Raw genomic sequence first — 56546 nt, 5'->3', positions numbered from 1 at the left:
CTCCCGCCAGCCCCTGCCGACCCTCGACCGTGCGAAGTACGCCCCTGCCTCCGGCACGGCGCGAGGCGCCTACGTGCTGGCCGATTGCGAGGGCACGCCGGAGGTCATCCTCATCGGCACGGGCTCCGAGGTCCAGCTCTGCGTCGGCGCCTACGAGGCGCTGAAGGCCGAGGGCGTGAGGGCCCGCGTCGTCTCGATGCCGTCCTGGGACCTGTTCGAGCGCCAGGACGAGGCCTACCGCAACAGCGTGCTGATCCCGGACGTGCTGGCCCGCGTCGCCGTCGAGCAGGGCTCTGTCATCGGCTGGGACCGCTACGCGGGCTCGGCCGGCACGATCATCGGCATGCACACCTTCGGCTCCTCGGCACCGATCAAGGACCTGCAGACGAAGTTCGGCTTCACCCCCGAGAAGGTGCTCCAGGCCGCCCGCGACCAGATCGCCCGGCACAAACGCTAGGGCTCACGAACGTGGTCACCTCTCCCTTCATGGGGAGAGGGCACAACCGGTGATATCTATCGGCGACGCGGCTCCAGGCCCGGCGCCCGGACGACGAGGAGTTTTCCATGAACCCGCTCAAGGCTCTCTTCCCCGAACAGGGTCAGGCCGTGTGGCTCGATTTCGTCGCCCGGGGCTTCGTGGCGCAGGGCAAGCTCAAGGCCCTGGTGGACGAGGACGGCCTGCGCGGCGTCACCTCGAACCCCTCGATCTTCGAGAAGGCCATCGGCGGCTCCTCGGAATACGACGACGCGCTGAAATCCGTGATGGACACGGGGGATGCTCGCGTCATCGACCTCTACGAGGGCTGCGCGGTGGCCGACATCCAGGCCGCCGCCGACGTGCTGCGCCCGGTCTATGACGGATCCGACGGCGCCGACGGCTACGTCAGCCTGGAAGTCTCGCCCTACCTCGCCCTCGACACCGAGGAGACCCTGGCGGAGGCCCGTCGCCTCCACAGGATGGTGGCCCGCGACAACCTGATGGTGAAGGTGCCGGCCACGCGCGAGGGCATCCCGGCGATCCAGGCCCTGACCGCGGACGGCATCAGCATCAACGTCACGCTGCTGTTCTCGGTTGGCACCTACGAGGCGGTCGCCCGTGCCTTCATCGCCGGGCTGGAGGCCTTCGCGGCCAAGGGCGGCGACGTTTCGAAGGTCGCCAGCGTGGCGAGCTTCTTCATCAGCCGCATCGACGTGGCCGTCGACAAGGCCCTGGACGAGGCCGGCGGCTTCGACGACCTCAAGGGCAAGGTCGCCGTCGCCAACGCCAAACTCGCCTACCAGCGCTACAAGGCCATCCATGCCGAGCCGGCCTGGCAGGCGCTCGCGCGGAAGGGGGCCAAGGCCCAGCGCCTGCTCTGGGCCTCCACGGGCGTCAAGAACAAGGCCTATTCCGACGTGCTCTACGTCGAGGAGCTGATCGGCCCCGACACCGTCAACACCATGCCGCCGGCGACCATGGACGCGTTCCGTGACCACGGCACCGTCAAGGCCGCCATCGAGAGCGACGTCGCGGGCGCGCAGGCCGTGATGGCGCGCCTCGCCGAGGCCGGCATCGACATCGAGACGGTCGCCGACACCCTGGTCGACGAGGGCGTGCAGCTCTTCATCGATGCCGCCGACAAGCTCCTCGGCGCGGTGGCGGCCAAGCGGATCGACTTCCTCGGGCCCAAGCTCGACGCACAGACCCTGGTGCTCGGGGAAACGCTCGGCGCCGCCGCCAAGAAGGCGGTCGAGGAGTGGCGCGCGTCCGGCAAGATCCGCCGGCTCTGGGCCCACGACAAGACCGTCTGGAGCGGGGCCGACGAGGATCGCTGGCTCGGCTGGCTGCGCATCGTCGAGGACGAGCTGGAGCGCGTCGCCGAATACGAAGCCTTCGCCGAGGAGGTGCGGGCGGGCGGCTTCACCGACGTCGTCGTGCTGGGCATGGGCGGCTCGAGCCTCGGCCCGGAGGTGCTCGCCGAGACCTACGGCAGCTGCGAGGGTTTTCCGACCCTGCGCATCCTCGATTCCACCGACCCGGATCAGGTCCGCGAGACGGAAGCCGCGATCGCGCTGCCCACCACGCTGTTCATCGTGGCGAGCAAGTCGGGCTCGACCCTCGAGCCCAACGTCTTCCGCGACTATTTCCTCGGCCGGATGAAGGAGACGGTCGGCGCCGACAAGGCCGGCGCGCACTTCGTCGCCGTCACCGATCCGGGCTCGGCCATGGAGAAGGCCGCGAAGTCCGACGGCTTCCGGAAGATCTTCTACGGCGTGCCGCAGATCGGCGGGCGCTACTCCGTGCTGTCGGCGTTCGGCCTGGTGCCGGCGGCGGCCTCGGGCATCGACGTGAAGACCTTCCTCGACACCGCCCGCACCATGGTCCGCTCCTGCGGCCCGGCCGTGCCGCCGGCCCAGAACCCGGGCGTCCTCCTCGGCACCGCCCTGGGCGCGGCTGCGCTCACCGCCGGCCGCGACAAGGTCACGATCATCGCTTCGCCGGGCATCGACACGTTCGGCGCCTGGGCCGAGCAGCTCATCGCCGAATCCACCGGCAAGGCGGGCAAGGGCCTGATCCCCATCGACGGTGAGCCGGTCGACGTGCCCGCCGTCTACGGGCGCGACCGCTTCTTCGTCTACCTGCGCCTCGACGGACGCGCCGATCCCCACCAGGACGAGGCCGTCCGCAACCTCGAGCGCGAGGGGCACCCGGTGGCGCACATCACGCTCGCCAACGAGGAGCAGCTGCCGCAGGAATTCTTCCGCTTCGAGATCGCCACGGCGGTGGCGGGTGCGATGCTCGGCATCAACCCCTTCGACCAGCCCGACGTCGAGGCGAGCAAGATCGAGACGAAGAAGCTGTTCGACGCGGCCGAGAAGAGCGGCGCCCTGCCGGGCGAAACGCCGATCTTCGCCGACGCGACGATCGCCCTCTACGCGGATGCGGGCAATGCCGCCGCCCAGCCCCAGGCCGCCGAAGGGCTGGAGGCGGCCATCGCCGCCCACCTCGCGCGGGCGAAGGACGGCGACTACGTGGCGCTGCTGGCCTACGTGGCGCGCAATCCGAGCCACCACGCGATCCTGCAGGAGGCCCGGGTGGCTCTGCGTGACAAGCGCCGGCTCGCGACCTGCCTCGAATTCGGGCCGCGCTTCCTGCACTCCACCGGGCAGGCCTACAAGGGCGGCCCCGATACCGGTGTGTTCCTGCAGATCACCGCCGACCCCTCGGCCGATCTCGCGATCCCCGGCCGCAGCCTCGGCTTCGGCACGGTGGTGGCGGCCCAGGCCCGGGGCGACTTCGCGGTCCTGGCCGAGCGCAGGCGCCGGGCCCTGCGCGTCCACATCAAGGGCGGCGGTGTCGAGGCGGGCCTGAAGCGTATCGCCGCCGCGATCCGGGCGGCGCTGTAGCGGCGGTCGCTGCGCGACGAACCCCGGCCCCGCCCGTTCCCGGCGGGAAACGGGCGGGGCGGCGCGTTGGCAGGCGATCCGAAGCCGTCGCGATCAGGGTGGCCACCTGCGGGTGCGAGGCCCCCGGCCTACGACCCCGGCCTACGACGCGAAGCCGTTGTCCCGGCCCCAGATGATCGCCTCGCCGCGGCGGTGAATGCCGAGCTTGCGGTAGAGCGCGGCGGTGTGGTTGCGCACGGTGTTGGGCGTCAGGCTCAGGCGCTTGGCGATGGCGCCATCGCCGAGGCCCTGGCAGATCAGGCGCAGCACCTCGCCCTCGCGGCGGGTGAGATCGGGCCTGACCGGCGCGGGCTCGGACGAACGCTGCTGGCGCAGGCTGCCGAGCTTCTCGATCAGGCCGCGGCTGAACCACGAGGTGTCGGCCATCACGGTCTCGATCGCGTCGAACAGTTCGCGCTCGGAGCGCTTGCGGTCGCTGATGTCCTGCAGCACCGCGAGGAGGCAGGCCTCGTCTCCGATGGTGACGCTCTCGGCCGAGACGAGGCAGTCGAGCTCCGCGCCGTCGCGGCTGCGCAGGCAGGCCTCGAATCCGAGGACGCTCCCCTGCGCGGAGAGGTCCGCCCCGAAGCGTTCGCGCTGGGCGTCGTCGGCCCACAGCCCGATCGCGTCGAGTTCCTGCCCGACGACCGCGTCCTCGTCGTGGCCGAAGGTCCGGCTGAAGGCCTGGTTGATCCCGATCACGGCGAGGCCGCCGGCCCGGCACAGCAGGGTCGGCACGGGCGTGAGGCGGAACGCCTTGGCGAAGCGCTCCTCGCTGTGGCGCAGGGCCGTCTCCGCCTTCTTGCGCAGTTCGAGATCCGCAAAGGTGAAGAGCATGCAGGGCTCGTCGCCCATGTCGATGGGCTGGCCCGCCACGATGACGAACCGGGTGCCGCCGTCCGGCAGGCGCAGGCAGGCCTCCATCTGCGGGATCGTCTCGCCGGCATTGAGGCGGGCGATCGCGAGGTCCCGGCTGCGGGCTTCGTTCAGCACGTCGATCTCGTAGACGCTGCGCCCGATGACGTCGGCGCTGCGGTAGCCCGTCATCTCCAGGAAGCCGAGATTGACCTTGACGTGGCGCAGGTCCGACAGGCGGCAGATCACGGCCGGGGCCGGGTTGGCGCTGAAGGTCTTCTCGAAGCGCTCCTCGGCTTCGAACTGTGACGTCACGTCGGCCAGGATCAGCACGAGGCAATCGGGGATGCCGGCCGCGTCGGTGATGACGAGGCTTCGGATGCGCTGCATCGCGTTGAAATCAGGTCGGTCCGTTCGCCGGACGTTGACGATGACCTCGTCGAAGGTCTCGCCGGCCAGCACCCGCTCGATCGGGGTGCGGGTGATGACGTGATTGTTGCGGTAGCGCAGCACGAAGGTGTCGCGGAACGCCGAGACGGTTCCACCGAGCTCGGCGAGGTCGGCCGCCCCGTGCATCGCCAGGGCCGCCGCATTGGCCCAGGTGATGCGCTGATCGGGCTCGATGAGGATCACGCCCTCGGTGAGGCCGGCGATGATCTGGTGCAGCTGGGAACGGTCGACGCCCGTCGTCAAAGGTCTTGGCATCCTGTGTACAGAAGCGGCGGGTTCACCGGAGGGGACGCCCGGGTGCTACGGCGCCCCTCATGCGGACCAGCCCGGCCGCCGAGGAACAAACGCGGGAGCGTCGGACTCGTTGCCGAAATGTCCTGGCAAGGGAAGCGTGGCCGCTGCTTTGCATGCAATATTCCTGCTGAATGGGACCACAGGAGATCGCGATGTGCCAGGGTGACGATCCGAGTTGCGACCACTTCGCCGAGCATCGCCGCCGCTTTCTCGGGGATCTCGCGCCGGAGCGGCGCGCCTTCCTGAAGAGCGGCTTCGTCGCCTCGGGCGGGGCGGCGGCCCTGATGGCCGGAGGCCTCACTCTGCCGGGCCCCGCCCTCGCCGAGGCGAGCGCGAAGCGAAGCCTGAAGCAGACGACGCATTATCATCTCCCGGCCACGGCGGAGACGGTGCATTGGGGCTATTTCAGCCGCAGCCTCAAGCCGCAGGTCGAGATCGAGTCCGGCGACTACGTCACCATCGAGACCCTGACCCACCACGCCAACGACGATGCCGAGCGCATGGTCACGGGCGATCCGGGCGCGGAGAGCGTCTTCCTCTGGACGAAGGACAGGAAGGGCGTCGCCCGGCGCGGGGCGGGGCCGGAGGACGCCCAGTTCGGACCGGGCGGCGGCCTCGGCGTGCACATCTGCACGGGTCCGGTGGCGATCCGGGGGGCGGAACCCGGCGACGTGCTGGAGGTGCGCATCCTCGACGTGGCGCCCCGTCCCTGCGCCAACCCGGCCTTCAAGGGCCGCACCTTCGGCAGCAACGCCGCCGCGAACTGGGGCTACCACTACAAGGACATGATCACGGGCGACCGACCGCGCGAGGTGGTGACGATCTACGAGGTCGACGCCACGGGTGCCCGCGACTGGGCTCAGGCGGTCTACAGCTTCCGCTGGCCCGGCGTCACCGACCCCAACGGCGTCGCCCACCCGACCATCGACTATCCGGGCCTGCCGGTGGACCACGCCAGGACGCAGCGCAACTTCGACGTGCTCAAGGGCTTTCGCGTGCCAATCCGTCCGCATTTCGGCACGATGGGCTTGGCGCCGAAGGAAGCCGAGATGGTGAACTCGATTCCTCCCAGCTACACCGGCGGCAACATCGACAACTGGCGCATCGGCAAGGGCGCCACTCTCTACTACCCCGTGGCCGTCCCGGGTGCCCTGTTCTCGGTGGGCGACCCCCATGCGAGCCAGGGCGATTCCGAGCTCTGCGGCACCGCCATCGAGTGCTCCCTCACCGGCACCTTCCAGTTCATCCTGCACAAGAAGGCGGATCTCCCCGGCACCGCCCTGGAGACCCTCGACTTTCCGATGATCGAGACAGCCGACGACTGGGTGCTCTCGGGCTTCAGCTACCCGAACTACCTCGCCGATCTCGGTCCCGACGCACAGAACGCGATCTTCGCGAAGTCCTCCGTCGACCTCGCCATGCGCGACGCCTTCCGCAAGATGCGCCAGTTCCTCATGCATGGGCACGGCCTGACCGAGGACGAGGCGATCTCCCTGATGTCCATTGCTGTGGATTTCGGCATCACCCAGGTGGTGGATGGAAACTGGGGCGTTCACGCCATCGTCAAGAAGGCGATCTTCCCGGTGCGGACGACCTGACCCGCGGGCCTCGACCCGGTCAGAGGCGACCGGCGCGCAGCGACAAGGGCCAGCGGATGGCCCTCTGCGCGTCGGGGTCGCCCCAGGCCGAGGCCAGAGCATCCTGGAACGCAGCGATCGGCGCGCGGCCGATGGCCTTCTCGATGGCCCGGACCGCCGACCAGGTCTCCGTGTAGCCGATGAGATCCGGCAGACTCCAGGACAGCGCGATCGCGAGATCCGGCATCCCGATTTCCGGGAACGGGAATGGAAGCGCGCGATACCCATCCTCGACATGTCGGCGCTCCGGCGGCCAATGGGGTCCGAGGGTCTGGCCGTAGAAGTGCTGCATCACGGCGTCGACCGCCGGGTCCTCCACGTGCAGCACGCCGTAGGTGACCAGGGCCAGGATCGCACCCGGGCGCGCGATCCGCCGGACCTCGGCGTAGAATGCCGGGAGTTCGAGCCAGTGCGCTGCCTGGGCGACGGTGACGAGGTCGACGCTGGACTCCGGCAGGCCGCTCCGCTCGGCGGGCGCCGTGCCGTAGCGGACGCGGGCATGCGGCGTTGCATGGGCGATCTGCTCTGCGCTGGCATCGGTGGCGACGACCGCCTCGAACCGGCCGGCGAGCAGGACCGAGAGCTGCCCCGTGCCGCAGGCGCAGTCGAGCGCGAGGGACTGCCGCGGCGCGGCGTCTGCGAGGGCGTCGACCAGGTCTCGCGGATAGGTCGGCCGGTGTGCAGCATATCCGGCCGACTGGGCCGAGAAATGATCCTTGAAGATCGTCATCGCCGATGAGGCTCCCGCGCTGGAGCCCGCATCCGTCGACGACCCTGGCCCTTGGCCGCGGCGTTTCGATCGGCGTCCACGCGTTGGGACGCGTCACGGATCGACAGGGACCCGGCTCGAGGTGCTCCCGATGCCCGGTGCGTTCGATGCCCGGGGGCAAGTCCTCGGACATCGGGTCTCCGAAGCGCGGATCGTACCAGCAAGGTTCCGGTCTCGAGCGCGCTCCTCAGCAGCTCAGGCGGCGGCCCTCGCGACGGCCGAAGACCCGGTAATGCGCGGCGCCGGACTCCATCTGGCCCCGGTTGACCGCCCGGCGCACATCGGGATTGCAGCGCAGGTACTCTCCCTCGTCGAAGCCGTAGTCCCGCCGGCCACGGCCGCGGTCCCGGAAATCGCCTTCACGGTCGCGGTACCCGTCGTCCCGTCCACGATAGCCGTCGTCGTAGCCGCGATAGGGCTGGGCCAGGACCGGGCTCATCGAGCCGAGGACCGCCAGCCCAAGAACCGCTGCTGCACAAAGTGACTTCATCTCGAATTTCTCCTTACCGGCCGCGGAAAACAGTTCCGCTCGCGTTTTGGTTCAATCGGCCTCGACGATCCGGCCCTCGAGGCCGAACAGGCGGCCGAGGCCGCGCACCCGGTTGAGGATACGGTCGCCAGGCAGGGAGCCCTGGTCGGCCGGAAGCGTCAGCGTCACCCGGCCTCCCTCGACCGTGACGGGAATGCGCCCGAGGGCGCCGGCCATTCCGGCCGAGAGCGGGAAGGCGAGGCGCAACAGGGCTCCGAGCAGGCGCGCGCGCTCGAACAGGCGGGGACCCGCGAGACTGCGCAGCATCGGGCTCGCCTTCTCCGGTGCGATGCCCTCGTGGCGGAAATAGATGGCCAGGGCGAGATAGGCCCGGCCCGGGTGATCGATGCCGACGAAAGCCGCGTGGGTGATGACGTTGACGCTCTGCTCGCCCCGATAGTCGGGATGGGCCCGCCAGCCGATGTCCGAGAGCAGGCAGGCGGCGTGGCGCAGGCGGCGCTCGTCGGCGGTCTCGGGCTGGTCGAGGCTGGCGATGAAGCGGTCGCTCCAGGCGATGAGGTCCCCGGCATGGCCCGGCGAGCGGGCGCGGAGGGCATTGAGCTCGGCCGCCGCCGCCAGGAGCGGATCGGCGAGGCGGGCGTCGCGGTCGAGCTGCTCGTAGAGCAGGCCCTCGCGCACGCCGCTGGCCGAGATCGCGAGCTCCCGCGGACGCCCGATCCGGATGATCTCCTCCAGCACCACCGCGCCGTAGGCCAGCAGCGGGCGCCGCGCCTCCGAGACGCTCTCGACATCCTGCAGCAGGGCCGCGTCGGTGCGCTCCACCACCTCGAGGAAGTTGAGCTCGTCCGAGGGCTCGACGCTGTAGCCGTGCATGACGTGGAGCGGATAGCCCCGGGCCGACTGGTGCAGCCGCGCGAGGGCCCGCCAGGTCCCGCCGACGGCGTAGAAGCTGCGCCCGCGCAGGGTCTCCAGCTGCGGCGAGGCCTTCTTCAGGTTCTCGCGGACGATCTTGAGAGCCTTCTTGACCGAGCCGCCCGAGAGATCCTGGAGGGCGAGGCCGCCGAGGGGCATCGTCACCCCCATCCCGACGGTGGCACCGCGCACGTCCACGAGTTCGAGGGAGCCTCCGCCGAGATCGCCGACGACCCCGTCGGGCGCGTGGAAGCCCGAGATGACCCCCAGCGCCGACAGTTCGGCCTCGCGCCGGCCGGAGAGCAGCTCGATGCGCTGGCCGCAGGCGGTTTCCGCGGCCGCGAGGAATTCCCGGCCGTTCTCGGCGTCGCGCGCGGCGGCGGTCGCCAACACGAAGGTCCGCGAGACCCGCATGGTGGCGCAGAGCACCCGGAAGCGCGCGAGCGCCACGAGGGCGCGGCGGACCGCCTCCTCGTTGAGGCGCCCCGTGGAGAGCACGTTACGGCCGAGGCCGCACAGCACCTTCTCGTTGTAGAGCGGCGTGGGGGCCCGGGTCAGGCCGTCATAGGCGACGAGACGCACCGAGTTCGAGCCGATGTCGATGATCGCCACCGGCTCGATGTGGTCCCCGGCCCCGTGCGAGGCGGCTGCCCGAACGGGCATGGGGCGGGCTGGGTCGAGGCCCATGCGGGCTCCTCTGGACGGTCCGTCAGCCACGCTGCGCGCGTCGGCTCAGGGCGCGCGGGCTGGACTTCTTCGACGACTTGCCGCGCCCGGACAGGCTCGGGTTCGTCATGAAATACTTGTGCGCATTGAACGGCTCTTCCCCCTCTGCGGGCTGGATCCGTTCGCTGGCACCCGACGCCAGTACACGCCAGCTCTGTCGGTTGTCGAGGAGGTTGGCCAGCATGATCTGGTCCAGCACCTGCTGATGCACCGTCGGATTGGTGATCGGCAGGAGCGCCTCGACGCGGCGGTCGAGATTCCGGCTCATCAGGTCGGCGGACGAGATGTAGACGACCGCCTTCGGATGGGGCAGCCCGACGCCGTTACCGAAGCAGTAGATGCGCTCGTGCTCCAGGAAGCGCCCGACGATCGACTTGACCCGGATCGTCTCCGACAGCCCCGGGATGCCGGGCCGGAGGCAGCAGATGCCGCGCACCACGCAGTCGATCTGCACACCCGCCTGGGAGGCGTCGTAGAGCGCATCGATGATCTGCTGGTCGACCAGCGAGTTGCACTTGATCCAGATCGCGGCCGGCCGGCCCGCCTTCGCGTGGGCCACCTCCGCCTCGATGTGCTCGAGGAGGCGCGGCTTCAGGGTCAGCGGCGAGACCGACATCCGCTCCAGCTCGGCCGGTTCCGCATAGCCGGTGATGAAGTTGAAGATCCGGCTGACGTCCCGCGCCACCGCCGGATCGGCGGTGAAGAAGGATAGGTCGGTGTAGATGCGCGCGGTGATCGGGTGGTAGTTGCCGGTGCCGACGTGGCAGTAGGTGACCAGGCGGTCGCCCTCCCGGCGCACCACCATCGACAGCTTGGCGTGGGTCTTCAGCTCGATGAAGCCGAACACCACCTGCGCGCCGGCCTTCTCCAGGTTGCGCGCCCAGCGGATGTTGGCCTCCTCGTCGAAGCGGGCCTTCAGCTCGACGAGGGCGGTCACCGACTTGCCGAGCTCGGCGGCTTCCGCGAGGGCGGCGACGATCGGCGAGTTCGAGGAGGTGCGGTAGAGCGTCTGCTTGATCGCCACCACGTTGGGGTCGCGGGCGGCCTGGGCGAGGAACTGCACCACCGCGTCGAAGGATTCGTAGGGGTGGTGGACGATGAAGTCCTTCTGCCGGATCGCCGCGAAGACGTCGCCGCCGCTCTCGCGGATGCGCTCGGGGAAGCGCGGGTTGTAGGACTTGAACTTCAGGTCCGGCCGGTCGATGCCGACGATCTGCGAGAGCTCGTTGAGGGCGAGCATGCCTTCCACGAAGATCACCGCGTCGCTGCCGATCTCGAGCTCGTCGGCCACGAAGGCGCGCAGGTCCTCGGGCATGCCGGCCTCGACCTCCAGCCGGATGACGACGCCGCGGCGGCGCTGCTTCAGGGCCGTCTCGAAATGCAGGACGAGGTCCTCGGCCTCCTCCTCGATCTCGAGGTCGGAATCGCGGATGACGCGGAACGCGCCCTGCCCGCGCACGGCGTAGCCGGGAAAGAGCCGCCCGGTGAACAGCACGATGACCTGCTCGATGGCGATGAAGCGGGCGGTCGCATCGTTCTCGGCATCCGGCAGGCGCACGAACCGGTCGAGCACCGCCGGGAGCCGGATCAGCGCGCGCAGGGTCCGGCCGTCGCGCGGACGCACCAGCATCAGCGCGATCGTGGAGCCGAGATTGGGAATGAACGGGAACGGGTGCGCCGGGTCGATGGCCAGCGGCGTCAGCACCGGCAGGACGAGGTTGAGGAAGTAGTCCTCCAGCCATGCCCTGTGCACCTGAGTCAGGCCGGCGGGCTCCAGGAGCTCGATGCCGGCGCCGAGGAGTTCCCCGCGCAGCTCGCGCCAGCGCGCCTGCTGGTCCAGGGCAAGGTGCGAGACCTCGGTTCCGACCCGGGCGAGCTGTTCGGCCGGGGTCAGGCCGTCCTGCGAGGGCAGGACGAGGCCGGCGCGGACCTGATCGTGCAGGCCGGCGACGCGCACCATGAAGAACTCGTCGAGGTTGTTGGCCGAGATCGAGAGGAAGCGAAGTTGCTCCAGGAGGGGATGGTTCGCGTTCGAGGCCTCCTCCAGCACCCGGCGATTGAACTGGAGCCAGGACAGTTCGCGGTTGACGAAGCGCTCGGGAGAGTGCCGCAGGGCGAGCCCCGCCTCGCGAACGGAGTCGCGTGCCTCGGCGCCGGGCAGGATTTCGGCGGGCGGCGGCAGGTCTCCGGGCGGCGGCAGGTCGAGATCGGCGTCGGGCAGGGCGTCCGAGGCCGAAGCTTCGGACGTCGGGGCTTCCGAGCGCGGGGCTCCGGACACCGGCCCCCTCGCCTCCGTGAGATCCTCCTGGATCGCCTTCCCCGGCCGCGGCTTGGGAGCCCCCGATACGGGCGGCGCGGTCCGCCGAGCGGTCGGACGGGCCGCCCGGGCGCGGCCCTCGGTGACACGCGGGGTTCCGTCATCCGCTGCGGTCGCGTCCGAGTCCATATCCGCCAAGAGGTCTTCTCCTACAGGTTGAGGGGTCGGCGTCGTAGCACGGCCCGGGTCGGCGTTTGTGACAGTTGAATGACGATCGTCGGTCGCCGGACGAGCCGGCGCGCCATTCTCACGCAAGCCCTTCGTCCTCACGCAAGCCCTTCGTCCTCACGCAAGCCCTTCGTCCCCGGGCTCGGGCTGATCCTCATCCTCCGGTTCCTCGTCGTCCGGCGCTTCGGCCCCGAAGCCGAGGCGTTCCAGCACCGCCAGCGCCAGGGGCTTGGTGATGCGCCGGCCCCGGCTCAGGGCATCCCGGTCCAGGGCGGTGACGACCTCGCGGGCCCGCCCCAGGGAGCGGTCGATCCGCAGGGCCAGGGCCTCGACGATGGCGAGGTCCACCACCAGCTGCCGGTCGACGAACAGCTTGACGAGGACGGCGCGCAGCAGGGCGTCGTCGGGGGGCAGGATGGTGGCGCCGGGCGCGAGACGCAGGCGCGAGCGCAGGTCCGCCGTGGTCAGGCCCAGGCCCTCCACCGAGGTGGCGGAGGTGACGAGAACCGGGCAGCCGCGCTCGCGGGCGAGGTTGAGGAGATGGAACAGGGCCGCCTCGTCGCGGGGCACGGTTCCGTCCGCTCCCGCCCGGTCGACATCCTCGATCACCAGGGCGCCGTTGGAGAGGAAGCGCGGGACCGTGGCGGCCGTGACCTCCGTGGCCTGCGCGGTCCAGGCGTGGGAGCGCGTCGCCCAGATCGAGGCGAGGTGGCTCTTGCCGCTGCCCGGCGGCCCGGTCAGCAGGCACACCGTGTCGGGCCAGTTCGGCCAGGCCTCGATGAGCGCGTAGGCGGCCTCGTTGGCCGGTCCCACGAGGAAGTCCTCGCGGCCGTAGCGTGGGTCGGCCGGCAGATCGAAGGCCAGCTGCTTCGGGGGGACGGTGTCGCGGGTTGCCATTCAGGGTTCGGGCTTGGACAGGAGCACGGGCGCGTCCGCGTAGTAGAGCGGGCTCTGGAGGTAACGCTCCAGGACGAAGCGGACGAGCACGCCGATGGAGGCCGCCACCGGGACCGCGAGCAGCAGCCCGAGGAAGCCGAACAGCGAGCCGAAGGCGAGGAGGGCGAACATCAGCCAGACCGGATGCAGGCCGACCGACTCGCCGACCAGCTTGGGCGAGATGATGTTGCCCTCGAGGAACTGTCCGACGACGAAGACCCCGATGGTCAGCCCGATATGCAGCCAATCGGAATCCGGCCAGAACTGCGCCAGGGCGACGCCGGCCGAGAGCAGGAACCCGGTCAGCGTCCCGACATACGGGATGAAGGTCAGGAAGCCCGCGATCAGGCCGATGAGCACGCCGAAGTTCAAGCCGACCAGGAACAGGCCGACGGCGTAGAAGGTGCCGAGGATGAGGCAGACCAGGGTCTGGCCGCGGACGAAGCCGGTGACCGCTCCGTCGATCTCGCGCCCGAGGCGCCGCACCACCGGGCGGTGGCGCGGGGGCACCCACCGGTCGAGGGTCGCGATCATCCGGTCCCAGTCGACCAGCAGGTAGAACGCCACCACCGGCGTCACCACGAGGAGCGACGCGATGGAGATCAGGGCCTGGCTGCCCGACCACAGGGACTTGAGGAAGGCGAGGAACCAGGTGCCCCCCTGCCCGACCAGCGTCCCGACCTGCGACTGCAGGTCGGTGAGGACGTCGGCCCCGCCCACCCGCTGCAGCAGCGGCCCCGCCCTGTCCGCCAGGATGCCCTGCAGCCGCGAGACCATGCCGGGCAGGGTCGCGATCAGGGCCGAGATCTGGTTGGCGGCCAGCGGCACCGCGATGAGCAGGACGACCACGAGTCCGACCACGAACACCGCCAGGATGAGAAGCGAGGCGGCCAGTCGTCCAAGCCCGAGGCGCTCCAGCCGGTCGGCGATCGGATCGAGAAGGTAGGCCAGGGCCAAGCCCGCCACGAAGGGCAGCAGTACGTCGGCGAGGAGGTAGACCAGCAGGGCGAGGCCCACGAGGGCCATCAGCCCGATCATCGCCCTGCCGCGCATCGGCCGTTCCCCGTTCACGTCGTCGTTCGCGGACCAACAGTGGGAACGGGAGGGGATGGGGTCAAGGCTGCGGGATGCATGCCGACGCGCCTTCCCTCGCTCGCATCGGCCCCTGGGCGCCGATCGGGGCACGAATACCCGCTACCCGCGACGACGGACTCGCGGAGGCGCGCGGGAGCGGTTAGAGGTCGCGGAACACGGACCCTCGGAGAGCGGCGCGGATGACCGGCGAGCCCAAAAACGGAATGACCTACGCGCAGGCGGGCGTCGACATCGATGCCGGCAACGCCATGGTCGAGACGATCAAGCCGCTGGTGCGCGCCACCCGGCGGCCGGGGGCCGATGCCGAGATCGGCGGCTTCGGCGGCCTGTTCGATCTGAAGGCCGCGGGTTTCAAGGATCCGATCCTGGTGGCGGCCAACGACGGTGTCGGCACCAAGGTCAAGATCGCCATCGAGACGAACCGCCACGACACCATCGGCATCGATCTCGTGGCGATGTGCGTGAACGACATCATCGTGCAGGGCGCCGAGCCGCTGTTCTTCCTCGACTACTTCGCCACCGCCAAGCTGGTGCCCGGGGTCGGCGCCGACATCGTGCGCGGCATCGCGGCCGGGTGCCGGCTCGCCGGCTGTGCGTTGATCGGCGGCGAGACCGCCGAGATGCCGGGCCTCTACGACGGTTCCGACTACGATCTGGCCGGGTTCAGCGTCGGGGCGGCCGAGCGCGGCACACTGCTGCCGCGCGGCAACATCGTGCCCGGCGACGTGGTGCTGGGCCTGCCCTCTTCGGGCGTCCATTCCAACGGCTTCTCGCTTGTGCGTCGGATCGTCGAGCGCAGCGGCCTGTCCTACGACGACCCGGCACCCTTCGAGCCCGCCCGGACGCTCGGCGAGGCCCTGCTGGAGCCGACCCAGATCTACGTGAAGCCGCTGCTGGCGGCCCTGCGCACCACGGACGGGATCAAGGCGCTCGCCCACATCACCGGCGGCGGCTTCCCCGACAACCTGCCCCGCGTGCTGCCCGATGGCGTCGGCATCAGCATCGACCTCGACGCGATCATCCCGCCGCCGGTCTTCGGCTGGCTCTCGGAGGTCGGCGGGGTCGCCGAATCCGAGATGCTGCGCACCTTCAACTGCGGCATCGGCATGGTGGTGGTGGTGGCGCCCGAGAGCGTGAGCGCCGTGTCGAAGGCCCTCGACCTCGGCGGCGCCTCCCCGGTTCGCCTCGGCCGGATCACTCCGCGCGGGGCCGAGCCCGTGACCTTCGAAGGGCGGCTCGCCTTCTGATGGCGCCCGCAAGACGGACCCGCGTCGCGATCCTCATCTCGGGGCGCGGCTCGAACATGGCTTCGCTGATCGCGGCGGCGCAGGCGCCGGACTACCCGGCCGAGATCGTGCTGGTGGCGGCCAATCTTCCCGAGGCGCCCGGCCTCGTCTACGCGGCGGAACGCGGCATCCCGACCCGCGCCATCGATCACAAGGCCTATCCGAGCCGGGAGACCTTCGACGCGGCGCTGAACGCCGAGCTGGAGGCGGCCGATATCGACCTCGTGTGCCTGGCCGGTTTCATGCGGATCTTCTCCGCCGGCTTCGTCGAGGCCTGGGCGGGGCGGATGATCAACATCCACCCTTCTCTCCTGCCGCTGTTCAAGGGCGTGCACACCCATGAGCAGGCCCTGGCCGCCGGGGTGCGCCTGCATGGCTGCACCGTGCACTACGTCGTTCCCGAGCTCGATGCCGGCCCGATCATCGCGCAGGCGGCCGTGCCGGTTCGGCCCGGCGACGATGCCGACGCGCTGGCGGCCCGCATCCTGGTGCAGGAGCACCGGCTCTATCCCCAGTCCCTGGCTCTCGTCGCGGGCGGGCGCGTCGCCCTCGACGGCGCACGGGTGGTATTCACGGAGGACGTATCGGGCGCGGAAGGGGCGCTGCTGAGCCTGTAGCCGAGCGTCTGCCGCGGCCGGATCACGCGTTCGGCAGGTGCGTCGCCAGCGCTTCGAGCACCGCCATGCGCACGGCCACCCCCATCTCGACCTGCTCGCGGATCAGAGACTGCGCCCCGTCGGCGATCTCCGAGGAGATCTCGACGCCCCGATTCATCGGGCCGGGATGCATCACCAGGGCATCGGGGTCGGCAAGCCGCAGCTTGTCGGCATCGAGGCCGAAATAGCGGAAATATTCCTTCACGGAGGGCACGAAGGAGCCGTTCATGCGCTCGCGCTGCAGGCGCAGCATCATGACGATGTCGCAGCCCTCCAGGCCCTTACGCATGTCGGTGAAGACCTCGACGCCGAAGCGCTCGATGCCGGTGGGCAGCAGGGTCGAGGGTCCGATCACCCGCACCCGCGCGCCGAGAGCCTGGAGCAGGATCAGGTTCGAGCGTGCCACGCGGCTGTGCAGGACATCGCCGCAGATCGCGACCCGCAGGCCTTCGATCCGGCCCTTGTTGCGCCGGATCGTCAGCGCGTCGAGGAGCGCCTGCGTCGGGTGCTCGTGGGCGCCGTCGCCGGCATTGACCACGGCACAGTCGACCTTGCGGGCCAGAAGGTGCACGGCGCCGGCCGCGTGGTGGCGAACCACGATGATGTCGGGCCGCATGGCGTTGAGGGTTGCGGCGGTGTCGATGAGGGTTTCGCCCTTCTTCACCGACGACGAGGCCACCGACATGTTCATCACGTCGGCCCCGAGACGCTTGCCCGCCAGCTCGAAAGAGCTCTGCGTGCGCGTGGATGGCTCGAAGAACAGGTTGATCTGGGTGCGGCCGCGCAGGGTGGTGCGCTTCTTCTCGACCTGGCGCGAGAGGGCGACGGCGTCCTCCGCCCGGTCGAGCAGGATCTCGATGTCGGGTCGAGTGAGCCCCTCGATCCCGAGCAGGTGCCGGTGGGGGAAGCTGGGAGGCGCGGCTGTCATGCTGGGTCCAGGGCTATAGGCCGCCCTGCCAAGGGCGGCAAGCGCACCCGCCGAGCGCACCCGGCAGGTGCGCTCGGCGGCCCGTCAGGCTCCGGGCGCCACCAGCGGCCGCAGGGATTCGGCCAGGTCGGTGAGGCTCAGGCCGCCCTTCTGCAGCACCCGGTCGGCGCGTCCGGCGAGCCGCCGGCGGTCGTCGGCGGTGATGTCCTTGGCGGTTAGCACCACGACGGGAATGTCGCGCCACTCCGCCCGCTCGCGCAGGGCTCGCAGGAAGCCGAAGCCGTCCATCTCCGGCATCATCAGGTCGAGAAGGATGAGGCAGGGCTTCTTGGCCGCGGTCGCCTCCAGGCCGGCCACGCCGTTCTCGGCCGCGGCCACGCGCCAGCCCTCGCGGGTCAGCATCGCAGAGAGGCGCTCGCGAGCATCCGGGTCGTCGTCGATGATCAGCACCGGACCCTTGTGCTCGGAAGGCTTGAACCGCTCCATGGCCGACTTGAGCTGACCCCACTCGATCGGCTTCTGCAGATAGTCGGTGGCCCCGAGGGAGAAGGCGAGGTTCTGCTCGTCGAGCACCGTCACCATGATGATCGGGGTTGCGCCGAGCTCGGGATCGGCCCGCAGGGTGCGCAGCACCGACCAGCCGTCCATCCGTGGCATCGTCACGTCGAGGAGGATGACCCGGGGCCGGAGCTCGCGCGCCCGCTCGACGCCTTCGCGCCCGTCGCGCGCGGTGGCCACGGTGAAGCCGTCGCGCTCCAGGAAGCGCGCGAGGAGATCGCGCGTCGCCGCGTCGTCGTCGATGATCAGGACATGGCCCCCGAGGATCGCCCGCGCCTCGCCGGTCCGGTGCAGGACGTCGAGGTCGTGGTGGGCCGCCTCGACCGGATTCGGCGGCACATAGGTCGCGGGGACCGCCAGGGTGAAGGTGGTGCCGGCCCCCTCCTCGCTCTCCACCTCGATCCGGCCGCCCAGCATCTCGGCGAAGGCGCGGGTGATGGCGAGGCCGAGGCCGGTGCCACCGAACCGGCGGGTGGTCGAGGCGTCGGCCTGGGTGAAGCGCTGGAACAGCTTGGCCTGTTGCTCGGGATTCATGCCGATGCCGGTGTCGGTGACACGGAAGACGAGCCAGTCGGCGCCCGCGCGCGGGGCGCGGGCGACCGACAGGGTGATGCGACCGGCCTCGGTGAACTTCGCGGCGTTGCTCAGGAGATTGATCAGGCACTGGCGCAGCTTGGTCTGATCGGTCTGCGCCTCGCCGAGGTCGTCCGCTATCTCCAGGGCGAGGCTGTTGCCCTTCTTGTCGACCAGGGATTCCACGGTGGCGGCGACGTCGCGCACGGTCTCGGCCACCGGGAAGGTCTCGGCATAGATCTCCATGCGCTCGGCCTCGATCTTCGAGAGGTCGAGGACGTCGTTGATGAGGCCGAGCAGGTGGCGGGCATTCGCCTCGATCTTGCGCATGTCGGCGAGGAGCCCTTCCTCGCCGAGGTCTTCGATCTCCTCCTGCAGCATCTCGGAATAGCCGATCACCGCCGAGAGGGGGGTACGCAGCTCGTGACTCATATTGGCCAGGAACTGGCTCTTGGCCCGGTTGGCCTCCTCGGCGGCCTCCTTGGCGGCTTCCAGGGCGAGTTCCGCCTCCTTGCGGGCCGTCACGTCGGAATGCGTGCCGACCCATTCGCGGATGCTGCCGTTCTCCTCCAGGATCGGGACCGCGCGGGCCGACATGATCCGCCAGACCCCGTCCTGGCGGCGGACGCGGTGCTCGATCTCGTAGGGCGAGAGGGTCTCCAGAGCCTGTTGCCAGGCCGCGCCGGTGCGCTCGCGATCGTCGGGATGGATCGAACCGAGCCATCCGGCTCCGGCGGCCTCCTGGGGCGTCTGGCCGGTGAAGCGTGTCCACTCGGACGGCGTCACCTCGAAGCCGCCCTCGGGATTGGTCGTCCAGACGATGGCGGTGGTCGCTTCGGTCAGGGAACGGAAACGCTCCTCGCTGTGGCGCATGCGCTCCTCGGAGAGCTTGCGCAGGGTCTCGTCGGAGACGACGAGCCCGACGCCGTCGGCCTGGACGCCGTCGGAACGTGCGGAGCCGGTGCGGCCGCGCAGAGGGTAGAAGCTCATCTGGAAGTGGCGCACCCCGCGCGGGGCGCTCGGCGTGGGCACCGCCACGTCGACGTTGGTGGTCACGAGGCCTTCGTCGCGGGCCGCCTTGAGCTTCGGGATCAGCTGTTCCTGGAGCATCGGCACGTTCGCCCAGATCGGCGCGCCGAGATCGGCCCCGAAGCCGCGCTCGTTCATGGTGGCGAGCGCCCGGTTCATGTGCTGGATCGTCAGGTCGCGGTCGAGGAAGCCGAGGCCGACGGGAGCGTTGGCGAAGACCCCGTCGAGGAGGGCCGCCGTGCGCTGCTCGTCGCGCCGGCGCACCAGGGCGAGGCGCCCGAGGAGCCCGACGGCGCCGAGTGCCGAGGCGATCGACACCAGCAGCAGCACCAGGGAGAGCACGCGGTCGCGCTCCTCGCCCGTGGCGAGGACGGCGTTGGCATGGTTCTGCACGGCCTTGGCGGCCGCCCGCACGCCGTCCATGGTGCGCTTGCCCTCGCCCATCCGGGCCAGCGAGACGGCGGCGTCGTAGCCCTGGGCGCGGCGTAGGTCGATGACGTGCGCGGCGTAGCTTCGCTTGGCCTCGACGAACCGGCGCAGGTCACGCATGTGCTCGGGGCCCTGCGCATCGGTCTCCGTCGACAGGGCCTCGATGGCGTCGAGCTGCCCGTCGATGGTGTTCTGTGCCGCCTGGTAGGGCTCCAGGTAGGGCTCCTCGCCGAACAGCACGTAGCCGCGCATCCCGGTCTCGAGCTCGACCATGTTCGAGAGCAGGCGCTCACTCTCGCTGAGGATCGCGTGCTGACGCGCGCCGTCGATGCGGCTCGCCTCGCTGGCAAGGTAGTTTCCCACCCCGGCTGCCACCGCGATGCCGATCAGCACCAGGGCGAGGGGCGAGCTCGGTATGCCCGCGAGAAGGCGCGGCTTGCGCCAACCACGCTCGGGACGCTTCGGGAAGGCGCTGGTCATGCGATACGATTCACGGGTTTGGCGCCCTGTCGGGCGGGAGGAAAATCCGGCTGAGCGCGGCGACGGCGTCCCGCGTGCGGTCTCGCTGCGTTGGGAGCGCAGGAAGCCGGGAGCGGGGGAGCAGGCGTCGTCGCGGCAGCACCGTCGTAGTGGCAGGACCACGGCCCCGACGCTCGCAAACGCGCCGGCTTCGCTTCCGTTCATCCCGCGTCTCGCCGCACTGCGTGCCGGAGGCACTCCATCCAGAGGTACTCAATCGCCGCCCTCATCGGGGATGGCGAGGCGCGTCCCGCAGGCCTTGCAATGGACCGCGTCGGTCTCGTGGCGCTGGAGGCCGCAGGCCGGACAGGCGAAGCGCACCTTGGGCGGGCGGAACAACACCTGGGCGAGGCGCAGGAAAAGTGTCACCCCGAAAATCATCACCGCGACCGAGATGAGGCGGCCCGAGGTTCCCGGCAGCGTGATGTCGCCGTAGCCGGTGGTCGTCAGGGAGGTCACGGTGAAGTAGAGCGCGTCGACGGCGTTGCCGATCGCCGGGTTGCTGCCGTGCTGGGTGGCGTAGACGATCCCGGTCATCACGAAGACGAAGACCGCCAGGTTGGTGCCCGCCAGGATCGCGTCCTCGTTGGCGCGGAAGAAGGCGCTGTCCGCGCGCATCCGGTCGAGGAGCTGGTAGGTCCGCAGCAGGCGCAGGGTCCGCAGAATGCGCAGGAAGCCGACGCCCTCCCCCACCACCGGCGCGAGGAACGAGACCACCGCGGCGATATCGGCCCAGGTCGAGAGATGTCGGAACTCCCGCATCCGGTCCCGGCTGATGGCGAGACGGGCCAGGAAGTCGAGGAGTACGACGAGGCCCAGGGCGACGTCGATCCCCTCGATCCAGGCGTGGCGCGGCAGGAACGAGGTCGCCACGACCCAGACCACCGTGGCCGCGTCGAACACGAGGAGGCCGTAGCGGAAGCGGTGGGCCCGGTTGGTCGAGCCCTCGTAGAGGCCGGCGAGGCGCGCGGCGAGCGGGGTCATGGCGGTTGGGCGGGCTCCTCAGCGCCGGAGGCGGTTGCCGAGGACGAAGCCGAAGAGGCCCATCAGGATGATGCCGGCCGCCCCCTCGATGCCCACCAGAAGGTTGGTGACGCGGCCCACCGGCTTGACGCCGATCTCGGGCGGGTTCGCCGTCATCATGTTGAGGGCGCTGTAGCTCACGAGATCGAGGGGGTTGTAGGTCGCCCGGCCGTCGCTCCCTTCGGGGATGAGGCCGCCGGTGAGGCCGTAGAGGCCCGCGAACACGAAGATGAGGATGACGAAGGCGCGGGCGATGCGCGACAGGCTCTCGCCGTAGTCGCAGAGCCATTCCACGAAGCGATCGGCGACCCACTGATAGCCGTGCCGGGCCAGGTCCGGACCCGCACGCCGCTCCCACGCCGCTCGCGCCTGCGCGCCCGCGTGGAACCGCCCCATCCGGCGTCCGCGCTTGTAGGCCCAGCTCGCCGCATCCTGGCTGCCGATGCTCTTGAAGTTCTGCTCCAGGGCGAGGTAGCTCGCCTGGGCTGCCACGTAGTCCCGGGCGACCTCTTCGCCCACCGCGCCGCCGAGCTGATCCACCCTCATCCGGGTGCCGTTGAGCCAGGCCCCGGCGAAGCGTGCGTGGCGCAGGTCGCAGGTGGAGAGGTTGAGCCGCACCAGGCTGGTCTCGGAGAGATCCGCTCCCGATAGATCGGCCCCGTCGAGCTTGACTCCGGTGAAGTTGGCGCCCCGCAGGCGCGAGCCGCTGAGCTGCGTCTTCTTGAGGCTCGCGCCCTCGAAATCCGCGTAGGTGAGGTTGACCCCCACGAGCTTGACCTCGTCCAGGCGGGCGCCGCGGAAATGCGTGTAGTCGGCATCCGCCCCGGTGAAGTCGGCGCCCCAGAGGTCGGCTCCGTCGAAGTTGGCTCCGTCGAGGAGCGTGCGGCGTAGCTTGGCGAAGCGCATGGCGGCGCCGCCGAAATGCGCATCTTCCAGCATCGCGTCGTCGAAGTTGGCCTCGCCCCCGGCGATCCCGGTGAAGCGGGCGCCGCTGAGATCGGCCCCGGCGAAGTTCGCTTCCTCCACCGTGGCACCGACAAAGAGCGCGGAGCGTCCGAGGACGCCCCCGAGGGCGGCACCCGCGAGGTTGGCCCCGGTGAGGTCCGTGTTCTCCAAATGCGCATCGGTGAGGTCCACCCCGGCCAGGGCGAGGCCGGCCTGCTTCGGGTCCCACCAGGCCGGTGGTTCCGGGCTCTCGCCGAGCCGGGCCGCGAGTGCGTCGCGTCCCAGGGGCAGTCCGCCGAGGTCGCGGGATTCGCCGCCGGGAAAGCCGGTGAGACTCCCGCCTTCGAAGCGGGCGAGGAGCGCGTCGACCCGCGCGCGCGCTGCGGCGGCCTCCCCCGCGTCAGGCTCCATGACTGGCTTCCTAATGACTGGCTTCCCGATGACTGGCTTCCCGGCGGGCCGCGCGGGCACCATTCCGGCCCTGAGGCGTTCCGCAACGCTTGGCCACGGCGCGCCAGCGATGGCACGGGAGGTGAAGTGTGGCGGGGACGTGGATGGCACTCGGCCTGAAGGCCTTCGGGATGCTCCTCGTGGCGGCGACGCTGCTGCCGTTCATTCCAAGCAATTCCGGCTTCATCCGCACCTTCGATTTCCCGCGACTGCAGATTGCGGCCCTGATCGTGCCGGTGGTCCTGGGCCTGCTGTTCGTCGCCCGCGATGCTGCGGGGCTGACGCTGGCCGCGAGCCTCGTCGCAGCCCTAGCCTACCAGGTGGCCTGCATCTACCCGTTCACGCGGCTGGTCTCGCCGCAGGCGGTGGCGGCGGAGACCGGCGCGGGCCGCTCCGAGGCCGGCGTGTCGATCATGATCGCCAACGTGCTCGAGTCCAACCGTGCCTACGCGCCGATCCTCGATCTCGTCGTCGCGCAGGATCCCGACCTGTTGCTGCTCGTCGAGACCGATGCGGCCTGGGCGCAGGCGCTCGAACCCCTGCGGACGCGCTATCCCCACGTGCTGGCCCAGCCTCAGGGCAACACCTACGGGCTGATGTTCTACTCGAAGCTCCCCCTCATCGACCCGCAGGTGCGCTTCCTTCTGGAGGACGACGTTCCCTCCGTCCGCACCGGCGTGACCCTGCGCTCGGGCGAGACCTTCACCTTCTTCGGCGTCCATCCGCGCCCGCCCCATCCGGGACAGAGCAGCGCCGCGCGCGACGCCGAACTCGTCCTGGTGGCGCGCGAGGTGAAGGCGGAGGGGCGTCCGGCGGTGGTGGCGGGGGATCTCAACGACGTCGCCTGGTCCAAGACCAACGATCTCTTCCAGCGGATCAGCGGGCTCCTCGACCCGCGCATCGGTCGCGGCCTCTACCCGACCTTCAACGCGAAGTGGCCGCTTCTGCGCTGGCCCCTCGATCATATCTTCTTCAGCGACGACTTCCTGCTCGGCCGAATCGAACGCCTGGGCCATATCCAGTCCGACCACTTTCCGATTCTCATCAGCCTGTACCGCAGCGAGAAGGCCCCGCACCTGCAGGAGGCACCGGAAGCCACGGCGGACGATCATGCGGATGCCCGGGAGGCTCTGGAGGCCGCGCCCTGAAGTCCGGCGGTCGCCGGTGCGTTCAATGCTGCGCGACGCCTGCCGCCATGTTGATCGCCAAGGCCAGGACGCTGGTGTTGAAGACGTAGGCGTAGATCGTCTGCACCGTCGCGACCCGGCGCATCGCCTTGCTGGTGATGTCGGTGTCCGAGGTCTGGGACGTCGCCCCGATGGTGACCGAGAAGTAGAAGAAGTCCCAGAAATCCGGGTTCTCGTCGCCGTTGAAGTCGAGCCCCCCGCGAGACGTGTCGTCGTCTGCGCCGTAGTAGAGGTGCGCGTAGTGCACCGTGAACACGACCTGCACGAAGAGCCAGGCGCAGATCATGGTCGCGGCGGCCAGGGCGAGATGGCTGAGGCGATAGGCCTCGCTGCCGTTGCCGCCGAGGACGAGCATGGCCACGGCACCGAAGCTCGCCGCTGCCGCCAGGATCGCGAAGAGCGAGACCGCGAAGGCGCTGTCGTCGAGGCGCGAGGCCTCGGCCCGCAGGGAATCCTGCGACTGACGCGCCGCCTTGCCGACGATGAGCCCGCAATAGACGAGGACGCCGAGGCACCAGCCGATGAGGAGCCGGACCGACAGGTCGGCGAAGGGCAGGACCAGGGCGAGCACCAAGGTGAGCCCGACGCTGCCGAGGAGGCGCGGCCGAAGCCAGAAGGCCTGGATGGGATTGAGCATGCGCCGCCTCGAAGGAGTGAGCCCCTTCCCCGCTCCTGCGCCCGCGGGCGCCCTATCCGCAAGCCTTGTCGCAGCTTGGTCCACCGCCCCGAACGAGCCGGGCGATCCAGGGCCGCAACGGCAGGAAGAGGCGGTAGGCGACCTCGCCCAGGCCGAGAACGCCCGGCAGGCGGGCGAGGCGCGCGAGGATGCGCCAGCGGGGCAGCACGACCCAGAGCGCGGCGAAGCCGGCGGCGCCCGAGACCAGCGTGCCATCGGGGCGTCGGACGTGGAATCGCGCCCGCGCGGCACCGCGGGTGAGGTCCGGCGCGAGCTGGGCCGAACCCTCGGCGCCGACATCGACCCAGGCGACCCGCTCGGCTCCCGCGCAGCGCCGGTACACCCGGATCTCCGCGGCACAGAGGGGACAGGCCCCATCGTAATAGACGATCAGCGAAGGGGGCGCGGTCTGGGAGGCGGGCATCCCGGAGACATAGGGCGCCGCCCACGACGCGACATGGCCGCGAATCGCTTCGCGGCCATGTCGTATCCACTCGGGCGCTGGCTTCAGCGGCGGGCGAGCGCCTTGAGGGCGTTGCGGCCGGCATAGAGGGCCTGGGAGCCGAGGCCCTCCTCGATGCGGATGAGCTGGTTGTACTTGGCCAACCGGTCGGAGCGGGCCAGCGAGCCGGTCTTGATCTGTCCGCAATTCGTCGCGACCGCGAGATCGGCGATGGTCGAATCCTCGGTCTCGCCGGAGCGGTGGGACATGACGGCGGTGTAGCCAGCGCGCTGGGCCATATCGACGGCGGCCAGCGTCTCGGTGAGGGAGCCGATCTGGTTGACCTTCACCAGGATGGAGTTGCCGGTCTGCTCGGCGATGCCGCGTGACAGGCGCGTCACGTTGGTGACGAACAGGTCGTCGCCGACGAGCTGGCAGCGATCGCCGACCCGATCGGTGAGCAGTTTCCAGCCCTCCCAATCGTCCTCGGACATGCCGTCCTCGATCGACAGGATCGGGTAGGCGTCGACCAAGCCGGCGAGGTAGGCGACCTGCGCCTCGATATCGCGGGTCTGGCCCTCACCCTCGTAGTGGTAGGCGCCGTCCTTGAAGAACTCGGTGGCGGCGCAGTCGAGGGCCAGGACCATGTCGGTGCCGGGCTTGAAGCCGGCGGCCTGGATGGACTGCATCACGAAGTCGAGGGCGGCCTCGGCCGACGGCAGGTTCGGGGCGAAGCCGCCCTCGTCACCCACGTTGGTGTTGTGGCCGGCCTTCTTGAGCGCGCCCTTCAGGGTGTGGAACACCTCTGCGCCCATGCGCACGGCCTCGGCGAGCGAGGACGCGCCCACCGGCATGATCATGAATTCCTGGAAGTCGATCGGGTTGTCGGCATGCGCGCCGCCATTGATGATGTTCATCATCGGGACGGGAAGCACCCGACCCTGCGTGCCGCCGATGTAGCGGTAGAGGGGCAGACCGGCGGTCTCGGCGGCCGCCTTCGCGACCGCGAGCGAGACGCCGAGAATCGCGTTGGCGCCGAGGCGGCTCTTGTTCGGGGTGCCGTCGAGCTCGATCATCGCCTCGTCGATGGCGATCTGGTCCTCGGCATCCATGCCGCCGATGGCGTCGAGGATGTCGGACTGCACGGCGTTGACCGCCTTGCGCACGCCCTTGCCGCCATACCGTCCCTTGTCGCCGTCGCGCAGCTCCATCGCCTCGTGCGCGCCGGTGGAGGCGCCCGACGGTACGGCCGCGCGGCCGAAGGAACCGTCCTCGAGCAGCACGTCGACTTCGATGGTCGGGTTGCCCCGGCTGTCGAGGATCTCACGGGCGGCGATGTTGGTGATCGCGGTCATGCAGGCGCCTTCTCGGACGTTACGGCGTGTCGAGGCCCCAACGGCGGGGCCGGATCCGCCCCCGATGAGCCGAATGGCCGCATCCGGGACGGGGTGATTCCGCCGAGGCTTATCCGTCAACGCTTCGCCTCCGGCAAGCGCTCTGCGCAGCCTGCACGTGCCGGAAGGCTCGAATCCCGCAATCGGACCCTTGAAGGCCGGTCGTTCTAGCGGTCGCCTGCGCCCGACAGGAGCAGTTCGATCTGCGCCATCCCGTTCTCGCGGGCCTTGGCCTCCGTCGGGTGATTGCGATCCGACCGCTGGATCAGCTTCCCTTTCCGGCGGATCGCCCATTGGTAGGGGGAGCCCGGGGCCTTGGGCGGCTGGATCTCCAGGGTGTAGGGGTAGGTAGCCGTGTTTTCGTCGCTCATGGTCCCCATATGGCACGCGGATTCGGCGCCTGCCACTCATGGACATCACTTGGGTGGCGAATTGATCGTTTTCTCGTCCCGAAGCCGATGACCGAATTCCCGCCGTCGGCCCCGAAAGTTTCGTTCATGACCCAGCATTCAGAGCCCGAGGGCCTGCAACTCGGGCAGATGAGCCCCCTGCCCGCCTCGCCCGAGGAGGCCCGACTTGACCGGGTGCCGAACCCACATCCGGGCACCGACTATCTCGCCCGCTTCACCGTGCCGGAGTTTACTTCCCTCTGTCCGGTCACCGGCCAGCCGGACTTCGCGATCCTGGTGATCGACTACGTACCGGACCAGTGGCTCGTCGAATCGAAGTCGCTGAAGCTCTACCTCACCGCCTTCCGCAATCACGGGGCCTTCCACGAGGATTGCACGGTCGGCATCGGCCTGCGCCTGACCGAACTCCTGGAGCCCCGCTACCTGCGGATCGGGGGATTCTGGTATCCGCGCGGCGGGATTCCCATCGACGTATTCTGGCAGACCGGCGAGCCGCCGAAATCCGTCTGGCTGCCTGATCCCGGCGTGCCGCCCTACCGGGCGCGTTGAAGAACGCCGGTCGCCTGGCTCGACCTACCTGTCCTCCAGGATGGCCCGCCGAACCTGCTCGACGAGCTGGCTCTGCGCCGCCGTCGGACCGCCATGGATGGACGCGACCGCCCGAAGCATGTCGACGAGGTCTTCGACCTCGGACGGCGTGAGCCGGTCATGCAGCAGCGGGGCCACGGCCCTGATCGCGAGTTGCGGTTCGCGGGTCTGGTCCGCTGCATGGCGGATCACAGCCATGCGCGTCGCGAGGTCCTCCTCCGACGCTTCCGTCACTGAACGCATCCGGGACAGGATTTCACGCTCCTGCTCGGGCGTGGCCAAACCGCGCTGGCGAGCGACCAGCATCATCAACACTCCGGCGGCATCCGCCGGGTTTCGCATCGATCGCAGCGGCGCCAAGCGCTGCTGGACGTCGCCGGCCCTGCGGCGGCGGTCCTTGCGCCAGTCGTTCAGGGCATGGTCGAGATGAGCCAAGCCGTTCCCATAGCGGATCCAGTAGGTCAGTCCCGTTATGATCAAGCCGGCGACCGCGAGGAGAATAGGCATCGTCGTCCGCCCGTCGGAGATTCACGGCATGCGCCCTGATGCAACCTTGGCGGGAATTTTACAAGCTGAGAGGGGCCGACGGCACCCACGGAAAAGGGCAGCCGGCTTGCGCCGACTGCCCTCGCCGATCGGGCAGAACCCGAGAACTCAGTAACCGTAGCCGTAGGCAGGCGCGCCGTAGCCATAGGCGGGACGGCCGTAGCCGTCACGGTTATAGGCGTCACGGGCGGCACCGGCGGCGATCGCACCGGCCGCAAGGCCCGCGATCCCGAGGCCGACGGCTGCGCCGGTTCCGATCCCGCGGCGACGGCCACCGTAGGCGTAACCGCGGCCGTAGCCACGACCACCATACGCATGGCCGTGGCCGTAGCCGCCATGTCCGTAACCGTGGCCGCGCGGGCCGGCCTCGGCCGATGTCGCGGCCGCGAGACCGCCGAGCGAAAGGGTCAGAGCAGAAACGAGGGCGAGCTTGCGCATGGTTATCCTTCGGCGTTCGAGAACGTATTGGATATTCCAACGTCAAGCTGACGCGATCGTTCCCTCGGGTCTGCCGGAGCGAAAGATGCACGGCCCGCATCGTCGGTCTTGGTGAATCATTCCTGGCTGATCGCGTACGCCACGGCCCTCCCTCAACTTGCTGTGGTAGGGCCGGAATCTCCGCAATGCCCGAAGTCGCAAGGGCTGGTGGTGCCTAATGGGCGGTGCGCGCCTTGGCGAGACGATCGAAGGCCTGCAATTCGGCGAGCAACGCTGGCATTCGCTTCAGCGGCACCATGTTGGGTCCGTCGGAGGGGGCGTGGTCCGGATCGGGATGGGTCTCGATGAACAGACCCGCGACCCCCACCGCCACGGCGGCGCGGGCGAGCACGGCGACGAATTCCCGCTGACCGCCCGAAGTGGCACCCTGTCCGCCCGGCTGCTGCACGGAGTGGGTCGCATCGAACACCACCGGCGCGCCGTGCGTGACCTGCGCCATGATCGGCAGGCTGCGCATGTCGGACACGAGGGTGTTGTAGCCGAACGAGGCACCGCGCTCGGTCACCAGCACGTTGGGATTGCCCGCCCCGGTTACCTTGGCGGCCACGTGGGCCATGTCCCAGGGCGCTAGGAACTGGCCCTTCTTCACGTTCACCACCCGTCCTGTGGCGGCCGCCGCGAGCAGCAGGTCGGTCTGCCGGCAGAGAAAGGCCGGGATCTGGAGCACGTCGATCACCTCGGCCGCCGGGGCGCATTGCGATGCCTCGTGCACGTCGGTGAGGACGGGCAGACCGAAGCGCGCCTTGATCTCCGAAAAGATCGGCAGCGCCCCGGCGAGGCCGAGGCCGCGCGCGGTGGTGCCCGAGGTCCGGTTCGCCTTGTCGAACGAGGCCTTGAATACGAGGCCGATCCCGAGCCGGTCCGTCATCGCCTTCAAGGCGTCCGCGATCTCGATCGCGTGGTCGCGGCTCTCGAGCTGACATGGGCCGGCAATGAGTGCGAAGGGCAGGTGATTCGCGAAGGCGACCGCACCAGCGGTGACGACGGGGGTGGCGGAAGGAGAGGTCTCGGACATAGGGTCGGTCTAGCCCGCCCGGGCTCCGGCGGGAAGGCCGGCGCGGCGGCGAAGCCCGGCCCGGGCGCTCGGGACCAGCACGCAGCGCGTGCGCGGCGACGCGAACGGGTCGGCGTCGGGGGCCGTCTCGCAGCGGAGCGCTGCCCGTCCGGCGATGCCCTGCTGCGGCTGTCCCGTGACGAGGGCATCCTGGTGCAAGGCGAGGGCGAGGGCCTCGACCGCTTCGGGCTTCGCCCCGGTGAGCGCGTCCGCGGCGAGGCCGATCAGCGCGTAGTAGCGACGGCTCGGCTCGCGCTCGAGGGCGGAGAAGGCCATCCGGCGGACCCGGCAGTCGAGGCTCATCCGCTCGGCATCGGCCGCGCGAAACACGGCACGGGACCCCTCGCGCCCGGCGAGCGACGCGCCGGTGGCGCGGATCATCCGCGCCGTGAGGGCATCGCAGGCATCGGCCGCCGCCGCCGGCGTCGCCGCCCCGAAAACCAGGGGAATCATGATCGCGGCGAGCCGGAGGGAAAGCATCATCGGCTCGATCTAGCGCAGGGGGCGCCGACTGCCCACCACCTACCGCCGCTGGACGATCGAACCCGTGGCTTCACCTTGGCAGGCCTCGTGGGCGTGGGAGCGCAGGACTCGCGGCAGGTGCACCGGATGCGAGCCGGCCTCGTCCTCGAAGGTGCCGGTGAGCGCATCGGCGCCGGCGACGCCCTGGAAATGGAGCGGCCCGGCCTCGGTCTCTACCGCGAATCTGATCGCTTTGGTGGCATCGTCGAGGGTGACTTCGGCGGCCGCGCGGGGGGCGGGATGCTCGGCCCCCTCGTAGGTCAACCCGTCGCCATTGGGTGAGCGCCGCAGGGTGATGCGCTGGCCGGTTCGTGCGCCGCTCTCCGACAGGGTGCAGAGATCGGCATAGACGAAGGTGCCGGACGCCCAGGTGGTACGCGCCTGGGCCGGGTCCGCCTGGGCCAGGAGGATGCCGAGGGCCAGGCCGAGCAGGATCCGAGCGCCGGAACGCCGAAGAAACGTCGCCGCGGCCACCGTCTTCGGAGTCACCATCGCATTGCCTTCCGGATGCACGCCGCATCATCCGGCGCTGACGTTTCCGGATTGCGACAGGGTATCAGGCCGCCGTGCGTGCGCGGGCCCGGTGCTCGGCCTCGAGAGATGCAAGAAGGATGCAGAGGGCGATGCCCTCGGCCGCCTTCGTCACGTCGCCGAGGCTGGGGAAGGTCGGCGCGAGGCGCAGGACGCTGTCCCTGGGGTCGCGGCCATAGGGCGAAGTCGCACCGGCCGGGGTCAGGGCGATCCCGGCCTCCTTGGCGAGCCTCACCACCTCGGTGGCGGTGCCCTCGCGAGCCTCGACGGTGATGAAGTAGCCGCCTTCGGGCCGCGTCCAGCGCGCGGCGCCGGTGCCGGCGAGGTGGCGCTCAAGGGCCTCCTGCACGGCCGCGAATTTCGGCGCGATGAGGGCGCGGTGAGCGTCCATGTGGGCCTGGAGACCGGCGCCGTCGCGCAGGAAACGCACGTGGCGGAGCTGGTTCAGCTTGTCGGGGCCGATGGTCTGCTTGGCGGCACGGGCCAGGAACCAGCGGGTGTTCTCGGGCGAACCCGCAAAGACCGCGAGACCGGCGCCCGCCAGGGTGATCTTCGAGGTCGAGGCGTAGAGGAACGGCCGGTTCGGATGGCCGGCCTCGGCGCATGCCGCCAGGATGTCGCGCACCGGGTGGCGATCGGTGGTGAGGTGGTGCACCGCGTAGGCGTTGTCCCAGAACAGGCGGAAGTCGGGGGCGCCGGTCTTCATGGCGGCGAGGCGCCGGACCGTCTCGTCGGAGAAGATCTCGCCCGACGGGTTGGCGTATTTCGGCACGCACCACATGCCCTTCACGGCGGGGTCGGCAACCAGCTCCTCGACCAGGTCCATGTCCGGACCCTGCCCCGTCATCGGCACCGGGATCATGCGGATGCCGAACTCCTCGCAGAGGGCGAAGTGGCGGTCGTAGCCCGGGACCGGGCAGAGGAAGACCGGCGTCTCACCCTGCGACCACGGCCGCTCGGAGCCCGGGACGCCCTTCAGGAGCGCCCACACGATGGTGTCGTGCATCAGGGCCAGGCTGGAATTGCCGCCGACCACGATCTGGTCGGCCGGTGCATCGATGAGGTGGGAGAACAGCGCCCGCAACTCGGGCAGGCCCTGCTGGCCGCCGTAATTGCGCGCGTCCTCGCCGGCCGCGGTGGTGTAGTCGCCGTTGCCCGGCAGGGCGAGCATGCCGGTGGACAGGTCGAGCTGCTCGGGCGCGGGCTTGCCGCGGGTCATGTCGAGCTTGAGGCCCCGGGCCTTGAAGGCGTCGTAGGCGCTCCGGGCCTGCGCGTGCAGGTCCGCGAGTTCAGCCGTGCTGCGGTCGGCGATCGTCGTCATGGTGGGTCAGGTCCGGATAGGCGTCTGCGAGCGGTCTAAGCGTGCGCACCATGACGCCTCGCGCCGCCCGCGTCACCCCGCGCGGGCGCGGGGCTCGGGGTCTCAGGGTTGCGTGACATGCCAGGCGGCGCGGCCCTGCACGTTCGCCGCGCCTGCCCCGATTGGGAATGGCTGCCGCTTAAAGCATCGAGGGATCGTCCGTCGCAGACGCGAAAGCGCCGGCCCTCGGGAGAGGACCGACGCTTCGGCGGTCTGCTGGAAGCTGCCGAGCGGCGAGACGCCCGCCCCGGATCAGCCGGCCTTGTTCAGGGCGACCGCGACGAAACGGGTGACGCCCTTGGCGCTCTTGACCCGCATCAGCACCGCCTTGCGGCCGCTCGACTCTGCTGAGCGGACGCGCTCGGCGACCTCCGAAGGCTGCGAGACGCTGGAGCCGGCGACATCCAGGATGATGTCGCCCTGCTCGATGCCCTTGGCCGCGGCCGGGCCGTCGGGATCGACCTCCATCACCGCCACACCCTCGGAGCCGGCGCCGACCTCGGAGGCCGGAGCGAGGCTGAGACCCAGGCGCGGCTGCCCGTTGGCCGAGGAGCCGCGGTCGGTGCTCGCCACCTTGGTGTCGTTGGGCAGGACGCCCAGCTCCACGGACGCGGTGTCGGACTTGCCGCCCCTGAGGTAGGTGAGTTCGACCTTGGCCCCCGGCTTGATGCCGGCGATCTTGCGGGACAGCTCCTTGGCGTCGTTGATCGGCGTGCCGTTGACCGATTCGATCACGTCGCCGGACTTCAGGCCCGCCTTCGCCGCGGGCGTGCCCGCCTCGGCATGGTCCACCAGGGCGCCCTTGGCCTTGTCGAGCCCGAGGCCGTCCGCGATGTCCTTCGTCACCGGCTGGACCTGCACGCCGAGGTAGCCACGCGCCACCTTGCCGTCGGCCCGGAGCTGGTCGACCACCGCCTGCACGGTCTCGGCCGGGATGGCGAAGGCCAGGCCCACGCTGCCGCCGGAGGGCGACGCGATGGCGGTGTTCACGCCCACCACCTCGCCGCCGACGTTGAAGGTCGGGCCGCCGGAATTGCCCTTGTTGATCGGCGCGTCGATCTGCAGGAAGTCGTCATAGGGACCGGCGCCGATGTCGCGGCCGCGGGCCGAGACGATGCCCGCCGTCACCGTGCCGCCGAGGCCGAACGGGTTGCCGATGGCCACGACCCAGTCACCGACGCGGGGCGCCGACTTGCTGAGCGAGACGTAGGGGAAGGTGCCGCCCTCGGTGATCTTGAGGAGCGCGAGGTCGGTCTTCGGGTCCTTGCCGATCACCTTGGCGTCGAGGGTGCGGTTGTCGTCGAGGGTCACCTGCACGGACTTGGCCTTGTCGACCACGTGGTTGTTGGTGACCACGTAGCCGTCGGCGGAGATGATGAAGCCGGAGCCCATGGCGCCGCGTTGGCCCTGGCGCTTGGGCGACTGACCGCCGAAGCCCTGGCCCGGACCACCCTGGCCGGGGCCGCCCTGGCCGAAGCGCTTGAAGAACTCGCGCAGCTGCGGGGGCACCTGCTGCTGGCCGGCGCCGTCGCCGTCGTCGTCCGAATCGGCGCTGTCGTCGAGCTTCACCTTCACGGCGACGACGCCGGGCTTCACCTTGTCGACGACGCTGGCGAAGGAGCCCGGCGGATGGTCGGGGGTCTCGATGGGGTTCTTGGAGAGGGACTGGGCGTAGGCCGGGGTAGCCGGCTGGGTCAGGCCGACACCGGCGGCACCGGTCGCCACGAGGGCGGCCACGGCGACCGAGGCGAGGGCGTTGCGGCGCAGGCGATTGGGCTGAGCGGTCATAGGGGTCTCCGGATCGGGGGGCCGCCATCGGCAGGCCGTGATCCGGTGAGTAGGGCGCGGCGCCTGACCCGGGCGTGGCGTGAAGATTACGGTTTGGACAGGTTCGTGGTCGGCGGCGGTCGAGGCACGAGGCCCGCCCGCCAGCGCAGGTCGAGGAGCAGCCCCGCCGGGTGGGTGTCGAGGACCGGGGTGACGGGCAGACCGGCGGCGTTCAGCAGGCGCGCCGCCCAATGATTGCAGACATTGGCGTAGGAGAAGCGTCCCGCTCCGTCGTAGAACAGGCTCGGTCCGTAGAGGCCCGGGCCGCTGGCCACCGGCTGCCCGTCCACGAGGCGGAAGCTCGCCTCCAGGCGCGCGAGGAAGCGCGCGAGACCCTGCTTCGAGACCCGGAGCGGCACGAGGTCGGAAGCCGGGAAGCTGTCGCGGGCCGGCCGCTCCAGGCCGACCACCTGGACGATCCCGTCCCGGCCGCCGGGCGTGAACAGGGCCGCGAGGGCGAGGGCGAGATCGAACTGGGCCAGGGTCGGGGTCGCCCGGTAGAATCGCGCCTCCCCCCAGCCGAACTCGATCTCCGGATAGGCGCGAAACCGCGTGGCGATGCTGGCGAGGGCCGGCCCGCTTCCCGCCCCGGTCAGGACGGTCCGCGGCAGCACGAGGCCGGAATGCCAGCCGTGCGACACCAGCGCGATCACGGTGCCCTCCGCATCCGGCGCCGGATAGAGGTCGGGGTCGCCCGGGCGCGCCGTCAGCAGCGCGGCGAGGACGAGGAGTCCGACCAGGCTGGCGACGACGCCGGCCAAGGCCGCCGACGCCCGGCCCGCGCGCACGGCGGCGCGATCGGTCAGGACGCCTGCCAGACCTGGCCGTGATAGTCGAAACGGTCGGGCTGGCTCGCCAGGGCCGCGAGCCCCGTCAATGCCGGATCGTGCACGGCGATGACGCTGGTCGGGATCGCCTGCATCTGCGCGACGAAGGGCGGCTTGTTCTCGAAGGCCGCGCGGAAGGCGCCGCGCCGGAGGACATCGACGATCCGGGGCGCGATTCCGCCGCCGATATAGACGCCGCCGGTGGCCAGGAAGGTGAGCGCCAGGTCGCCGCAGACGCGGCCCAGGAGCTTGGCGAACAGGTTGAGGGCCGCCGCCGCGTCCGGATCAGCACCGGCGAGCCCGGCCTCGGTGATCGCGGCGGGGTCGAGCCGCGGTCCGTCCGTGCCGGTCCGCAACCGGTGCAGGCCGGCATGGAGCCGGGTCAGGCCGGGCCCGGAGAGCAGGGTCTCGACGGTGACGCGGCCTTCCACCCGCTCCAGATGCGGCCAGAGGGCAAGCTCGGCCGGCGAGCTCGGCCCGAAATCCACGTGGCCGCTCTCCGTGGAGACGATGACCAGGCGCTGTCCCACCGGCAGCAGGGCCGCCGCACCGAATCCGGTGCCGGGCCCGAGGACGAGGCGTGCCCCCTGGTCCCCGGCCCTTCCCTCCTCCCGGTCGGGGCCGATCGGCGTCAGCTCGGAGGGGCTGATCCCGGCAGCACCCGCCGCCACCGGCACGTAGTCGTTGACGACCACCGAGCGCGACAGGCCGAAATCCTGTCCGATCCGGGCGCCCTCGATCACCCAATGGGCATTGGTCAGCTGGACTGCCGGCCCGTCGACCCGGGCCGCTACCGCCAGGATGGCCGAGCGCGGGGCTGTGCCGGTCCCCTTGGTCAGGGAAGCGCGGATCGCAGCACTCGGGTCGGGGTGGCCGGCCGTCTCCTCGTGGGAGAGGAGGACCGGTTTCGCCCCCGCCTCGGGAACCAGGGCGAAGCGGGCGTTGGTGCCGCCGATATCGCCGACGAGGACGGGAAATTCGAACATGTGCGCCGCTTCCGTCTGGGGTCCGGGAGAGAACGGGGGTGGAGGGGATCGGACGAGAATGTCGTCTCAGGCGGCCGGCAGGGCGTCGGGGTCGATCTCCGCCCCGTCGGCCCAGGCGTAGAGCAGGCGCCGCACGTCCTCGGGATCGATGAGGCGGCGGGCGGCGATCGTCTCGGCGCCGCCGATGCGGACGCTCACGCCGCCATCCGCGTTGACCACCGCGAAGGCCTTCTCGTCTGTAAGGTCGTCGCCGAGGAAGATCGCCCGGCGGCCGGCATAGGGCGGGTTCTCGGCTAGCGCCCGGATGGCGTGTCCCTTGGTGGCGGAGGCGGGGACGATCTCGCCGACAGCCTTGCCGAGCTGCAGACGATAGGCGGATCCGAGGGCATCGGCCGCGGCCTTCACGGCCGCTTCGGCCGCGGCAGCGTCGCTCGGCGTGGCGAGGCGCCAATGCACCGCGACGGAGGCGCCCTTGTCCTCGATCAGCACGTGCTCGAGGGCGGCCACGGCCGCGTGCAGGGCTGGCACCTGGGCTCGCAGCTCGGGGTGATCCGCGGCGGAACCGCCCGAGACGACGCCGTCGACCCGTCGCTCGACCCCGTGCAGGCCGGCGATGTCGAAGCGGGCGGGGGTCAGGAAATCGTCGATCACCCCAATGGGCCGGCCCGTGACGATGGCGAGCGCACCGCCGAGCCGATCGCGCAACCGCTCCAGGGCCGGGGCGAGGGCCGGGTCGACCCGGACCTGGTCGGGTTTGGGCGCGATCTCCACCAGGGTGCCGTCGAAGTCGAGATAGAGGGCGAAGCCGGTCGGGTCGGTCACGCGGGATGTCCCTTCGTCTGATCCGGGCTTGCGCTAGCATGCTCTGCGCCAGGGGAAAACGCGGGACGGGGGAAATCAGGAGGCGGGAAACCGGGGCGGGCGCAACACCCTGCCCTATCTGTCCGGACTTCCGACCCCGCACGGCAAGGTCCCCGATCGCATGTGGCCCACCCCGATCCCGCCCGGCCCGAACGAGGAGAGCGTCTGGGACTATCCGCGCCCGCCCAGGCTCGAGACAGTCCCCGAGCGCCTGCGGGTGGTCCTCGCAGGCCGGACCATCGCCGACACCGGTGCCGGATACCGGGTGCTGGAGACCAGCCATCCGCCGACCTATTACTTCCCGCCCGGAGATGTGCTGGCCGGCGTGCTCGGGCCCGCCCGCCGGGCCGGCATCTGCGAGTGGAAGGGTCGCGCCGTCCTGTACGAGGTCGCAGCGGGTGGATTCCGCGCCGAGGGCGCCGCCTGGGCCTATCCCGGCCCGACGCCGGACTTCACCGCGATCACGGGCTACATCGCCTTCTATGCCGGCCCGATGGAGGCCTGCTTCGTCGGCGATGCGCGGGTGACGCCGCAGCCCGGCGGCTTCTACGGCGGCTGGATCACTCCTGGCATCGTCGGCCCGTTCAAGGGCGGCCCCGGCAGCATGGGTTGGTGACGTGCGGGTCGGGCTGCACCGGCCCTGGCCCTCGGTCCGAGATTCTGCCGAACGACGCGGTGGCACCGGGTGTGGGTGCCCTCTCCATCAAGTGGCGCGGCGCAGGGTAATGCGGGTCAGTTCGGACGGTCGGCCGAGCCGGAGCGCGAAGCCGGCCCACAGACCGGTCCCGTTGTTGACGTAGAGGGTCATGGCGCCGACCCGGTAGGCGCCGGAGACGAACCCGTCGTTGCCGCGTGCCACCAGCCGGTCGAGCCCGACGATCATGCCGCCGTGGGTATGGCCGGACAGCTGCAGCGCCACGCCGCGCGCGGCGGCCCGGGCGGCATTCGCCGGCTGGTGATCGAGCAGCACGATCGGCGCGTCCGCGGGCGCGCCGGCCAGGGCGGCGTCCAGGTCGGGACCCGGATGGCCGGTGGCGGGCGCCGAGCGGTCGGTGACCCCCGCCAGCACGAGCGCGCCTCCGCCCCGCCTCACGACGGCATGGGCATTGGCGAGGATGTGCATCCCCATGCCGGCGAAGTGGCGCATCCAGGCATCGACGTCGAAGAAGTATTCGTGGTTGCCCGGGATCGCCCAGACGCCGTCCTGCGCCGACAGGGCGCGCAGCGGTTCGACGTCGGCCTGCCGCGCCGCGAAGGAACCGTCGATGAAATCCCCCGTGACGAGGATCACGTCCGTGCCGAGCCGGTTGGCGCGCGCGACGACCGCCTGCGTCCACTTTGCGGGGAACAGGCGGCTGATGTGCAGGTCGGTGAGGTGCAGGATCGTATAGCCCTCGAAGGCGGGCGGCAGATCCCTGACCGCGACTGCGACGTCCTTCAGGGGCGGCACGCGCACGGCCTGCTGGACCGCGATCGCCGCCAGCAGCACCGCTGCCAGGGCGGCCCCGATGCGCCACGCGGTGGGAACCTCCCAACCCCCGTCGGGCAGGGCCAGGGAGGCCAGGGCCGCGGCATCGAACGCGAACAGCAGCAGGGCCAGCAGGATGATCGCGCCGAATGCCCCGCTGAACAGCATGATCACGGGCCGCGGGAACTCGGGTGAGAAGACGGACCCGGAGGAGAGGCGGCTCCACAGGTGGTACTGTGAGGCGACCAGCAGGATCACGGCGAGGCCGAGCTTGAGCGGGAGTGGCCAGGGCAGCGGCCAGAGGCCCCGGGCAACGACATAGAGGCAGGGCAGGCTGAAGATCAGGTGGATCATGGCTGTTCCATGGACCGGAGCACGGTCCGCGCGCAAAGCTTTCCGCTCGGGCGCACGGGGAGGCCTCGGAACCCGCGCGCGCCGGCCTGGAGGCGCCGGGCAGCCTGCAGGGCGGGATGGGGGTATGCAGTGGATCGCGTCTGCGCGCTGGCGCACGCCGGGGTTTGCGTCGTCCGGCAGCGCCGCTATGCCGGGGCGATCGGCGGGACGAAGGGCCGGAGCGGAGCAGGTTTGATGCACGGTGAGATCGCAAGCGAGCCGCGGGCCCTCGGGCTCTGCCCGGACCGCCTTGAGCGGATCGACGGCTGGATGCGCCGCCTCGTCGATGACGGCAAGGTCGCCGGGCTCTCGGTGATGCTAGCCCGCGGCGGGACAACCGCGTTCTTCCGCGCCCATGGCCGCGCCGACATCGCCCGCGACACGCCCTTCGCGCCCGAAACCATCGCGCGCATCTACTCGATGACGAAGCCGCTCACTTCGGTGGCGGTGATGATGCTCTACGAGGAGGGGCGCTTCCAGCTCGACGACCCGATCACCCGCTTCCTGCCGGAGTTTTCCGACATGCGGGTCCTCACCGGCGGCAACCGGGCGAAGTTCGACAGCGAGCCCGCCCGGCGCCCGATCACGATCCGGGACCTCCTGACCCACACCGCCGGCCTGACCTACGGCTTCATGGAGGCGACCCTGGTCGACGCCCTCTACCGTCAGAACGGCGTCGATTTCGGGGAGGCCCAGGAGGCGAGCCTCGCCGAGGTGGTGGGGCGCCTCGCCCGGCAGCCCCTTCTCGCCCAGCCCGGCACCGAGTGGAACTACTCCAACGCCACCGACGTCCTCGGCCACCTCGTGGCGGTGGTCTCGGGCCAGGACTTCGCGGATTTCCTGCGCCGGCGGGTCATCGAACCCCTCGGCATGGTCGATACCGATTTCCACGTGCCCGCCGACAAGCTGCCGCGCCTGGCCGCGAACTACAGCCTGTTCCGGGAGCGCACCCTGAAGCTCTACGACGATGCGGTGGACAGCCGCTTCGCCCGCCCGCCGGCTCTGGCCTCGGGCGGTGGCGGCCTCGTCTCGACGGCCTCCGACTACATGCGCTTCTGCCGCTTCCTGCTCGGGCGCGGCGAGCTCGACGGCACCCGCCTCCTCGGGCGCAAGACCGTCGACCTCATGCTGATGAACCACCTCGACGGGGACTTGGCGGCGATGGGCCAGCCGCGCTTCTCCGAGACCGCCTATACGGGCATCGGCTTCGGCCTCGGCTTCTCGGTGATGCTCGATCCGGCCCGCGCCCAGATCGTCGGTACGCCGGGCGAGGCGGCCTGGGGCGGACTTGCCAGCACCGCCTTCTGGGTCGACCCGTCCGAGGACCTCGCCGTGGTGCTGCTGACGCAGCTCATCCCCTCCTCGGCCCTGCCGCTCCGGCGCGAGCTGCGGGTGCTCACCTACGCGGCCCTGGTGGATTGAAGGCCCTCCGAAACGCGAAGCGCCGCCGGCCCGAGGCGGGACGGCGGCGCTTCGTAACCCCTTGCGCGATGCGGCGCCGGCCTACTCGGCAGGCGCCGCCGCCGGAGCGGCACCCGGCTTGGCCGCCGGCTTCGGCGCCGGCGCCTTGGCCGTACCGGTCGCGGCGGGCGCACCCGCTCCGGCGGTTGTCGGCGCCTTGGGCGCCCATTCCGCATCGGCGCGCGGGCCGCCCGGGCCGTTGGTCGGGCCCGTGAGCTGGCCCGGCACCACGTCGTTCACCCGGTTCCAGGTCTGCGATCCGCAGAGGAAGCCGAGGAGGCAGCCGCGCACCGACAGTTCCGTCGGCTGATCCGACCACATCGTCACGTCGTAGAACTTGCCCTCGTCGGCGTTGTAGATCTTGCCGCCGTAATGGCCGTCCGGCTGCGGCTTCAGGCCCATGATCAGCTGGAGGCCGAGGGAGGGACGGGACTGTTTCTTCGGATCGGGGTTCTTGAAATCGATCCGGGGCTGGCCCTGGTCGTTCAGGGGCACCTTCAGCCAGACCACGTAGCCGCACAGGTTGGTGTTCTGCGGGCCGCACTTCTCGGTGCGGATGCGGGCGCGCCCATCCTCGGTCAGCCAGGTGCCGCTGGCGTCGTTGGGGGCGGCGGCCATTGCGAGACCGGGCAGAAGGGCGGCGGCGAGGCCGGCCAGGGGCGCCAGCCGGCGCGCGGCGCCCGCGATGGTGGATCGATTCGTCATGCTTCCAACAACCCTCATGCGCTCGCCCCGTGGCGACCCGCCCTCGTCCGCAGGACGGCAAGCGCTTGTCACGTGATGCCTCGCCATCCGCTGCGAAGGTGACGGGATCATGGCCGGCGCCGTGGGAATCCGGCAGATTCGCCGGGATCGTGCGCAGGATCCGCGCCGCCGGTGCCGGGACTCGCCTGCCTCGAAGGCGACCGGACCATCGCCATGGGGAGACCGACGAGGGGCGCCGCGAACGATCCGCCAGGGTCCGCGTTTACGGCCGTGCTTCTCGGGGATGGCGGACGGTGTGATGCGCGATGGATCGGTCGGGATGGCCCGACGCTTCGAGGCCGCGGACATCCGTGTCGGCGTGTCGCTCGCCCGGGCCAAGGACACCCGCCGGGTGCGGGCGCTGGCGGCGGCGAGCGAGGCGGGGGGCTGGAAGTGGCTGCTCGCCCTCTCCACCGGCACCCTGGCGCTCGGCGTGATGCGGCGGGACCCGCGTCTCGCCGAGGCCGGGCGGCACATGCTCGTCGCCGGAATCCTGGCGGCGGCCACCAAGACGACGGTGAAGCGGGTCGTGCATCGGACCCGGCCCAACGTGCTGATGGACGAGGGCCTCTACCAGAAGGGCTGGTTCGGGCCGAATGTCGGGCCGTGGCAGTCGTTTCCGTCGGGACACTCGGCCCTGAGCGTCGCGGTGGCGACGGCCGCCGGCCGGGCCTATCCCGAGGTCCGGGGTGTCGCGACCGCGGCGGCCCTCGGGGTCGTGGCGGTCCAGGTCCTTCGCGGCGCGCATTTCCCGGCGGACGTGGCCGCCGGGGCGCTGGTCGGGCTCGCGGCCGAGGCGGTCGACCACCGGGTCGCGCTCGGGCGGGACACCGTCGCCGGCCTCGCGACGCGCGGTATACCGGCGTGATCGTGTCGAGGTCGCGCGGCATCGCGCACCGGGAACGCGGCGACGCGGCCTCCGGTTGACGCGGCGTTCCAACGGAGACGCCGCGTGACCGACAACCCCCTGACGACCTATCCCCGCCCGCCCTTCGAGGGCCAGCCCCAGAGCTTCCCCGGCAAGACCGGCAAGATGGTGCCCGAGCCGGATCACGGCGAAGCGAGCTACCGGGGCTCGGGGAGGCTGACGGGCCAGGCCGCGCTGATCACCGGCGGCGATTCCGGGATCGGCCGGGCGGTGGCCATCGCCTTCGCCCGCGAGGGGGCCGACGTGGCGATCGCCTACCTGCCCGAGGAGCAGGCGGATGCCGAGGCGGTGGCCGGCTGGGTCGAGAAGGCCGGCCGGCGCGCCCTCCTGCTGCCGGGCGACCTGAAGGACCCGGCCCATGGCCGCGCGCTGGTGGAGCGCACCGTCGCCACCTTCGGCCGCCTCGACGTGCTCGTGAACAACGGCGCCTTCCAGCAGCCGAACCAGGGGCTCGACGCCATCGAGGACAGGGTCTTCGAGGACCATTTCCGCACCAACGTGTTCGGGCCGTTCTACGTGACCAAGGCCGCCCTGCCCCACCTGAAGCCCGGCGCCTCGGTGATCTTCACCTCCTCGGTGAACTCCAAGCACCCGATGCCCTCGCTGATGGCCTACAGCGCCACCAAGGGGGCGCTCAGCAACATGGTCCTGAGCCTGGCGCAACTCCTGGCCGAGAAGGGCGTCCGGGTGAACGGCGTGCTGCCGGGGCCGATCTGGACGCCCTTCATCCCCGCGGGGATGAGCGAGGATTCGGTGAAGTCCTTCGGCAGCCAGGTCCCGTTCGGGCGCCCGGGCCAGCCGGCGGAACTCGCCTCCGCCTACGTGATGCTGGCCTCGGCCGAGAGCAGCTACACCTCCGGCGCCCTCGTCACCGTGGCCGGGGCGATGCCGGTCCTCTGAGGCCGGCGTTCCGAAGGCCGGCCCCGGCCGCCCCGCCGGGGCCGACCGGAAGGATTGTGCCGAACGGTTCGGCGGGTTCGCGCGTTCCCGTTGCCTCGGAGGGGGAGGGCAGGATGCGTACCTGGAGGGCGATGGACCGGGCCCCGCATGACGGACGCTGGATCATCGCGATCCACCGGTCCGATCCGGACCGGCGGGCGGTGATCCGCTGGGACCCGGCGGGCCTCGGCGATCCCCGGCCCTGGCACGTCGCCTCCTGCCAGCACAGCTACCCGGCCGAGGCCTTCACGGACTGGATGGACTTCCCCGACTGTCCGCCCTCCGCCGAGGCCCTCGAACCCGGCACCGCAGGAGGTCACGATGCCACGCGAAGCGATGGGTCCCCTCACCCTGGACGTTGAGCCCTGCCCCGAGGACGCCACCCGGTACCGCTGGACGGTCCGGGAGGCGGACCAGATGGTGCGCAGCGCCCCCTACTCCCTGCCCGATGCGGAGGCCGCCCTGCGCCAGGGCCGCGCGGCGATGACCGAGGCGACCGCCCTCAGCCGCGACACCGAGATCCGCGCGCCGGACCGAGCCGGCCTCGCGGAATGAAGGCCCGAAACGCAGCGGTGGCGAGAACCCGCGCCAGCCCGTGGGTCGGCAAGACGGGTGCGGTCGAGGCCGGTGCCGCGCGGCATCGGGCGACCGCGCGTTTCGGAGTTTGTCCGTCCCGTGGGTCCTGCCGACAGCCGTTGCCGATGCCCGAAAGCGGCCATTCGCGGCTGTCCGGCAACCTCGGCTGGGGGCTGCGGGCCGAGCCCCTTCGTCCCGAAAGAGGCGTTCCGTCATCGACCCGACTTCAGCGTTCCGATCGGTCATTTCATTGACGTGCGGCGATGCCTCAAGATCGATGGAATTATCCGGGAATGACAGTGATGATGTGACGATGTAAAATTTCATCGTCTGATGCTATACAGGGCTAGATTAGAACGACTTCAGATTTGAAGTGCTCTAAGTGTGGGATAGATAGCACGATTTCAACTTGCCATGCGGGTCGTATCTCGCGATGAGTACGATACTGCGCCGTTCGAGGCGCCTGCCAGCGTGCCCCATGTCTCATCGCTCTTCCCTCCTTGCTCTGCTGCTCGCCACAACGGCTCTCACCGGAGCCGCGACGGCTCAGGAACGCAGCGTTCGGCTCGACCAGCTCTCCGTCGAGGGGGCTTCGCCTGGGCCGGCGGCCGGGAGCGGCGTGAATCTCAGCGGCGGTGATGGTGGGACGGCGGCGACCAGCGGCGGAGGCGGAGGCCCGTCCGGCGTCACCGGTTACACCGCCCGAGTCAGCCCCACGGCGACCAAAACCAACACGCCCCTGCTCGAAACCCCGCAATCGGTCACGGTGCTCACCCGCGAGGCGCTCAACGATCGCAACGTCCAGACCCTCAACGAGGCCATCGGCTATGTGGCCGGCGTCTCGTCGAACGTCTTCGGCTTCGATCCGCGCTTCGACTCGTTCTTCGTCCGCGGCTTCAGCCTGACCTACGACGGTATCTACCGGGACGGCCTGCGCCAGGTCGCGGCCGGCCTGACGGTGCCGCGCATCGAGCCCTACGGCATTGAGGCGGCCACGATCCTGCGCGGACCGGCGTCCGGACTCTACGGGCTCGGCTCGCCCGGCGGCATCCTCGACGTCACCACGAAGCGGCCGGTCTTCACGCCCTTCGGCGAGGTCCAGATGCAGGTCGGCAACTTCGACCGCTACCAGGGCAATTTCGACATCGGTGGTCCGGTCGAGGGCACGGGCGGCACGCTCGCGTACCGCGTCACCGGAATCCGGCGGCAGTCAGACACCTTCATCCCCGGGGGCTCGGACGACCGGAGCTACATCGCGCCGTCCTTCACCTGGAAGCCGTCCGCCGACACCACCTTCACGTTCCTGAGCGAGTATCAGGAGACCAAGCTTCCGGGCAGCACGACGTACTTCAACCAAAACCTGCGCCCGACCCGGATCTACTCGGGCGATCCGGCCTTCAACGACTTCAGGCAGCAGCAGGGGCGGGTCGGCTACGCGTTCGAGCACCGCTTCGACGGGGATCTGGTCTTCCGGCAGAACTTCCGTTTCTACGACATCAGCAACGACTATCGCTACGCGTCGATCGCCGCGCTCAGCTCCGACGGCCTGAGCGCCAGCCGGTCGACGGGATACTCGCGGCAGTTCCTCAGCCAGATCACGCTCGACAACCAGATCGAGGCGCATGTCACCACGGGGCCGGTCGCGCATACGTTGGTGGCGGGTCTCGACTACGCGCATTCGGATTTCAATTATCGCTTCGGCTTCGGCGCGGCTCCCGACCTCAATCTCGTCACGCGCAATTACGGCCAGCAGCCGATCCTCGCACCGCTGCTCGGCCCGCGCACCGCGCAGAGCCAGGATCAGGTCGGGCTGTACCTGCAGGAGCAGGCCAAGTTCGACCGCTTCGTCCTCACCCTGACCGGACGCTACGACTGGGTGTCTCAGAGCACGACCAGCGCCCCCGCTGCCGCGACCCAGCAGAACGACCAGGCCTTCACGGGCCGGGTCGGTCTCAACTATCTCCTGGCCCCTGGACTGGTCCCCTTTGCCAGCTACGCCACCACCTTCGCGCCGCAGCCGGGCGTCGATGCGGCCGGGCGCGCCTTCCGACCGGCGACGGGGGACCAGATCGAGGCCGGCGTCAAATACTTGATCCCCGGCACGAACATCCAGGCGGGGTTCGCCGGGTTCGATATCGTTCAGAGCAGCGTCCTGCGCACGGACCCGAACAACGTCGCCTTTCAGGTGGCGACCGGCGCCGTCGAGTCCCGCGGCTTCGAGATGGAGGCCATCGCCAACTTCGCACCCGGAACGAACCTGACGCTCGCCTACACGCATCTCAATCTGCGGTATCTCAGTCAGACCTCGTTCGCGGGCCAGGTCCTGGACGGCAACGCGCTCTCGGGCATTCCGGGAGACACGTTCACTGGCTTCCTGAGCTACCTGTTCCCGCCGGGCTCGGCTCTGCGCGGCCTGACCGTCGGCGGCGGCATCCGCTTCAACGCCAACGGCTTTGCCAACGACGAGAACACCGTCCGCAACCCGACCGTCACGCTGTTCGATGCGCTGGTGGCCTACGACTTTGCGGCCATCGATCCGGCTTACAAAGGCTTTCGCGCCCAGATCAACGCCAACAACGTCTTCGATCGAGACTACTTCACCTGTCAGGCGGGATTCTGCTATCGCGGCGCGCCGGCAACGGTCATCGGCAGCCTGATCTACCGATGGTAGACGGCGTCCTCAGAACCGTGGCGTCCCTCTCCGCATCCGTCGAGGCCATCGCGAGCCGAGTCCGATGAGGACAGGTCTCTCGCGGCGCGGCCTGGCGGCGCTGTCGGCCGCCTGGCTGATGCTGAGGCCGAGCCTGGCCAGCGGTACTGCAGACGAGCCGGCCCGGCTCACCGGCGCGGTCGCCTTCGATCTTGGCGGCCACGGCGAGCGGGCGCCGTGGCGGATCACGCTCTACGTTCCGCCCGGCGAGGTGCCCGCGGACGGTTGGCCCGTTCTGTACCTGCTGGACGGCAACGCGGTGACGGCCACGGCGATCGATATCGAACGCGTGCAGGCGCCCTATCCGGACGCCACGGGTATCGGTACGCGCTTCGTCGTCGTCGGCATCGGCTATCCCGGGGACGAGCCCTACGATGGCCTGCGTCGGTCCTGGGACTATACGCCACCGCCCGGACGGTCCTACGCGCCGTCGAAGCCCGGCGGTCCCGCGATCCGGACGGGCGGCGCCGACGCGTTTCTACGCTTCGTCCTGGACGACCTCCGGCCTGCGATCTCACGGCGCTGTCGGGTCGACCCTTCGCGACAAGCGGTGTTCGGACACTCGTTCGGTGGGCTGTTCGTCCTCTACGCCCTCACGCGGGCGCCCGCGGCCTTCTCACACTGGATCGCCGCCAGCCCATCCATCTATTGGGAAGACGCTGTGCTGCTAGGAAGCATCGCGGACTTGGAGAGGGCCCCCCCGAACGGCGCGCACGTGCTTCTGCTGGCAGGTGCCTACGAGGAAGCACTCGCCCCGTTCCAACGGGACGCTCCGGATCGTGAGGCGCGCCGCGCCCGCCTCGCCTCGACCCGCACCGTCGAACTCACCCGTGAAATGACGGAGCGATTGAGCCGGATCTCGGGCCTGACCAGCACCTTCGGCCTGATTCCAGGCCGAACCCACATGACCGTCCTGCCCGAAGCACTCAACGCGACGGCCGCCTTCTTCATGCAACGATCGGGATAGCCTCGCGGCGAAGGCCTCGGCACGGATCGCTCGTCGAGGCGGACGAGGGTGCCGCTGGCCGTCGCCGCTCCCGCGAACGTCCGACGTCACGCCTCGACGTTCTGCGAGCCGCCAGTCACCGACCCACACCCCTCCGACGTTCAGGGACACCCCCGAACGCCAGTGTCCCACTCCTAACCGCTAACTGCTAACCGCGCGCGCGCGAGGGCGGGCAGGTCCGCCCCGGCCTCGATCGCGGCCGCCGGGGGCAGGCGTCCGAGGCCGAGGAGGTGCAGGAAGGCGGTGAAGGCGCTGTTGCGGCCGATGCTGCAGGCGGCGGTCACCCGGTCGCCCGTGACGTAATAGGCGATGAACTCGAGGGCGGCGGGGTCGCCCTGCAGGATGATCCGGTCGAAACCCTTGGCGTAGCCGCCGTAATCGAGCCGCTTGTCGCCCTGGTTGCTCCAGAAGAACGGCACGCCCGCGAAGGCGGCGTCCCGGCCGAGCATGGCCCGGGCCACGTGCGTGCCGTGCTGCTGCGCGAGGCGCCAATGCTCGATCCGCGCGGTCTCGCCGCTCGCCACCTCCGGAAAGGCGGCGATGTCGCCCGCGATCCAGACGCCCTCCGCGAGCTTGAGGTCGCCGCCGACCGGGAGGCCGCCGCTCTCGTCGGGCGCGACGCCCGCGATCAGGCCGGTCTCCGGCGCGGCGCCCGCGCCGACGAGGACGATGTCGGCGGGCAGGCGCCGTCCGTCCTGCGTCTCGACGGCCTCGACGCGGCCGGTGCCGGCGATCTTGGCGACGGAGCCGGTCTCGAAGGCGACGCCGTTGCCCGCATGGTATCGCTTGAGCGCCGCGCCCACCGCCGCGCCGAAGCGCTTGGCGAAGGGGATGTCCTCGCGGGCCAGCACGGTGACGGACAGTCCGCGCTTGTTGAGGAACGCGGCGGCCTCCAGGCCGATGAAGCCGGCCCCCACCACGACCACGGATCTGGCCTCGCCCGCCGCCTCGCTCAGGCGGATCGCGTCGTCGAGGCTGCGCAGGGTGAAGACCCCGTCGAGGTCCTGGCCGGGGAAGTCCGGCATCACCGCCCGGCTCCCGGTGGCCACCAGGATCGCGTCGGCCGTCAGGGTCCGGCCGTCCGCCAGGGTGACGGCGCGCCGGGCGGGTTCGACCCGGGTGACCTCCGCGGTGATCCGCTCGACCCCGTTTGCCTGCGCGAAGTCGGGCTCGATCCGCACCTTTTCCGGCGGGGTCGGCTTGGCCAGGAACTGCTTCGAGAGCTTGGTCCGGTCGTAGGGCGGGTGCGCCTCGCGGCCGACCAGGGTGATGCGGCCCGCGTAGCCCTCGCGGCGCAGGGTCTTCACGCAGGCGACGGCCGCCGCGCCCGAGCCGACGACGAGCACGCTTTCCACGGGCGCGGACGCCGTCCGCGTCGGCGCCGGCTCCGGCGTCAGGGTCGCGACGGCCTCGGCGCCCTCGATGCGGACGGGGTAGCGGGTCAGGGCGTCGAGGGCCGGCGGCTCCTCCAGGCTCCCGTCGGCCAGGGCGAAGGCGGCCTTGTGCCAGGGGCAGTAGAGGCGTCCGCCGCAGATCTCGCCCTTGGCGAGGGGCGCGCCGAGATGCGGGCACCTGGCCTGGAACGCGCGGACGCCCGCGGCGTCGCGCACGAACAGCACCGTGTCGTCGCCGGCCGTGCCCTCCGCCATGCCCCCCATCGGGATCGCGTCGAGGGCGAGGCGGATCTCGGTTCCGGACATGGCTGGCATCCTTCCTGGCGGGCGCCGTCGCACCCGGCCGGTCAAGTCGCCGGACCCGTTCGGGTTGCAGCGTGCGACGTCGCAGGCCCTCGCCGGCCCTGGGGACCGCCGGGCGCGACGGGCACCGCGGCCCCCTACCCCATCCGCGCCGTGCGCCGCAGGCGGCGCCAGCCCAGCACCACGCCCGAGAGGGCGATGGTCGCGCCGAGGCCGTTGAGGAGCCACATCACCGCGTCCCAGGCCGGGCGGGCCTGGAACAGGTTTCCGAAGTCCAGGCGGTGCGGTGCCTCGAACAGCCAGCGCTGGAGCCGGCCGCTGGCATCGAGGCGGTCGAGGAGCGCGCCGGTCTCGGGGTCGATGTGGAGCCAGGTCGCGGCCGGGTCGTCGAAGCGCAGGCGCAGCACCGGCAGCGGCCGGGTGTCGTGGTGGGCATACCAGTAGGCGTCGTAGGCGGTCAGGGTCTCGGCTCCGGCGAGGCGGGCCTCCGGCAGGGCGCGGGCGGCGGCCGCGCGAAGGGCCGCCTCGGGTTGGGGCGGCGCCGCCAGCCGCCCGCCCCGCGCATCGGCGGCGACCAGCACGGGCCGGCCGCCCACCTGCGTGAAGCGGACCTCGACGGTTCCCAGCGGCGCCGGGCGCTCGAGGGTCGCCCGGTCGAACTTGGCCGGCGGCCCGGCATAGGCCTCCCGCAGCGCCGCCGGGGGCGTGCGGGGCGCGAACCAGTGGTTCGGGTTCATGGAGAGCCAGCCGCTGGCGACGAAGCTCAGGAGGCTCAGGCCCCCGAGGGTGCCGAGGAGGTGGTGCCAGCGCCCGAGGCCGCGATAGGGCGTCACCGCCCCGGAGGCGTAGGGCCGGCGCAGGCGCAGGCGCCAGATCCCCAGGACCAGGCCGCTGAGCACCCCGGCGCCGGCGATGCCCGAGACCCACAGCACGCTGCCGCGCCAGAGCTCGCCCCGCGCCCGCAGGGGCGTCGGGTAGAACCAGTGCGGGATCGCCCCGAGCCAGTTCCACAGGCGCTCCCGGCGGGTGGTGTCGAGGACGACGGCGCCGGTGCGGGCCGAGACGTAGAGCTCGGTGCCGGCCGCGTCCCCCAGCGCCACCACGTGGAAGGGGCGCAGCGGGTCGTAGCGGTCCCGCACCGTCCACTGGTCGCGGCTCACCGTCCGCACGGTGGCGTCCGGCCCGAACGGGGCCAGGGCCGCCGCCGCGTCGAAGGGGCCGAGGGCCTGCCCGGTCTCGGCCGAGAGCGTGTGCCGGGCGCCGTCGCGCGCGGTGACCTGATAGACCGGCGCCCCGGCCCTCATGGACAGGGAGAGGCCGCCCGGGGCCGGGTCGAGCCCGGCCCGGGCCAGGGCCTCGTCCGGGCCGAGCCGGACCCGGTCGAAGGCGATCGGCGCGAGGCGGGACAGGCGCTCGGCCTCGGTCAGGGCCGGGAACGCCACGTAGAGCATCACCAGTCCCGACAGCACCCAGGCGGCGAGGAACAGCCCCGTGGCGATGCCGAGCCAGCGATGGCCGAGGATCAGCCAGCGCTTCAGGGATTTGAGCCGCATCAGAACCGCACGCTGTAGGCCAGCTCGACGGAGCGCGGCCGGCCCAGCAGCCAGTTGGTGCCGACCCCGTTCACGGCGTTGCCGCTGATCGCGTAGACCGTGTCGAACAGGTTGTAGGCGCGCAGGGACAGCCGGGACGCCGGGGTCACCTGATGGTCGAGCCCGGCATTGACCAGGGTGTAGGTCGGGCGCGGGGCCTGGTTGCCGAAGTCGCTGAAGGTTTCGCCCACGTGCTGCAGGCCGATTCGCGCCTCCCAGGCCGGGGCGAAGGTCCAGTTGACCCACAGGTTGCCGACGCGCTCGGGCACGTCGGTGGGCTGGCGCCCGGCATAGGACACCACCGCGCCGCCGACCGCCTGGTTGAAGTCGTCGTACTGGGCGTGCAGCAGCGCCAGGTTGGCGTCGATGCGCCAGGCCTCGGCGAGGTGCAGGCTCAGGGCCGCCTCCACGCCGAGGGAGGATTGCCGGCCGACCTGGGTCGAGAGCGTCGGCTGGCCCGGCACCGTCGAGATCAGGTTGTCCTTGACGATGCGGTAGCCGGCCAGCGTCCACTCCGCCCGGCCGTCCCAGGTCACGCCCTTGGCGCCGACCTCCACCTGCTCGCCGGTGGAGAGCCGGAAGTTGGCCAGGCTCTGCGAGAGCGAGATCAGGCTCGCGACGGGATCGGTGGCGGTGGCGTATTGCGCGTAGAGCGCCAGCCGCGGCGTCGGATTGTAGACGGCGCCGAAGCGGTAGCTCAGCGCCTGGAAATCCCGGTCGAAGGCGGCGCCGGTGACGAGGTTGGTCCGGTGCAGCACCGGCGCGTCATAGCGCACGCCCGCCAGCAGGGAGACCTGGTCGGACAGGATCAGCCGGTTCTCGGCGAAGACCGAGGCCTGGCGCGTGCTGGTGGCGTAGGCGGGTGTGGCGCGGCCATCGGCCGGGAACAGGCCGGGATCATAGGCGAAGGGATCGACGCTCGTGACGAGCCCGCCCCCGTCGGAGGCGAAGTTGTTGGTGTGCCGGAAGGCGATGTGGTTCACGTCGAACCCGGCCAGGAATTCGTTGCGGAACCCGAACAGGGTGCCCCGGAACGTGGCATCGAGGCGGTTCCCGACCTGCTCCTGGCTGTGGTAGATCTCGATGTAGTCCGAGCGGTCGATCCGCCCGGTGTCCCGGTTGAACGCATATTGCTCGACGTCCCGCCACTGGCGCCGGCTCTGGAGCCGGTAGGCGGTGTTGCGGATGGTGACGTCGGCGCTCGGGCTCCATTCGGTGCGCAGCTGGGTCCAGTTGTCGGTCCAAAGGATCTGCGCGTCGCGGACGTTGTAGTTGTTGAACCGGATGGCGTCGCGGATGCGCCCGTCGACGAGGGGCGTGCCCCAGTAGCGGGCCGGTTCCTGGTAGCCGAAATCATGGCTCAGGGTGACGGCGAGGTCGGGGGTCGCCTGCAGGGTCAGGGCGCCCGAGACCGCGAGGTTGCGGAAGCTCCCGTCCGGCGAGACCCAGCCCTCGGCGCGGTTGCCGCTGATGTTCAGGCGATAGGCCAGGGCCTCGCCGATGGGGCCGCCGGAATCGAGGGCGAGGCGCGCGAGGCCGTCCGAGCCGATTGCGGCGCGGGCCTCGTTGAGGGGCGTGAAGACCGGCTTCTTGGTCACCACGTTGACCACGCCGCCGATGGCGCCGTCGCCGTAGAGCACGGAGGCCGGGCCGCGCAGGACCTCGATGCGCTCGACGTTCCAGGTGTCGAACGGGAAGGTCACGGTGCCGGCGCCGACGAACAGGCGGGTGCCGTCGTAGAGCTGCTGGATCGAGTTCGGGCCGGCGAAGCCCCGGGCCGTGAAGGCGCCGTTGCCGTTGCCGGGCGACGCCACCGTGGTGATGCCGGTGGCGTTCTGGGTGACGGCCTCGGCGACCGTGTTCTGGCCGCGCAGGCGGGTGGTCTCGCCCGCGATCACGTCGATGCTGGCGGGGGTCTCCAGGGGCGTCAGGCCGAGACGGCTGGCGCTGCGGCCGGGGCTGCGCAGGTTGAGGCCCTCGGCGGGGGGCGGGCCGCCCCGCCCTGACCCCGAGACCTCCAGGGTCTCCAGGGTCACGGTGGGCGGGACCTCCCGGCTCTGGGCCGCGGCGGGCATCGGCAGCAGGCCGCCGAGCAGGGCCGCCAGGGGCAGGACCGGCGGGGATCTCGGGATCCGGCGGAGCGGCGGGGCTCGATCCGGCCGCGCGCATCGGTCGTTCGCGGTGTGGAGACGGGGCTGGGCGACGGGCATGGGACAACCGGGACAGGGCGCGGGCATCGGCCGGGGCCGACGAGCCGTCCTCGCTAAAGCGTATGTTATAACGTTACAATAGCTGAGCGGTGCCGGACGCGGGTCCGTTCGCGGCACAGCCCTGTCCGGACCGCGCGGGGCGGCCGGATCGGGCGTGGGCAAGCGGGAGGCGCGGGCGAGGACGGACATCGACGGGACGGCTGACGCGACGGGTCGCGCGAAGTGGCACGTCACCGCGAACGAGGCCGGCCCGGATGCCGCACGGCATCCGCCCCGACACCCACCAGGACACCCCGCCCGATGCGTTTCGCGTGTGACCACGACTGACGGCAGGTCTCCTGGCTCGCGGGTCACCGCCCTCTCATCGTCTTCCCAGGTGCGAAAGGCACCCAGTGACGTGTTGATGATGGGCTCGCCGCTTACAGTTGCGGGGGCAGCCGCGGCATCGGGTTTGCAACCCTCACCGCGTTCCCTTTTGATCCTCGATAAAGAGGAACCGTCGCCTTCAAGCTAGGCGGTTTCCGGGGTGCAGGTCAAACGGCGTCGGGTGCCGGCGCCGGCCGCCTGTGGGAAAGCCGCCGGGCGACCGGAATCCGGGGACAAATCCCGCCCTGGAGCGTTGGCCCAGCGTCGACGCGGCGCGCTGTGACCGAGACCGAAGGAGCAGGAAGCACGATGTCCGATGAGGAGATCACGTTCGAGCGGATCCGCGAGCGCGCCCACGAGATCTGGGAACGCAACCACCGCCCCGAGGGATTCGAAGTCGAGTTCTGGCTGATGGCCGAGCGGGAGCTGCGCGCCGAGCGCGCCCGCAGCGAATCGAAGGCGGCCGCACGGGAGCCGGAGCGATCCGCGGCGTCCTGAGCCACGGGTCTCGGGCACCGGCGCCTGGAGTCACGCCCCCGCGTGACCGCGCCGGGCCGCCATCGTCCCGCCCCGCCGGCGGAGGGAGATGCGGCACGATCGGGCATCGTGGCCTCGATCGGACGACCAAATGCTAATATTGAGGCTTTCCCCGACCCGGATCAGGGCTTATGCCGGGCATCCAGCGTCACGCTGTCTGGTGCGCCGGCAACAGACCTACAAGATGTCGGGGGCCTGGATTTGAGTTTATCGGTCAATATACCGATTCTTATTCAAGACACCGGCAGCAGTGCCCGCGATCGGTCCATCCAGCCATCGAAGCCTACGCCGCTCTATTCGATTCAGATCCTGCGATGCCTCGTCGCGTCGTTCGTGATCATGGATCATATCCTTCTGTATTTCGTGACGGAAGAGATCTACGGCATCGATCTGAAGAGCATCGCGTGGATGTTCGGCGATCTCGGGGTCGAAACCTTCTTCGCGATCAGCGGCTGCCTGATGATGGTGACGTCGCAGGACTCGTTCGGCCGGCGGGGGGCGCCGGCCACGTTCATCCGCAAGCGCTTCCAGCGCCTGATCCCCCTCTACTGGTTCATCACCGCGCTGCTCCTGTTCGCCATCGTGCGGAAGCACCCCCTGCCCCCGATGAACGAGATCCTCGCGTCGTTCCTGTTCCTGCCGGTGACCAATTCCCTCGGCGAGGTCCGGCCCGTCCTGCCGCAGGGATGGACGCTGAACTACGAGATGCTGTTCTACCTCATCTTCGCCTTCAGCCTGCTGTTCGCGAAGCGGACGGGGGTCATCGTGCTCTGCGCGGTGTTTCTCGCGCTGTTCGCAATCGGGCTGTCCCAGAAGTCGCTGCTCGACACGCGGTCCGCTTCGACCACGCTGGAGTTCTGCACCGATCCGATCATCCTGACCTTCCTGGGAGGCGCCCTCGCCGGGCTGCTCCGCCCGACGCTCGCCGCCCGCCTGCCGGCGACCTCGCCCGCCCTCGGCCTCGCCCTGCTCGCCGCGTTCCTGCTCTGCTTCGTCGGTGGCCTCGCGATCCTGACGGACGATTCGGTGCCGCGCTCGGTCTTCGCGAAGTGGAGCGTGCACGGCGCGGCCGTCCTGGCGATCCTGATCTGCCTGATCCCCCACAGGGCCCCGGAGACCCCGGTCGCCAGGACCCTGAACCTCCTCGGGGACGCGTCGTTCTCGACCTATCTGGTGCACACCTTCGCGATCCGCTGGGGCTTCATGCTGGTCGGGGCGCTGTCGATCGACCAGGCCTTCGCGCGCATCCTCCTGCTGCTGATCTTCGCGAACCTTCTCGGCCTCGCCGTCCATGTGGGTCTCGAGCGGCCGCTGCTCCGGGCGTTCCGCTTCCGGCCCTTCGCCAAGCGGGCCTGACCGCGGTCCCTCGCGCGCCGGAGGATGCGGGCGCGGCCGGGCTCCTCAGAGGTCCGCGATGCCGTCGAGGAACCGGAACCGGTCGGTGCGGATGGCGGTGGCGCGGAAGTGGTTGGAATCGCGGTAGAGCGGGTAGCCCCGCGCATCCAGGGCCGGACAGGTCTCGGGGCCGCACAGGGAGGCGACGGGATCGACGACCTGCGCCGCGACCCGCCGCGCCAGCGTGCGCAGCCGCGCCTCCATCGCGGCGTTCCTGGTCTCGAAGCCGGCACGGTCGATGCTGTGCAGGTCGGCGATGCTGCTGCCGCGGAAGATCCGCTTCGAGATCTCCATGGTCAGGTCGTCCTTCATGCGCGGAAACGGCAGGACCAGGACGACCTCGATGCCCTGCTGCCGGATCCCGCGGAGCCGCGCCTCGAACTTGGCGAAGGCCGCGTCGACCCGCTCCTCGAAGATGTCGGGCGCGGCTTCCGTCAGGCATCGTTCGCCGACGACGAAGCAGGTCCGGTCGACGTTGGGCATCGTGCCGGGGGCGGGCGGAACGAAGTAGGGTGTCCAGATCGACGCCAGGACGACCCGCGCATAGCCCCCGGTCTCGGCCTGGGCCAGCGCCTTCTCCGCGAAGACGTCGCAGCGGATGCTGGTGGTGCGGCCCACCGTCGGCACCGGCGAGCAGCCGTTCGCGGTGATGAATTCCAGGCGCTCCCGCGGCATGCGGTGGCCGTCGTGGGCGAAGCGCGCGTACATCATCTCCGCGTGGGAATCGCCGATGACGAGGACCTTCGGCCCGTCGCCGGAGCCGAGCCGGCATGGCCGCAGGGCGCCGAAATTGTCGAGGCCTCCGCAACTGCGCGGGTAGTCGCCGTCGTTGCGCGCCGCCTCCAGCTCCGCGAACCGCGAGGTCTCGCCCGGCACGCGGGCGGGCAGGCCGTGGCCGAGGAACACGAGGCCCGCCAGGACGGCCGTCGCCGCGAAGCCGGCGCCGCCGATCCGGGAGGCCGTCCACCCGGACGGCCGGACGGCCGGGCGGCGGCGCGCTGCGATCCGGGACAGGCCGGCCCAGCCGGCCAGGAGGCCGACGAGGAGGGCGAGCATCGCCGGGCGGTTCTGGGGCAGGTCGAAATAGGCGAACCCGACCACGATCGGCCAGTGCCAAATGTAGATGGCATAGGACCAGCGTCCCACGGTCTGGACCGGTCGGTTGCTGGACCAGAGCGCGTGGGGGCGCCGTGCGGCGATGACGAGACACGCGCCGAGGACGGGCAGGAGGGCGCGGTAGGACGGCCACGGCATGGTGCCGTCGAAGGTCAGCACCGCGACCGCGATCGCGCCCAGCCCGGCGAGTTCCAGGGCGCGGGCGCGCCCGGCGCCGATCGGCCGGCCCTCGAGATGGAGGAAGACCAGGCCTCCGGCGAGCATCTCCCAGGCGCGCGTCGGCAGCAGGAAGAACGACGCCTGGGGTAGGATCGGCGTCGCCAGGACGCAGGTCGCGAGCGAGAGCAGGAACCCGGCCCACAGGATCGGCCGCCGCCACCGGCGCAGCCGCTCGACCATCCGGATCAGGACCAGGATCAGCGGGTACACCATGTAGAACTGCCACTCGGCGGCGAGCGACCAGGTGTGCAGGAGCCACTTGGAGTCCGAGCGCGCGTCGAAGTACCCGGACTCCCGGTAGAACACCACGTTCGAGACGAAGGTCAGGGCCGCGAGCGCGTGCCTGCCGATCTGCGCGTAGGTGATCGGCTCCACGAAGAGGTAGCCGAAGACCAGGACGAAGGCGCAGAGCCCGATCAGGGCCGGGACGATCCGGCGGGCGCGATCCTCGTAGAACGTCCAGATCGAGAACGTGTCGTTCGCGAGGCGCGAGCAGATGATCTTCGTCATCAGGTAACCGGAGATGACGAAGAACACGTCGACTCCGGCGAAGCCGCCGCTCGCCCACGTAAATCGGAAATGGAACAGCACGACCGCAGCGACAGCAATGGCGCGAAGTCCGTTGATGTCGGATCGAAAAGACATGCGTCACTCCAGTCTTCGACGGAGTGATACACGAAAGGATTGTTATTCAAAATTAGGAACTAATATACCACAAGTAACATCATTTGATTGAAACAAATGATAGCGCGTGAAGACAGTTAATGCTCTCGGCCATGGTGCCTTTGGGCCGGTTCATGTCATTCGGTTGTTCGGCTGTAACAAATGGTATCTTCGAAGAACGCTCGCCCTGTGCGAATCGGCGGCAGGATCAGCGAGGTCTCGCGCGCGGGCCCTCGGCGGTGCCGGGCCACGGACCTGGCGGCCCTGCGCTAGTGGTGCGAGTCTAACACTTGGTGCCCGCGCTTTGCGGCCTGGATGATGCGATCCGGGTCGGCAGTCCAGACGA

48 protein-coding genes and 1 riboswitch (1 of these 49 running past the window's edge) are annotated in these 56546 nt (G+C 70.4%); of the genes, 17 read left to right on the top strand and 31 right to left on the bottom strand.

Annotated elements, in window-relative coordinates; all coding sequences use genetic code 11:
- Positions 1-457 carry the end of a transketolase gene (tkt, locus tag AC0IWM_RS20975; RefSeq protein ID WP_471758179.1) on the top strand. The gene continues 1619 nt to the left of window position 1, outside the view, so only the last 457 of its 2076 coding nucleotides appear in the window; its start codon lies off the left edge, out of view; it ends in the stop codon at positions 455-457.
- A 107-nt stretch (positions 458-564) separates the two neighbouring features.
- Positions 565-3387 carry a bifunctional transaldolase/phosoglucose isomerase gene (locus AC0IWM_RS20970; RefSeq protein WP_471758177.1) on the top strand — a complete coding sequence of 941 codons (2823 nt, stop codon included), beginning with the start codon at positions 565-567 and terminating at the stop codon, positions 3385-3387.
- 141 nt (positions 3388-3528) lie between these two features.
- Here AC0IWM_RS20970 and AC0IWM_RS20965 read toward each other — a convergent pair whose 3' ends face one another.
- Positions 3529-4974 carry a helix-turn-helix transcriptional regulator gene (locus AC0IWM_RS20965; RefSeq protein ID WP_471758175.1) on the bottom strand — a complete coding sequence of 482 codons (1446 nt, stop codon included), beginning with the start codon at positions 4972-4974 and terminating at the stop codon, positions 3529-3531.
- A gap of 203 nt (positions 4975-5177) precedes the next feature.
- Here AC0IWM_RS20965 and AC0IWM_RS20960 point away from each other — a divergent pair, with 203 nt between their 5' ends.
- Entirely contained in the window at positions 5178-6623 is a 1446-nt protein-coding gene (locus AC0IWM_RS20960) for an acetamidase/formamidase family protein (RefSeq protein WP_471758173.1), read from the top strand.
- A 19-nt stretch (positions 6624-6642) separates the two neighbouring features.
- Here AC0IWM_RS20960 and AC0IWM_RS20955 read toward each other — a convergent pair whose 3' ends face one another.
- From AC0IWM_RS20955 to AC0IWM_RS20930, 6 genes are all read right to left on the bottom strand, one after another.
- Complete coding sequence (locus AC0IWM_RS20955; protein ID WP_471758171.1) at positions 6643-7392, bottom strand: class I SAM-dependent methyltransferase; 750 nt, start codon at positions 7390-7392, stop codon at positions 6643-6645.
- Between the two features lie 226 nt (positions 7393-7618).
- Entirely contained in the window at positions 7619-7921 is a 303-nt protein-coding gene (locus AC0IWM_RS20950; RefSeq protein ID WP_471758169.1) for a hypothetical protein, read from the bottom strand.
- Between the two features lie 51 nt (positions 7922-7972).
- The gene (gene ppx / locus AC0IWM_RS20945; protein ID WP_471758229.1) at positions 7973-9496 is read right to left on the bottom strand and encodes an exopolyphosphatase; all 1524 of its coding nucleotides are present in this window, start codon (positions 9494-9496) and stop codon (positions 7973-7975) included.
- Positions 9497-9542: 46 nt separating this feature from the next.
- A complete protein-coding gene (locus AC0IWM_RS20940) occupies positions 9543-12005 on the bottom strand; it encodes an RNA degradosome polyphosphate kinase (protein WP_471758227.1) in 2463 nt (820 codons plus the stop codon).
- Positions 12006-12161: 156 nt separating this feature from the next.
- Positions 12162-12941: a P-loop NTPase family protein gene (locus tag AC0IWM_RS20935; protein ID WP_471758167.1), complete on the bottom strand. Its 780-nt coding sequence runs from the start codon at positions 12939-12941 to the stop codon at positions 12162-12164.
- Entirely contained in the window at positions 12942-14033 is a 1092-nt protein-coding gene (locus tag AC0IWM_RS20930; RefSeq protein ID WP_056469315.1) for an AI-2E family transporter, read from the bottom strand. It lies immediately after the preceding gene.
- A 221-nt stretch (positions 14034-14254) separates the two neighbouring features.
- Here AC0IWM_RS20930 and purM point away from each other — a divergent pair, with 221 nt between their 5' ends.
- Together purM and purN are read left to right on the top strand one after the other, a co-directional pair.
- Entirely contained in the window at positions 14255-15322 is a 1068-nt protein-coding gene (gene purM / locus AC0IWM_RS20925) for a phosphoribosylformylglycinamidine cyclo-ligase (RefSeq protein ID WP_471758165.1), read from the top strand.
- On the top strand, positions 15322-15978 hold the full coding sequence (gene purN / locus AC0IWM_RS20920) for a phosphoribosylglycinamide formyltransferase (protein WP_471758163.1): 657 nt from the start codon (positions 15322-15324) through the stop codon (positions 15976-15978). Before purM ends, purN begins: the two co-directional genes overlap by 1 nt.
- 22 nt (positions 15979-16000) lie before the next feature.
- Here purN and AC0IWM_RS20915 read toward each other — a convergent pair whose 3' ends face one another.
- The 4 genes from AC0IWM_RS20915 to AC0IWM_RS20900 form a co-directional block, all read right to left on the bottom strand.
- On the bottom strand, positions 16001-16945 hold the full coding sequence (locus tag AC0IWM_RS20915; protein ID WP_471758161.1) for an aspartate carbamoyltransferase catalytic subunit: 945 nt from the start codon (positions 16943-16945) through the stop codon (positions 16001-16003).
- A gap of 84 nt (positions 16946-17029) precedes the next feature.
- Positions 17030-20014, bottom strand: coding sequence for a response regulator (locus tag AC0IWM_RS20910; RefSeq protein WP_471758159.1), 2985 nt, complete (start codon positions 20012-20014; stop codon positions 17030-17032).
- 252 nt (positions 20015-20266) lie between these two features.
- Positions 20267-21037 carry a potassium channel family protein gene (locus AC0IWM_RS20905; protein ID WP_471758157.1) on the bottom strand — a complete coding sequence of 257 codons (771 nt, stop codon included), beginning with the start codon at positions 21035-21037 and terminating at the stop codon, positions 20267-20269.
- Between the two features lie 18 nt (positions 21038-21055).
- On the bottom strand, positions 21056-22432 hold the full coding sequence (locus AC0IWM_RS20900) for a pentapeptide repeat-containing protein (RefSeq protein WP_471758155.1): 1377 nt from the start codon (positions 22430-22432) through the stop codon (positions 21056-21058).
- A gap of 143 nt (positions 22433-22575) precedes the next feature.
- On the opposite strand from AC0IWM_RS20900, the gene AC0IWM_RS20895 reads away from it, so the two are divergent.
- Entirely contained in the window at positions 22576-23619 is a 1044-nt protein-coding gene (locus AC0IWM_RS20895; protein ID WP_471758153.1) for an endonuclease/exonuclease/phosphatase family protein, read from the top strand.
- Between the two features lie 22 nt (positions 23620-23641).
- Here AC0IWM_RS20895 and AC0IWM_RS20890 read toward each other — a convergent pair whose 3' ends face one another.
- The 4 genes from AC0IWM_RS20890 to AC0IWM_RS20875 all read right to left on the bottom strand — a co-directional run bounded on the left by AC0IWM_RS20890 (position 23642) and on the right by AC0IWM_RS20875 (position 26541).
- Positions 23642-24295 carry a DUF1345 domain-containing protein gene (locus tag AC0IWM_RS20890; RefSeq protein WP_471758151.1) on the bottom strand — a complete coding sequence of 218 codons (654 nt, stop codon included), beginning with the start codon at positions 24293-24295 and terminating at the stop codon, positions 23642-23644.
- A gap of 52 nt (positions 24296-24347) precedes the next feature.
- Positions 24348-24758: a thiol-disulfide oxidoreductase DCC family protein gene (locus AC0IWM_RS20885; protein ID WP_471758149.1), complete on the bottom strand. Its 411-nt coding sequence runs from the start codon at positions 24756-24758 to the stop codon at positions 24348-24350.
- 83 nt (positions 24759-24841) lie between these two features.
- Positions 24842-26131, bottom strand: a complete 1290-nt coding sequence (gene eno / locus AC0IWM_RS20880; RefSeq protein ID WP_055951092.1) for a phosphopyruvate hydratase — start codon at positions 26129-26131, stop codon at positions 24842-24844.
- A 206-nt stretch (positions 26132-26337) separates the two neighbouring features.
- On the bottom strand, positions 26338-26541 hold the full coding sequence (locus tag AC0IWM_RS20875; protein WP_056183260.1) for a hypothetical protein: 204 nt from the start codon (positions 26539-26541) through the stop codon (positions 26338-26340).
- Positions 26542-26628: 87 nt separating this feature from the next.
- Here AC0IWM_RS20875 and queF point away from each other — a divergent pair, with 87 nt between their 5' ends.
- Positions 26629-27129, top strand: a complete 501-nt coding sequence (gene queF, locus AC0IWM_RS20870) for a preQ(1) synthase (RefSeq protein WP_471758147.1) — start codon at positions 26629-26631, stop codon at positions 27127-27129.
- Positions 27130-27153: 24 nt separating this feature from the next.
- On the opposite strand, the gene AC0IWM_RS20865 is transcribed toward queF, so the two are convergent.
- The 10 genes from AC0IWM_RS20865 to otsB form a co-directional block, all read right to left on the bottom strand.
- A complete protein-coding gene (locus AC0IWM_RS20865) occupies positions 27154-27675 on the bottom strand; it encodes a hypothetical protein (protein WP_471758145.1) in 522 nt (173 codons plus the stop codon).
- 147 nt (positions 27676-27822) lie between these two features.
- Positions 27823-28152: a hypothetical protein gene (locus AC0IWM_RS20860; RefSeq protein WP_471758143.1), complete on the bottom strand. Its 330-nt coding sequence runs from the start codon at positions 28150-28152 to the stop codon at positions 27823-27825.
- 214 nt (positions 28153-28366) lie between these two features.
- Positions 28367-29227, bottom strand: a complete 861-nt coding sequence (kdsA, locus tag AC0IWM_RS20855) for a 3-deoxy-8-phosphooctulonate synthase (protein ID WP_471758141.1) — start codon at positions 29225-29227, stop codon at positions 28367-28369.
- A 9-nt stretch (positions 29228-29236) separates the two neighbouring features.
- A complete protein-coding gene (locus AC0IWM_RS20850) occupies positions 29237-29749 on the bottom strand; it encodes a hypothetical protein (protein WP_471758139.1) in 513 nt (170 codons plus the stop codon).
- Between the two features lie 39 nt (positions 29750-29788).
- Positions 29789-30280: a hypothetical protein gene (locus AC0IWM_RS20845; protein WP_471758137.1), complete on the bottom strand. Its 492-nt coding sequence runs from the start codon at positions 30278-30280 to the stop codon at positions 29789-29791.
- A gap of 64 nt (positions 30281-30344) precedes the next feature.
- Positions 30345-31640 carry an aspartate aminotransferase type Ic gene (locus tag AC0IWM_RS20840; protein WP_471758135.1) on the bottom strand — a complete coding sequence of 432 codons (1296 nt, stop codon included), beginning with the start codon at positions 31638-31640 and terminating at the stop codon, positions 30345-30347.
- A gap of 291 nt (positions 31641-31931) precedes the next feature.
- The gene (locus AC0IWM_RS20835; RefSeq protein WP_471758133.1) at positions 31932-33467 is read right to left on the bottom strand and encodes a Do family serine endopeptidase; all 1536 of its coding nucleotides are present in this window, start codon (positions 33465-33467) and stop codon (positions 31932-31934) included.
- Between the two features lie 86 nt (positions 33468-33553).
- Positions 33554-34294: a DUF2459 domain-containing protein gene (locus tag AC0IWM_RS20830; protein WP_471758131.1), complete on the bottom strand. Its 741-nt coding sequence runs from the start codon at positions 34292-34294 to the stop codon at positions 33554-33556.
- Positions 34295-34308: 14 nt separating this feature from the next.
- Positions 34309-35319, bottom strand: coding sequence for a glucokinase (locus AC0IWM_RS20825; RefSeq protein ID WP_471758129.1), 1011 nt, complete (start codon positions 35317-35319; stop codon positions 34309-34311).
- A 66-nt stretch (positions 35320-35385) separates the two neighbouring features.
- Entirely contained in the window at positions 35386-36141 is a 756-nt protein-coding gene (gene otsB / locus AC0IWM_RS20820) for a trehalose-phosphatase (protein ID WP_471758127.1), read from the bottom strand.
- A gap of 160 nt (positions 36142-36301) precedes the next feature.
- Here otsB and AC0IWM_RS20815 point away from each other — a divergent pair, with 160 nt between their 5' ends.
- Entirely contained in the window at positions 36302-36796 is a 495-nt protein-coding gene (locus AC0IWM_RS20815) for a DUF427 domain-containing protein (RefSeq protein ID WP_471758125.1), read from the top strand.
- Between the two features lie 87 nt (positions 36797-36883).
- On the opposite strand, the gene AC0IWM_RS20810 is transcribed toward AC0IWM_RS20815, so the two are convergent.
- On the bottom strand, positions 36884-38002 hold the full coding sequence (locus AC0IWM_RS20810) for a metallophosphoesterase (protein WP_471758123.1): 1119 nt from the start codon (positions 38000-38002) through the stop codon (positions 36884-36886).
- 234 nt (positions 38003-38236) lie between these two features.
- On the opposite strand from AC0IWM_RS20810, the gene AC0IWM_RS20805 reads away from it, so the two are divergent.
- Positions 38237-39463, top strand: a complete 1227-nt coding sequence (locus AC0IWM_RS20805; RefSeq protein WP_471758121.1) for a serine hydrolase domain-containing protein — start codon at positions 38237-38239, stop codon at positions 39461-39463.
- Positions 39464-39544: 81 nt separating this feature from the next.
- Here the strand turns inward: AC0IWM_RS20805 and AC0IWM_RS20800 are convergent, their stop codons facing one another.
- Complete coding sequence (locus AC0IWM_RS20800) at positions 39545-40207, bottom strand: DUF2147 domain-containing protein (RefSeq protein ID WP_471758119.1); 663 nt, start codon at positions 40205-40207, stop codon at positions 39545-39547.
- A gap of 319 nt (positions 40208-40526) precedes the next feature.
- Here AC0IWM_RS20800 and AC0IWM_RS20795 point away from each other — a divergent pair, with 319 nt between their 5' ends.
- The 6 genes from AC0IWM_RS20795 (at position 40527) to AC0IWM_RS20770 (ending at position 46366) form a co-directional block, all read left to right on the top strand.
- Positions 40527-41114 carry a phosphatase PAP2 family protein gene (locus tag AC0IWM_RS20795; protein ID WP_471758117.1) on the top strand — a complete coding sequence of 196 codons (588 nt, stop codon included), beginning with the start codon at positions 40527-40529 and terminating at the stop codon, positions 41112-41114.
- A gap of 84 nt (positions 41115-41198) precedes the next feature.
- On the top strand, positions 41199-42074 hold the full coding sequence (locus AC0IWM_RS20790; protein WP_471758115.1) for an SDR family oxidoreductase: 876 nt from the start codon (positions 41199-41201) through the stop codon (positions 42072-42074).
- A gap of 113 nt (positions 42075-42187) precedes the next feature.
- A complete protein-coding gene (locus AC0IWM_RS20785) occupies positions 42188-42475 on the top strand; it encodes a hypothetical protein (protein ID WP_471758113.1) in 288 nt (95 codons plus the stop codon).
- A complete protein-coding gene (locus tag AC0IWM_RS20780; RefSeq protein ID WP_471758111.1) occupies positions 42435-42668 on the top strand; it encodes a hypothetical protein in 234 nt (77 codons plus the stop codon). The genes AC0IWM_RS20785 and AC0IWM_RS20780 overlap by 41 nt, the downstream gene beginning before the upstream one ends.
- Positions 42669-43167: 499 nt before the next feature.
- Positions 43168-45360, top strand: coding sequence for a TonB-dependent siderophore receptor (locus AC0IWM_RS20775; protein WP_471758109.1), 2193 nt, complete (start codon positions 43168-43170; stop codon positions 45358-45360).
- Positions 45361-45478: 118 nt separating this feature from the next.
- Positions 45479-46366, top strand: coding sequence for an alpha/beta hydrolase (locus AC0IWM_RS20770; RefSeq protein ID WP_471758225.1), 888 nt, complete (start codon positions 45479-45481; stop codon positions 46364-46366).
- 173 nt (positions 46367-46539) lie between these two features.
- Here the strand turns inward: AC0IWM_RS20770 and AC0IWM_RS20765 are convergent, their stop codons facing one another.
- The 3 genes from AC0IWM_RS20765 to AC0IWM_RS20755 all read right to left on the bottom strand — a co-directional run bounded on the left by AC0IWM_RS20765 (position 46540) and on the right by AC0IWM_RS20755 (position 51769).
- Positions 46540-48105, bottom strand: coding sequence for an FAD-dependent oxidoreductase (locus AC0IWM_RS20765; protein WP_471758107.1), 1566 nt, complete (start codon positions 48103-48105; stop codon positions 46540-46542).
- Between the two features lie 134 nt (positions 48106-48239).
- On the bottom strand, positions 48240-49655 hold the full coding sequence (locus AC0IWM_RS20760) for a PepSY domain-containing protein (RefSeq protein WP_471758105.1): 1416 nt from the start codon (positions 49653-49655) through the stop codon (positions 48240-48242).
- The gene (locus tag AC0IWM_RS20755) at positions 49655-51769 is read right to left on the bottom strand and encodes a TonB-dependent receptor (RefSeq protein ID WP_471758223.1); all 2115 of its coding nucleotides are present in this window, start codon (positions 51767-51769) and stop codon (positions 49655-49657) included. Before AC0IWM_RS20755 ends, AC0IWM_RS20760 begins: the two co-directional genes overlap by 1 nt.
- A 446-nt stretch (positions 51770-52215) precedes the next feature.
- A riboswitch (cobalamin riboswitch) is annotated at positions 52216-52420 on the bottom strand.
- Between the two features lie 159 nt (positions 52421-52579).
- Here AC0IWM_RS20755 and AC0IWM_RS20750 point away from each other — a divergent pair.
- Both AC0IWM_RS20750 and AC0IWM_RS20745 read left to right on the top strand, forming a co-directional pair.
- Positions 52580-52768, top strand: a complete 189-nt coding sequence (locus AC0IWM_RS20750; RefSeq protein ID WP_471758103.1) for a DUF2934 domain-containing protein — start codon at positions 52580-52582, stop codon at positions 52766-52768.
- A gap of 42 nt (positions 52769-52810) precedes the next feature.
- On the top strand, positions 52811-54163 hold the full coding sequence (locus tag AC0IWM_RS20745) for an acyltransferase family protein (RefSeq protein ID WP_471758101.1): 1353 nt from the start codon (positions 52811-52813) through the stop codon (positions 54161-54163).
- Between the two features lie 45 nt (positions 54164-54208).
- On the opposite strand, the gene AC0IWM_RS20740 is transcribed toward AC0IWM_RS20745, so the two are convergent.
- Positions 54209-56182 (bottom strand): acyltransferase family protein, encoded by a 1974-nt coding sequence (locus tag AC0IWM_RS20740; RefSeq protein ID WP_471758099.1) that lies wholly within the window; start codon positions 56180-56182, stop codon positions 54209-54211.
- Between the last annotated feature and the right edge of the window lie 364 nt (positions 56183-56546).

The sequence above is a fragment of the Methylobacterium sp. AC433 genome (assembly GCF_979253015.1).
This window is presented reverse-complemented; position numbering and strand designations above follow the sequence as displayed.

Coding starts and splice junctions, on each gene's coding strand:
- AC0IWM_RS20970 (WP_471758177.1), top strand. CDS start 565: ATGAACCCGCTCAAGGCTCTCTTCCCCGAACAGGGTCAGGCCGTGTGG.
- AC0IWM_RS20960 (WP_471758173.1), top strand. CDS start 5,178: ATGTGCCAGGGTGACGATCCGAGTTGCGACCACTTCGCCGAGCATCGC.
- AC0IWM_RS20955 (WP_471758171.1), bottom strand. CDS start 7,392: ATGACGATCTTCAAGGATCATTTCTCGGCCCAGTCGGCCGGATATGCT.
- AC0IWM_RS20950 (WP_471758169.1), bottom strand. CDS start 7,921: ATGAAGTCACTTTGTGCAGCAGCGGTTCTTGGGCTGGCGGTCCTCGGC.
- ppx (WP_471758229.1), bottom strand. CDS start 9,496: ATGCCCGTTCGGGCAGCCGCCTCGCACGGGGCCGGGGACCACATCGAG.
- AC0IWM_RS20940 (WP_471758227.1), bottom strand. CDS start 12,005: ATGGACTCGGACGCGACCGCAGCGGATGACGGAACCCCGCGTGTCACC.
- AC0IWM_RS20935 (WP_471758167.1), bottom strand. CDS start 12,941: ATGGCAACCCGCGACACCGTCCCCCCGAAGCAGCTGGCCTTCGATCTG.
- AC0IWM_RS20930 (WP_056469315.1), bottom strand. CDS start 14,033: ATGCGCGGCAGGGCGATGATCGGGCTGATGGCCCTCGTGGGCCTCGCC.
- purM (WP_471758165.1), top strand. CDS start 14,255: ATGACCGGCGAGCCCAAAAACGGAATGACCTACGCGCAGGCGGGCGTC.
- purN (WP_471758163.1), top strand. CDS start 15,322: ATGGCGCCCGCAAGACGGACCCGCGTCGCGATCCTCATCTCGGGGCGC.
- AC0IWM_RS20915 (WP_471758161.1), bottom strand. CDS start 16,945: ATGACAGCCGCGCCTCCCAGCTTCCCCCACCGGCACCTGCTCGGGATC.
- AC0IWM_RS20910 (WP_471758159.1), bottom strand. CDS start 20,014: ATGACCAGCGCCTTCCCGAAGCGTCCCGAGCGTGGTTGGCGCAAGCCG.
- AC0IWM_RS20905 (WP_471758157.1), bottom strand. CDS start 21,037: ATGACCCCGCTCGCCGCGCGCCTCGCCGGCCTCTACGAGGGCTCGACC.
- AC0IWM_RS20900 (WP_471758155.1), bottom strand. CDS start 22,432: ATGGAGCCTGACGCGGGGGAGGCCGCCGCAGCGCGCGCGCGGGTCGAC.
- AC0IWM_RS20895 (WP_471758153.1), top strand. CDS start 22,576: ATGGCACTCGGCCTGAAGGCCTTCGGGATGCTCCTCGTGGCGGCGACG.
- AC0IWM_RS20890 (WP_471758151.1), bottom strand. CDS start 24,295: ATGCTCAATCCCATCCAGGCCTTCTGGCTTCGGCCGCGCCTCCTCGGC.
- AC0IWM_RS20885 (WP_471758149.1), bottom strand. CDS start 24,758: ATGCCCGCCTCCCAGACCGCGCCCCCTTCGCTGATCGTCTATTACGAT.
- eno (WP_055951092.1), bottom strand. CDS start 26,131: ATGACCGCGATCACCAACATCGCCGCCCGTGAGATCCTCGACAGCCGG.
- AC0IWM_RS20875 (WP_056183260.1), bottom strand. CDS start 26,541: ATGAGCGACGAAAACACGGCTACCTACCCCTACACCCTGGAGATCCAG.
- queF (WP_471758147.1), top strand. CDS start 26,629: ATGACCGAATTCCCGCCGTCGGCCCCGAAAGTTTCGTTCATGACCCAG.
- AC0IWM_RS20865 (WP_471758145.1), bottom strand. CDS start 27,675: ATGCCTATTCTCCTCGCGGTCGCCGGCTTGATCATAACGGGACTGACC.
- AC0IWM_RS20860 (WP_471758143.1), bottom strand. CDS start 28,152: ATGCGCAAGCTCGCCCTCGTTTCTGCTCTGACCCTTTCGCTCGGCGGT.
- kdsA (WP_471758141.1), bottom strand. CDS start 29,227: ATGTCCGAGACCTCTCCTTCCGCCACCCCCGTCGTCACCGCTGGTGCG.
- AC0IWM_RS20850 (WP_471758139.1), bottom strand. CDS start 29,749: ATGATGCTTTCCCTCCGGCTCGCCGCGATCATGATTCCCCTGGTTTTC.
- AC0IWM_RS20845 (WP_471758137.1), bottom strand. CDS start 30,280: ATGGTGACTCCGAAGACGGTGGCCGCGGCGACGTTTCTTCGGCGTTCC.
- AC0IWM_RS20840 (WP_471758135.1), bottom strand. CDS start 31,640: ATGACGACGATCGCCGACCGCAGCACGGCTGAACTCGCGGACCTGCAC.
- AC0IWM_RS20835 (WP_471758133.1), bottom strand. CDS start 33,467: ATGACCGCTCAGCCCAATCGCCTGCGCCGCAACGCCCTCGCCTCGGTC.
- AC0IWM_RS20825 (WP_471758129.1), bottom strand. CDS start 35,319: ATGTTCGAATTTCCCGTCCTCGTCGGCGATATCGGCGGCACCAACGCC.
- AC0IWM_RS20815 (WP_471758125.1), top strand. CDS start 36,302: ATGTGGCCCACCCCGATCCCGCCCGGCCCGAACGAGGAGAGCGTCTGG.
- AC0IWM_RS20810 (WP_471758123.1), bottom strand. CDS start 38,002: ATGATCCACCTGATCTTCAGCCTGCCCTGCCTCTATGTCGTTGCCCGG.
- AC0IWM_RS20805 (WP_471758121.1), top strand. CDS start 38,237: ATGCACGGTGAGATCGCAAGCGAGCCGCGGGCCCTCGGGCTCTGCCCG.
- AC0IWM_RS20800 (WP_471758119.1), bottom strand. CDS start 40,207: ATGACGAATCGATCCACCATCGCGGGCGCCGCGCGCCGGCTGGCGCCC.
- AC0IWM_RS20795 (WP_471758117.1), top strand. CDS start 40,527: ATGGCCCGACGCTTCGAGGCCGCGGACATCCGTGTCGGCGTGTCGCTC.
- AC0IWM_RS20785 (WP_471758113.1), top strand. CDS start 42,188: ATGCGTACCTGGAGGGCGATGGACCGGGCCCCGCATGACGGACGCTGG.
- AC0IWM_RS20780 (WP_471758111.1), top strand. CDS start 42,435: ATGCCACGCGAAGCGATGGGTCCCCTCACCCTGGACGTTGAGCCCTGC.
- AC0IWM_RS20775 (WP_471758109.1), top strand. CDS start 43,168: ATGTCTCATCGCTCTTCCCTCCTTGCTCTGCTGCTCGCCACAACGGCT.
- AC0IWM_RS20770 (WP_471758225.1), top strand. CDS start 45,479: ATGCTGAGGCCGAGCCTGGCCAGCGGTACTGCAGACGAGCCGGCCCGG.
- AC0IWM_RS20765 (WP_471758107.1), bottom strand. CDS start 48,105: ATGTCCGGAACCGAGATCCGCCTCGCCCTCGACGCGATCCCGATGGGG.
- AC0IWM_RS20760 (WP_471758105.1), bottom strand. CDS start 49,655: ATGCGGCTCAAATCCCTGAAGCGCTGGCTGATCCTCGGCCATCGCTGG.
- AC0IWM_RS20755 (WP_471758223.1), bottom strand. CDS start 51,769: ATGCCCGCCGCGGCCCAGAGCCGGGAGGTCCCGCCCACCGTGACCCTG.
- AC0IWM_RS20750 (WP_471758103.1), top strand. CDS start 52,580: ATGTCCGATGAGGAGATCACGTTCGAGCGGATCCGCGAGCGCGCCCAC.
- AC0IWM_RS20740 (WP_471758099.1), bottom strand. CDS start 56,182: ATGTCTTTTCGATCCGACATCAACGGACTTCGCGCCATTGCTGTCGCT.